The sequence below is a fragment of the Mucilaginibacter defluvii genome (genome assembly GCF_039543225.1).
Classification (GTDB): Bacteria; Bacteroidota; Bacteroidia; order Sphingobacteriales; family Sphingobacteriaceae; genus Mucilaginibacter; species Mucilaginibacter defluvii.
The window spans coordinates 802,253-859,923 of the sequence record NZ_BAABJI010000004.1; the positions used below are offsets into that span (position 1 = coordinate 802,253).

At 45.3% G+C, this 57,671-nt stretch carries 52 protein-coding genes, 1 tRNA gene and 1 riboswitch (1 of these 54 cut by a window edge); of the genes, 19 read left to right on the forward strand and 34 right to left on the reverse strand.

Going from position 1 to position 57,671, the window contains the following annotated elements:
- Nucleotides 1-418 precede the first annotated feature (418 nt).
- The 8 genes from ABD960_RS20690 to ABD960_RS20725 form a co-directional block, all read right to left on the reverse strand.
- The gene (locus tag ABD960_RS20690; protein WP_345334368.1) at nucleotides 419-1,414 is read right to left on the reverse strand and encodes an acetyl-CoA carboxylase carboxyltransferase subunit alpha; all 996 of its coding nucleotides are present in this window, start codon (nucleotides 1,412-1,414) and stop codon (nucleotides 419-421) included.
- A gap of 50 nt (nucleotides 1,415-1,464) precedes the next feature.
- The gene (locus ABD960_RS20695; protein WP_345334370.1) at nucleotides 1,465-1,965 is read right to left on the reverse strand and encodes a hypothetical protein; all 501 of its coding nucleotides are present in this window, start codon (nucleotides 1,963-1,965) and stop codon (nucleotides 1,465-1,467) included.
- A gap of 45 nt (nucleotides 1,966-2,010) precedes the next feature.
- Nucleotides 2,011-2,709, reverse strand: a complete 699-nt coding sequence (locus ABD960_RS20700; RefSeq protein ID WP_345334372.1) for a fatty acid desaturase — start codon at nucleotides 2,707-2,709, stop codon at nucleotides 2,011-2,013.
- Nucleotides 2,710-2,757: 48 nt separating this feature from the next.
- Nucleotides 2,758-3,534 carry a M90 family metallopeptidase gene (locus tag ABD960_RS20705; protein WP_345334374.1) on the reverse strand — a complete coding sequence of 259 codons (777 nt, stop codon included), beginning with the start codon at nucleotides 3,532-3,534 and terminating at the stop codon, nucleotides 2,758-2,760.
- Between the two features lie 99 nt (nucleotides 3,535-3,633).
- Nucleotides 3,634-5,280, reverse strand: coding sequence for a 2-oxo acid dehydrogenase subunit E2 (locus ABD960_RS20710; protein WP_345334376.1), 1,647 nt, complete (start codon nucleotides 5,278-5,280; stop codon nucleotides 3,634-3,636).
- 22 nt (nucleotides 5,281-5,302) lie between these two features.
- Nucleotides 5,303-6,298 (reverse strand): pyruvate dehydrogenase (acetyl-transferring) E1 component subunit alpha, encoded by a 996-nt coding sequence (pdhA, locus tag ABD960_RS20715; RefSeq protein WP_345334378.1) that lies wholly within the window; start codon nucleotides 6,296-6,298, stop codon nucleotides 5,303-5,305.
- Between the two features lie 220 nt (nucleotides 6,299-6,518).
- Nucleotides 6,519-8,198 (reverse strand): energy-dependent translational throttle protein EttA, encoded by a 1,680-nt coding sequence (gene ettA, locus ABD960_RS20720; RefSeq protein ID WP_345334380.1) that lies wholly within the window; start codon nucleotides 8,196-8,198, stop codon nucleotides 6,519-6,521.
- A 68-nt stretch (nucleotides 8,199-8,266) separates the two neighbouring features.
- The gene (locus tag ABD960_RS20725) at nucleotides 8,267-8,788 is read right to left on the reverse strand and encodes a hypothetical protein (protein WP_345334382.1); all 522 of its coding nucleotides are present in this window, start codon (nucleotides 8,786-8,788) and stop codon (nucleotides 8,267-8,269) included.
- A gap of 397 nt (nucleotides 8,789-9,185) precedes the next feature.
- On the opposite strand from ABD960_RS20725, the gene ABD960_RS20730 reads away from it, so the two are divergent.
- Nucleotides 9,186-11,717 carry an ATP-dependent Clp protease ATP-binding subunit gene (locus ABD960_RS20730; protein WP_345334384.1) on the forward strand — a complete coding sequence of 844 codons (2,532 nt, stop codon included), beginning with the start codon at nucleotides 9,186-9,188 and terminating at the stop codon, nucleotides 11,715-11,717.
- Nucleotides 11,718-11,788: 71 nt separating this feature from the next.
- On the opposite strand, the gene ABD960_RS20735 is transcribed toward ABD960_RS20730, so the two are convergent.
- The 12 genes from ABD960_RS20735 to ABD960_RS20790 form a co-directional block, all read right to left on the reverse strand.
- Nucleotides 11,789-12,175: a DoxX family protein gene (locus ABD960_RS20735; RefSeq protein WP_345334386.1), complete on the reverse strand. Its 387-nt coding sequence runs from the start codon at nucleotides 12,173-12,175 to the stop codon at nucleotides 11,789-11,791.
- Entirely contained in the window at nucleotides 12,172-13,062 is an 891-nt protein-coding gene (locus tag ABD960_RS20740; protein ID WP_345334388.1) for an SRPBCC family protein, read from the reverse strand. The genes ABD960_RS20735 and ABD960_RS20740 overlap by 4 nt, the downstream gene beginning before the upstream one ends.
- 3 nt (nucleotides 13,063-13,065) lie before the next feature.
- The gene (locus ABD960_RS20745; RefSeq protein ID WP_345334390.1) at nucleotides 13,066-13,563 is read right to left on the reverse strand and encodes an SRPBCC family protein; all 498 of its coding nucleotides are present in this window, start codon (nucleotides 13,561-13,563) and stop codon (nucleotides 13,066-13,068) included.
- Entirely contained in the window at nucleotides 13,560-13,892 is a 333-nt protein-coding gene (locus tag ABD960_RS20750; RefSeq protein WP_345334392.1) for an ArsR/SmtB family transcription factor, read from the reverse strand. The genes ABD960_RS20745 and ABD960_RS20750 overlap by 4 nt, the downstream gene beginning before the upstream one ends.
- A gap of 139 nt (nucleotides 13,893-14,031) precedes the next feature.
- Nucleotides 14,032-14,955, reverse strand: a complete 924-nt coding sequence (locus tag ABD960_RS20755) for an RraA family protein (RefSeq protein WP_345334394.1) — start codon at nucleotides 14,953-14,955, stop codon at nucleotides 14,032-14,034.
- 23 nt (nucleotides 14,956-14,978) lie between these two features.
- Nucleotides 14,979-16,217, reverse strand: coding sequence for an amidohydrolase/deacetylase family metallohydrolase (locus ABD960_RS20760; RefSeq protein ID WP_345334396.1), 1,239 nt, complete (start codon nucleotides 16,215-16,217; stop codon nucleotides 14,979-14,981).
- A gap of 42 nt (nucleotides 16,218-16,259) precedes the next feature.
- Nucleotides 16,260-17,468, reverse strand: a complete 1,209-nt coding sequence (locus ABD960_RS20765) for an aminotransferase class V-fold PLP-dependent enzyme (protein ID WP_345334398.1) — start codon at nucleotides 17,466-17,468, stop codon at nucleotides 16,260-16,262.
- A 29-nt stretch (nucleotides 17,469-17,497) separates the two neighbouring features.
- Nucleotides 17,498-17,956: a RidA family protein gene (locus ABD960_RS20770; protein ID WP_345334400.1), complete on the reverse strand. Its 459-nt coding sequence runs from the start codon at nucleotides 17,954-17,956 to the stop codon at nucleotides 17,498-17,500.
- Between the two features lie 124 nt (nucleotides 17,957-18,080).
- A complete protein-coding gene (locus ABD960_RS20775; protein ID WP_345334402.1) occupies nucleotides 18,081-19,610 on the reverse strand; it encodes a SusD/RagB family nutrient-binding outer membrane lipoprotein in 1,530 nt (509 codons plus the stop codon).
- Between the two features lie 40 nt (nucleotides 19,611-19,650).
- Complete coding sequence (locus ABD960_RS20780; RefSeq protein ID WP_345334404.1) at nucleotides 19,651-23,025, reverse strand: SusC/RagA family TonB-linked outer membrane protein; 3,375 nt, start codon at nucleotides 23,023-23,025, stop codon at nucleotides 19,651-19,653.
- A gap of 208 nt (nucleotides 23,026-23,233) precedes the next feature.
- Complete coding sequence (locus tag ABD960_RS20785; protein WP_345334406.1) at nucleotides 23,234-24,220, reverse strand: FecR family protein; 987 nt, start codon at nucleotides 24,218-24,220, stop codon at nucleotides 23,234-23,236.
- 81 nt (nucleotides 24,221-24,301) lie between these two features.
- Nucleotides 24,302-24,871, reverse strand: a complete 570-nt coding sequence (locus ABD960_RS20790) for an RNA polymerase sigma factor (RefSeq protein WP_345334408.1) — start codon at nucleotides 24,869-24,871, stop codon at nucleotides 24,302-24,304.
- 249 nt (nucleotides 24,872-25,120) lie between these two features.
- A riboswitch (cobalamin riboswitch) is annotated at nucleotides 25,121-25,306 on the forward strand.
- Between the two features lie 174 nt (nucleotides 25,307-25,480).
- On the opposite strand from ABD960_RS20790, the gene metE reads away from it, so the two are divergent.
- The 6 genes from metE (at nucleotide 25,481) to ABD960_RS20820 (ending at nucleotide 34,890) form a co-directional block, all read left to right on the forward strand.
- On the forward strand, nucleotides 25,481-27,793 hold the full coding sequence (metE, locus tag ABD960_RS20795; RefSeq protein WP_345334410.1) for a 5-methyltetrahydropteroyltriglutamate--homocysteine S-methyltransferase: 2,313 nt from the start codon (nucleotides 25,481-25,483) through the stop codon (nucleotides 27,791-27,793).
- A 332-nt stretch (nucleotides 27,794-28,125) separates the two neighbouring features.
- The gene (locus tag ABD960_RS20800) at nucleotides 28,126-29,472 is read left to right on the forward strand and encodes an acetylxylan esterase (RefSeq protein WP_345334412.1); all 1,347 of its coding nucleotides are present in this window, start codon (nucleotides 28,126-28,128) and stop codon (nucleotides 29,470-29,472) included.
- Nucleotides 29,473-29,486: 14 nt separating this feature from the next.
- A complete protein-coding gene (locus tag ABD960_RS20805; RefSeq protein ID WP_345334414.1) occupies nucleotides 29,487-30,338 on the forward strand; it encodes a hypothetical protein in 852 nt (283 codons plus the stop codon).
- Between the two features lie 17 nt (nucleotides 30,339-30,355).
- Nucleotides 30,356-31,177, forward strand: a complete 822-nt coding sequence (locus tag ABD960_RS20810; RefSeq protein WP_345334416.1) for a hypothetical protein — start codon at nucleotides 30,356-30,358, stop codon at nucleotides 31,175-31,177.
- Between the two features lie 2 nt (nucleotides 31,178-31,179).
- Entirely contained in the window at nucleotides 31,180-32,520 is a 1,341-nt protein-coding gene (locus ABD960_RS20815; RefSeq protein WP_345334418.1) for an acetylxylan esterase, read from the forward strand.
- 36 nt (nucleotides 32,521-32,556) lie between these two features.
- A complete protein-coding gene (locus ABD960_RS20820; protein ID WP_345334420.1) occupies nucleotides 32,557-34,890 on the forward strand; it encodes a tetratricopeptide repeat protein in 2,334 nt (777 codons plus the stop codon).
- A gap of 30 nt (nucleotides 34,891-34,920) precedes the next feature.
- Here the strand turns inward: ABD960_RS20820 and ABD960_RS20825 are convergent, their stop codons facing one another.
- Both ABD960_RS20825 and ABD960_RS20830 read right to left on the reverse strand, forming a co-directional pair.
- Complete coding sequence (locus ABD960_RS20825; protein ID WP_345334422.1) at nucleotides 34,921-35,139, reverse strand: hypothetical protein; 219 nt, start codon at nucleotides 35,137-35,139, stop codon at nucleotides 34,921-34,923.
- 83 nt (nucleotides 35,140-35,222) lie between these two features.
- Entirely contained in the window at nucleotides 35,223-36,266 is a 1,044-nt protein-coding gene (locus ABD960_RS20830; protein WP_345334424.1) for a carboxypeptidase-like regulatory domain-containing protein, read from the reverse strand.
- 119 nt (nucleotides 36,267-36,385) lie between these two features.
- Here ABD960_RS20830 and ABD960_RS20835 point away from each other — a divergent pair, with 119 nt between their 5' ends.
- Nucleotides 36,386-36,802: a hypothetical protein gene (locus tag ABD960_RS20835; protein WP_345334426.1), complete on the forward strand. Its 417-nt coding sequence runs from the start codon at nucleotides 36,386-36,388 to the stop codon at nucleotides 36,800-36,802.
- A 46-nt stretch (nucleotides 36,803-36,848) separates the two neighbouring features.
- Here the strand turns inward: ABD960_RS20835 and ABD960_RS20840 are convergent, their stop codons facing one another.
- On the reverse strand, nucleotides 36,849-37,901 hold the full coding sequence (locus tag ABD960_RS20840; protein WP_345334428.1) for a TerC/Alx family metal homeostasis membrane protein: 1,053 nt from the start codon (nucleotides 37,899-37,901) through the stop codon (nucleotides 36,849-36,851).
- Nucleotides 37,901-38,872: a polyprenyl synthetase family protein gene (locus ABD960_RS20845; RefSeq protein ID WP_345334430.1), complete on the reverse strand. Its 972-nt coding sequence runs from the start codon at nucleotides 38,870-38,872 to the stop codon at nucleotides 37,901-37,903. The genes ABD960_RS20840 and ABD960_RS20845 overlap by 1 nt, the downstream gene beginning before the upstream one ends.
- A 283-nt stretch (nucleotides 38,873-39,155) precedes the next feature.
- Here ABD960_RS20845 and ABD960_RS20850 point away from each other — a divergent pair.
- Nucleotides 39,156-39,243, forward strand: a tRNA-Ser gene (locus ABD960_RS20850).
- Nucleotides 39,244-39,930: 687 nt separating this feature from the next.
- On the opposite strand, the gene ABD960_RS20855 is transcribed toward ABD960_RS20850, so the two are convergent.
- The 4 genes from ABD960_RS20855 to yiaA form a co-directional block, all read right to left on the reverse strand.
- Nucleotides 39,931-40,845, reverse strand: coding sequence for an alpha/beta fold hydrolase (locus tag ABD960_RS20855; protein WP_345334432.1), 915 nt, complete (start codon nucleotides 40,843-40,845; stop codon nucleotides 39,931-39,933).
- Between the two features lies 1 nt (nucleotide 40,846).
- Nucleotides 40,847-41,755 carry an NmrA family NAD(P)-binding protein gene (locus tag ABD960_RS20860; RefSeq protein ID WP_345334434.1) on the reverse strand — a complete coding sequence of 303 codons (909 nt, stop codon included), beginning with the start codon at nucleotides 41,753-41,755 and terminating at the stop codon, nucleotides 40,847-40,849.
- 76 nt (nucleotides 41,756-41,831) lie between these two features.
- The gene (locus ABD960_RS20865; protein ID WP_345334436.1) at nucleotides 41,832-42,392 is read right to left on the reverse strand and encodes a Crp/Fnr family transcriptional regulator; all 561 of its coding nucleotides are present in this window, start codon (nucleotides 42,390-42,392) and stop codon (nucleotides 41,832-41,834) included.
- 228 nt (nucleotides 42,393-42,620) lie between these two features.
- A complete protein-coding gene (gene yiaA, locus ABD960_RS20870; RefSeq protein ID WP_345334438.1) occupies nucleotides 42,621-43,088 on the reverse strand; it encodes an inner membrane protein YiaA in 468 nt (155 codons plus the stop codon).
- A 133-nt stretch (nucleotides 43,089-43,221) separates the two neighbouring features.
- Here yiaA and ABD960_RS20875 point away from each other — a divergent pair, with 133 nt between their 5' ends.
- The 9 genes from ABD960_RS20875 to ABD960_RS20915 all read left to right on the forward strand — a co-directional run bounded on the left by ABD960_RS20875 (nucleotide 43,222) and on the right by ABD960_RS20915 (nucleotide 50,828).
- Nucleotides 43,222-44,727: a tetratricopeptide repeat protein gene (locus ABD960_RS20875; protein ID WP_345334440.1), complete on the forward strand. Its 1,506-nt coding sequence runs from the start codon at nucleotides 43,222-43,224 to the stop codon at nucleotides 44,725-44,727.
- A gap of 14 nt (nucleotides 44,728-44,741) precedes the next feature.
- Nucleotides 44,742-44,918, forward strand: coding sequence for a carbohydrate porin (locus ABD960_RS20880; protein WP_345334442.1), 177 nt, complete (start codon nucleotides 44,742-44,744; stop codon nucleotides 44,916-44,918).
- A gap of 94 nt (nucleotides 44,919-45,012) precedes the next feature.
- Nucleotides 45,013-45,387 (forward strand): hypothetical protein, encoded by a 375-nt coding sequence (locus ABD960_RS20885; RefSeq protein WP_345334444.1) that lies wholly within the window; start codon nucleotides 45,013-45,015, stop codon nucleotides 45,385-45,387.
- 155 nt (nucleotides 45,388-45,542) lie between these two features.
- Nucleotides 45,543-46,373, forward strand: coding sequence for an MbnP family protein (locus ABD960_RS20890; RefSeq protein WP_345334446.1), 831 nt, complete (start codon nucleotides 45,543-45,545; stop codon nucleotides 46,371-46,373).
- Between the two features lie 11 nt (nucleotides 46,374-46,384).
- The gene (locus ABD960_RS20895) at nucleotides 46,385-47,437 is read left to right on the forward strand and encodes a cytochrome-c peroxidase (RefSeq protein ID WP_345334448.1); all 1,053 of its coding nucleotides are present in this window, start codon (nucleotides 46,385-46,387) and stop codon (nucleotides 47,435-47,437) included.
- 12 nt (nucleotides 47,438-47,449) lie between these two features.
- On the forward strand, nucleotides 47,450-48,370 hold the full coding sequence (locus tag ABD960_RS20900) for a transporter family protein (protein WP_345334450.1): 921 nt from the start codon (nucleotides 47,450-47,452) through the stop codon (nucleotides 48,368-48,370).
- A 20-nt stretch (nucleotides 48,371-48,390) separates the two neighbouring features.
- On the forward strand, nucleotides 48,391-48,885 hold the full coding sequence (locus ABD960_RS20905; protein ID WP_345334452.1) for a hypothetical protein: 495 nt from the start codon (nucleotides 48,391-48,393) through the stop codon (nucleotides 48,883-48,885).
- Nucleotides 48,886-49,015: 130 nt separating this feature from the next.
- Nucleotides 49,016-49,987 carry an aldo/keto reductase gene (locus tag ABD960_RS20910; RefSeq protein WP_345334454.1) on the forward strand — a complete coding sequence of 324 codons (972 nt, stop codon included), beginning with the start codon at nucleotides 49,016-49,018 and terminating at the stop codon, nucleotides 49,985-49,987.
- Nucleotides 49,988-50,021: 34 nt separating this feature from the next.
- Complete coding sequence (locus tag ABD960_RS20915; protein ID WP_345334456.1) at nucleotides 50,022-50,828, forward strand: helix-turn-helix domain-containing protein; 807 nt, start codon at nucleotides 50,022-50,024, stop codon at nucleotides 50,826-50,828.
- A gap of 83 nt (nucleotides 50,829-50,911) precedes the next feature.
- Here ABD960_RS20915 and ABD960_RS20920 read toward each other — a convergent pair whose 3' ends face one another.
- The 6 genes from ABD960_RS20920 to ABD960_RS20945 are packed head-to-tail and all read right to left on the reverse strand — an operon-like array spanning nucleotide 50,912 to nucleotide 56,823.
- Entirely contained in the window at nucleotides 50,912-51,982 is a 1,071-nt protein-coding gene (locus ABD960_RS20920) for a glycosyltransferase family 9 protein (protein ID WP_345334458.1), read from the reverse strand.
- Nucleotides 51,979-52,542 (reverse strand): D-glycero-alpha-D-manno-heptose-1,7-bisphosphate 7-phosphatase, encoded by a 564-nt coding sequence (locus ABD960_RS20925; protein ID WP_345334460.1) that lies wholly within the window; start codon nucleotides 52,540-52,542, stop codon nucleotides 51,979-51,981. Before ABD960_RS20925 ends, ABD960_RS20920 begins: the two co-directional genes overlap by 4 nt.
- Nucleotides 52,543-52,546: 4 nt before the next feature.
- Nucleotides 52,547-53,839 carry a glycosyltransferase gene (locus tag ABD960_RS20930; RefSeq protein WP_345334462.1) on the reverse strand — a complete coding sequence of 431 codons (1,293 nt, stop codon included), beginning with the start codon at nucleotides 53,837-53,839 and terminating at the stop codon, nucleotides 52,547-52,549.
- Nucleotides 53,805-54,806 (reverse strand): glycosyltransferase family 4 protein, encoded by a 1,002-nt coding sequence (locus ABD960_RS20935; RefSeq protein WP_345334464.1) that lies wholly within the window; start codon nucleotides 54,804-54,806, stop codon nucleotides 53,805-53,807. Before ABD960_RS20935 ends, ABD960_RS20930 begins: the two co-directional genes overlap by 35 nt.
- A 29-nt stretch (nucleotides 54,807-54,835) precedes the next feature.
- Nucleotides 54,836-55,630, reverse strand: a complete 795-nt coding sequence (locus ABD960_RS20940) for an SDR family NAD(P)-dependent oxidoreductase (RefSeq protein ID WP_345334466.1) — start codon at nucleotides 55,628-55,630, stop codon at nucleotides 54,836-54,838.
- Nucleotides 55,631-55,659: 29 nt separating this feature from the next.
- Nucleotides 55,660-56,823, reverse strand: a complete 1,164-nt coding sequence (locus ABD960_RS20945) for a zinc-dependent alcohol dehydrogenase (protein WP_345334468.1) — start codon at nucleotides 56,821-56,823, stop codon at nucleotides 55,660-55,662.
- Between the two features lie 420 nt (nucleotides 56,824-57,243).
- Between ABD960_RS20945 and ABD960_RS20950 the strand changes: the two genes are divergently transcribed.
- Nucleotides 57,244-57,671, forward strand: the 5' portion of a protein-coding gene (locus ABD960_RS20950; protein ID WP_345334470.1) for an MFS transporter. 1,069 nt of this gene lie beyond the right edge of the window; 428 of the gene's 1,497 nt are visible here — the first part of the coding sequence; its start codon is at nucleotides 57,244-57,246; its stop codon lies off the right edge, out of view.

Consider the following 57,671-nt stretch of genomic DNA (forward strand, 5'->3'; position numbering starts at 1 on the left):
CTTGTTTATGTACTTGTATTAAGATAAGTAAGTTATTTCAAAGAGTTTTAATAAATATTACAATTGCAATCATCAAGCTTTAATGATATCGATTGATTGATAGGTTGAGTTATTGAGGGAAATAAACTCAAATATTTGACGCAAATCTTAGTGCCTATTTTGCTACTATCATATTCAATCCCGCTATCACCCTCATATATCTTTTGATTTTTTCTGAATTTATACAACATCGTCTCTCTTTTATATTTTATGGATCGGGTTGTATTGGCGAGCGTCGCGGTTGAGCAAACTCCAAAATTATGTATCAGGATGTCATAAATCTGAAATCTTAATAACAAAATCAAGAAGATAATCACCGGTGACAATTGAAGAAACCTCTTCATCGATGATCAAAGCTTAACATCAAAGAGCTGTGTTATTATTCAGTTTGTTTAGTTGCAGACTCTGTAACTTCGGGCTCGTCCTCAATTACAACACCCATTGAACCGAATTTATCAATACGTTCTGCAACCAATTGATTAACGTCTTTTTGTTTAAGCTCTTTCAACTCCTTAAGCAATTGCTTTTTCAGGATGGTAGCCATAGCTACCGGATCCTGATGAGCGCCGCCAAGAGGCTCTTTCACCACGCCATCAATCAGCTTGTTCTTTAACATCTCGGTAGAGGTAAGTTTCAATACTTCTGCCGCGCGTTCCTTATTTTCCCAAGTTTTCCAAAGGATGGTCGAGCAGTTTTCAGGCGAGATCACCGAATACCACGAGTTATCCAGCATCAGCACACGGTCACCAATACCAATACCCAATGCACCGCCCGATGCGCCCTCGCCAATAATTACACATATAACCGGTACTTTAAGTACCGACATTTCCAGCAGGTTGCGGGCAATAGCTTCACCCTGTCCGCGTTCCTCGGCTTCCAAACCAGGGTATGCGCCCGGGGTATCAATCAGGGTAATAACGGGCTTATTGAATTTCTCGGCCAGCTTCATCAGTCGCAAAGCCTTGCGGTAACCCTCCGGATTAGCCATACCAAAATTGCGGAACTGGCGCTCTTTGGTATTACGCCCTTTCTGGTGGCCAATGATCATTACGGTTTGGCCGCCAATGGTAGCAAAACCGCCCACAATGGCCTTATCGTCGCCTACGGTACGGTCGCCGTGCAGCTCAATAAAGTCATCACACATCAGCTCGATATACTGTAAAGTATACGGCCGTTCCGGGTGACGGGATATCTGCACCTTTTGCCAGCCGGTAAGATTACCATATATATCTTTTTGCGCTTGTTCAAGCTTGGTTTGCAGCTCAGCAATAGTGGCAGACATATCCAGCTTGTTTTTATCTTCTATTTGTACAACCTTGTCAATCTGCTGCTGCAGTTCGGCTAACGGTTTCTCAAAATCAAATGAAATTTTCATACAACTCTATCAATCAGGTGCCAAATTTAAATAAAACCAACGGCAAATCGCTACTTGTTATCCTGTAAACGCTCAAACTTACTTATTTGCTTTGCGGTAAGCAGCTTTTGTGTTTTAAGGCATGCCTGTAAAATGGCATTTCTGAGTTCGCCCTGGTATATACCGTAGCGGTTGGTATAGAAAATAAGGTTGCCGTCGTTAATCTTCTTCAAACGGAAAAGGCTATCAATTGCCCGCTCATTACGGATGATGAATACGCCCATCTCTTTCTTTTTGCGGATCAGTTCGGTATTGATGGCGGTTATTTTACTTAGCTGCGCGTCGTCAAGCTTTAACTTATCTTTCGCGGCAAGTACTTTATCTGGTGCCGGGTAGTGGTTCAGTTCCGCGGCCCAACTCATGTTATACAAGTCGTCGCCCCTTTGCAGGGCATCATATTGTTTAAGGCTGAGTGTTTTTACTGCGGATGGCTTAATGGTGCTATCTGTTTGCGCAAACGCAACAGCCCCCAATATGAATATAAACAAAGATGTTAGTACTGCTTTAAGCATTAGCGATTGTTTAGTTCAAAACGGCCTGACTTTGCCGGTGGTATGTTATTTGTTGATTCTTTGCGATTGGGGCGGCAAAGGCGCTTTCCACAACTGCCACCATGGCGTTGCCGGCGACTCGTGATGCTCATAATGATAACCAAAAAAATAACAGCTTATAAATGCCCAAACATGGTTGCGGCGCTGGCTGCGGGCATAATGATGATTATCGTGCTCACCTTTATGCGGTAGGTAGGTGCCGAAATAAAATAATTGCAAGGTACTCAGTAACGACGGAACCACCCAGAATAGGATCAGGTTTGGCTCGGGTATCCAAAGCTTCAAAATATTAAACAGGGCCGCCATAATAACGATTTGCCATATAGACAGGTAATTGCGGATAAAGCGCGCATACCAGGCTAAAAAACTGCCGTGGTGATAATCCGGATCCTCATCAGTATGTACATGCCGGTGGTGCATGTGGTGTTTTTTATACAGATGCGGGTACCAGAACGAGGCGTACAGAAATGTGCTGAGGAAGCCAATGGCGTTATTAACGCTTTTATTGGATGATACCGTGCCGTGCATGGCGTCGTGCGCAGTGATGAACAGGCCGGTATACAGGTGCATTTGCAAAAGGATGAACAGGTAAAGCAGCGGATTAGTAAAATCCACCGTCCATTGCATCAGCAGGAAGATAGACACCGCCCAGGAGCCAATAACAATAAGCGCGATAATGATACCTGTGTTCGATCTGTTTTGCATGTTATGCTAATTACAAAGCAAATATGTGTCCAAGATAACTAATTGGAGCTAGTTAGCGGCCGGGTCCTGCCCGAACGCCTTACTCAACAGGTCATACAGTTCCGGGTGACGGGCCTGTAGCTTGTCAGGCTTCTCGAAAAAGTATTCGGACACTACCGCAAAAAACTCCGCCTCGTTAGTGGCAGCATACGGGTTGATGTCCGATTTGCCTTCCTCTATCTTCCGGATCTCCTGGTGCATCATGCGTACCCAGGGCTTGATGTATTCGTTTGGCAGTAGTTGTTCCGGAATGCCGTCTGTAGCGCCATCCACCTTATCCAGCAGGTGCACAAACTCATGGATGCCGGTATTTTCAGCCCCCGAATTTTTAGAGAAGCCTTTTTGCAGCGCCTTGCGCGAGAGGATCATTTGCCCGTTCATGTAACCGCTGCCCACCATACCCATAATATTGCGGCCGCTGTCGCCCTCAAACTGGTATTGCTCATCAAATGTGTCTGGGTACAACAGCACGTTGGTTACGTTTCGATAGCTCCAGCCCTTAAAAGCAAATATGGGTATTACCGCGCTTGAGGCTACCATCAATCGGTCAACATCATTAACTTCCAGTTCAACGCCCTCAATATGCACCGCATCCAAAAACTGCTCTATCTTATCCTCAAAATAAAGCTTATCAGTTTCGTTCAAGGTATTGTAAAAGTCGATGTGCTGTGCCAGCAATTTCTTTTGCGCATCGTTAAGGATAACCTGTGTAAGTGCCCGTTTATGCTTACGCTGAAATAGCGTGTAAGAGATAATGATGGCAGCGATGATGGCGATGTAGAGCATGGTGTTTGATTAAAATAAAACCTAACAAAAAAGCGATGAGCCTAAACCCATCGCTTTTCAAATTCCGAAATCGAAAATCCGACTTCCGAAATCAAATAATTATATCAGTAACCTTACAGGTTCTTCTAATAGTGCTTTCAGGGTTTGCAGGAAGGCCGCTGCCGATGCACCGTCAACTGTGCGGTGGTCAGAGCTTAAGGTAACCTTCATTACGTTGCCCGGTACAACCGCGCCGTTTTTAACAACCGGCACTGCCTGTATACCGCTAACCGCTAATATACATGAGTTCGGCGTGTTAATAATGGCAGTAAACTCATCAACGCCAAACATACCCAGGTTTGAGATGGTAAATGTTGAGCCTTCCATTTCATTAGGCTGAAGTTTTTTATCCTTAGCTTTTTTAGCGAACTCTTTTACTTCAACTGAAAGGTGGCTTAATGATTTGCCATCAGCAAATTTAACAACCGGTACCAGCAGGCCTTCATCAACCGCTACAGCTACGCCAATGTGTACGTGCTCGTTAAAGCGGATCTTATCGCCCAGCCAGGCTGAGTTAATAACCGGGTGCTGTTTCAATGCAACAGCACAGGCTTTAAGCACCAGGTCGTTAAATGATATTTTAACCGGCGCAATATCGTTCATTTTAGCACGGGCAGCAATCGCGGCATCCATATCGATAGACATGGTTACAAAGAAATGCGGCGCGGTGAACAAGCTCTCAGACAAACGGCGACCGATAGCCTTACGCATTTGCGTAACCGGTTTCTCGGTAAATTTCTCTTCGCCGGTGTAAGTTGGCAATGAAATGGCTTTTTCAGCTTTAGCCGGAGCTGCGGCTTCTTTAGTTGCAGCTTCCTGAACTTCTTTAGTTGATGGGGTAAAGCCTTCAACGTCTTTTTTCACGATGCGGCCACCATCAGCGCTGCCTTTTACCTCGTTCAGGTTGATACCTTTATCCTTAGCAATTTTACGTGCTAACGGAGAGGCTTTAACGCGGCTGTCGTCGTCATTAGTAGCAGAAGCAGTTGCGGTAGCAGTTTCTTCTTTAGCTTCAGGTTTTGCTTCTTCTTTGCTTTCAGTAGCAGGGGCAGCGTCAGCGCCTCCATCCAACAATGGCTGAATGTCAGTGCCTTCTTTACCTACAATAGCAATGATGTCGTTAACCTTGGCGGCTTCGCCTTCTTTAACACCAATGTAAAGCAGGGTGCCTTCTTCGTAACCAACAACCTCCATAGTGGCTTTGTCGGTTTCAACATCGGCCAGCGAGTCGTCAGCTTTTACTTTGTCGCCCACTTTAAAGTTCCATTTATTGATTACGCCCTCGGTCATGGTATCGCTCAATAAAGGCATACGTATTACCGCGGCTGGTATACTTGAAAGATCAACCTTTGGTTTGCTTTCGCCCGCAGGTTTGCTCTCTTCTTTCTTTTCTTCGGCTGGTTTTTCCTCTTTCTTTTCGGCCGGGGCGCTGCCGCCTTCAGCTTCAAGAGCAGCTTTGTAGTCTTCGCCCTCTTTACCTAACACGGCAATAACGGAGTCAACCGGTACGGCGGCACCTTCTTCAACACCAATGTAAAGCAGAGTGCCATCCTGAAATGATTCAAAATCCATCGTGGCTTTATCAGTTTCAACTTCAGCCAATACATCGCCTGATTTTACCTGATCGCCAACTTTTTTATGCCATTTAGCCAATACCCCTTCAGTCATGGTATCGCTCATTTTTGGCATTTTAACTACTTCAGCCATATTATATTTGTGTGTATAATGGTTAGTCTAAAATGTAAGGATAATCTTGTTGCACATAAACATCAGTGTAAAGCTCTGATGCTTCGGGCCATGGCGACTCTTCGGCAAATTTCACCGCGTCATCAACAGTAGCTTTTATCTTGGCGTCAATTTCCTCAAACCATTTCTCATCGGCATAACCTTCTTTTACGATGGTTTGTTTCACTACCTCAATAGGATCTTTCGCTTTGTAGCTTTCAAGCTCCTCTTTAGTACGATACTTCTGCGGATCTGACATGGAGTGACCTTTGTAGCGGTAAGTACGCATCTCTAAAAAGGTTGGGCCTTCACCGGCGCGGGCACGTTGTACGGCCTCGTCCATAGCGTTGTGTACAGCTACCGGGTCCATACCATCAACAGGTGATGAAGGGATGCCATAAGGTATACCTAATTTATAAATATCCGGTTCAATAGTAGTACGCGCTACTGATGTACCCATGGCGTAACCATTGTTTTCGCAGATGAAGATAACCGGCAGCTTCCAAAGGGCAGCCATGTTAAAGGTTTCATTTAAAGCACCCTGACGTACCGCACCATCGCCCATATAGCAAATGTTTACGTTATCAGTGCCTTTATATTTTTCGGCAAAAGCAACACCTGCACCCAGTGGAATCTGGCCGCCCACAATGCCGTGACCGCCGTAAAAATGGTTCTCTTTGTCAAACATGTGCATCGATCCACCTTTACCTTTTGAGCAGCCGGTAGCTTTGCCATACATTTCGGCCATTACCGCACGTGGCGATGTGCCTTTTGCCAGGGCGTGAGCGTGATCACGGTAAGCAGTGATCAAACTGTCCTCATGGCGTATTACCGACATAGCACCGGCAAGCACCGCTTCCTGACCTATGTACAAGTGGCAAAAGCCCCTGATTTTTTGCTGACCATAAAGTTGTCCGGTTTTTTCCTCGAACTTGCGCATCAACTGCATCGACTCGTACCACATCAGGTAGGTGTCTTTATTTATTTCGATTGAACTCATGTTTATTAAAGAACCTTTTTTTAAGATGCGCAAATCTAATTATTGATTTTATAAAATGGAAATCCATTGCAATTGTTACCTCAATTATACCCTTTTTTTACAAAGAGATACCTGTGGCAGACAATTGGCGAACTACAATTGTTAAAAAGGCATTAAAGATTTGGGGATAACGAGTTGTTTGCAAATAAAAAACGCCGGCTTGTACCGGCATTTTAAAGCGTTATCCTAATTTTTTGTATTTTATTCGTTTAGGAGCCACATCGCCAAGGCGTTTTTTGCGGTTTTCCTCATACTCAGTATAGTTACCCTCGAAGAAATAAACCTGCGAGTCGCCCTCAAAGGCCAGTATGTGGGTACATATACGGTCAAGAAACCAGCGGTCGTGACTGATCACTACGGCACAGCCGCCAAAGTTCTCCAATGCTTCCTCTAACGAACGCAGTGTATTTACGTCAATATCATTGGTAGGCTCATCCAGCAGCAACACGTTACTGCCCTTTTTAAGGGTTATGGCCAAATGCACACGGTTACGCTCACCGCCCGATAGTACGCCTATCTTTTTTTGCTGATCGGCGCCGTTGAAGTTAAAGCGTGATACATAAGCGCGTGAGTTGATGGTGCGGTTGCCCACCACAATGTTGTCCGTACCGCCGGTAACATTTTCCCATACGGATTTATTGGCATCCAGGTCATCGTGCATTTGGTCAACATAACCTAAAGCTACGGTTTCGCCTACGCGGAAAGTACCCGCATCTGGTACGTCCTGCCCGGTGATCAGGTGGAACAAAGTGGTTTTACCCGCGCCGTTAGGACCTATAATGCCCACAATACCTGCCGGTGGCAGCGAGAAGCTCAGGTTTTCGAACAATACCTTATCCCCATAAGCTTTAGTAACATTGCTAGCCTCAATAACCACATTACCCAAACGCGGGCCGGGCGGAATGAACAGCTCCAGCTTTTCTTCCCTGTCCTTCGTCTCTTCAGATGCTAGTTTCTCATAGTTTGATAAACGGGCTTTGCCCTTCGCCTGGCGGGCCTTTGGTGCCATGCGCACCCATTCCAGCTCACGCTCCAGGGTTTTCTGGCGTTTGCTTTCGGTTTTCTCTTCCTGTGCCAGGCGTTTGGCCTTTTGGTCAAGCCATGATGAGTAGTTGCCTTTCCACGGGATGCCCTCGCCACGATCAAGCTCCAGTATCCAGCCGGCTACATTGTCAAGGAAGTAACGATCATGCGTTACAGCTATTACGGTGCCTTTATATTGCTGCAGGTGCTGCTCCAGCCAGTCGATTGATTCAGCATCCAGGTGGTTGGTAGGCTCGTCCAGCAGCAATACATCCGGCTCCTGTAATAACAAGCGGCACAAAGCCACACGGCGGCGCTCCCCGCCCGATAGTACGGCTATTTTAGTATCAGGCTCCGGGCAGCGCAAGGCATCCATGGCACGCTCCAGCTTGGTATCCAGTTCCCAGGCGTTAACGGCATCTATCTTGTCCTGCAATTCACCCTGGCGCGCCATCAGCTTATCCATTTTATCGGCATCGCTGTAGTACTCTTCAAGTCCGAATTTTTCGTTAATGTCTTCATATTCCTTTAAGATAGCGGTAATTTCTGACACGCCCTCTTCAACCACTTCGCGTACGGTTTTTTCAGGATCGAGCTCCGGCTCCTGGCTTAACATGCCAACGGTATAACCTGGCGAAAACACAACTTCGCCCTGGTAGCTTTTATCAACCCCGGCGATGATTTTTAGTAAGGATGATTTACCCGAGCCATTTAAACCGATAACACCGATCTTGGCGCCATAAAAAAAGGAGAGGTATATATTTTTAAGAACCTGTTTTTGCGGCGGGAATATTTTATTTACCCCGGCCATCGAGAATATTATTTTTTCGTCTGCCATTATTTGCTTGTTAGAGGGGCAAATATCTGCTAATGAATATTAATAAGCCAAAAAAAAGCAATAAAGGTTTAACGGCTTGTTTCGCCGCCCCTTATCATTATCTTTCCATCCTTAACGCCGGTAAAAATTGTTACTACCGATGTGTTAGGCAGCGCGGTTTTAAAATAAGGCATATTTACGGCAGGTGTTAACCTTACCGATCTCAGATAGCTTTCAGGCACACGTACGTTGGATGTGTCGGTTAGTAGCTTGCCATCCCAGACATATACTAAAGATTGATTTTTCCTAACTGCTATACCTTTAAGTCGTAAAATATCTTTTATGGATAATAGCTTGTCGGCAAGCATACTTTTCAAATAGTCCGGATTTTTAAGGCTGATGTAAATAGCTCCATTTGGATGCTCGTCATCTTTTTTTATAACGTGAATTTCTTTAATGCTATCCGGTTTAATATAGGCGAAGTACGCACGGTTAATAGTTGTACCCTCAACGTAATATGCAGGATTGTTAGGAGGCTGGTTGGTTTGCGCTAACGTTGCATTTGCCGAAATAATCAGGTACGCTGCCGCTAAAAGGATGATTGTTTTCATAATTGGTTTGGTTTGAATAATAAAGGTACTGATTAAAAAGGAGCGTTGAGTATCTGGCAGAAAAAAAATGTATGCCTTTCTGTCATCCGTGCTGACGAATTTGCCGTATGTAATGTAACAGGGCTTCAGCAAGTTTTACCAATTAAACTTTTTGGCTGCCCAGTGTGTCAAATTATTGTAATTCAACGTATTTGTAAAAATAAAAAGAAAAACACTGCTTTTGTTGTTATAAAATTGTTGGGATTGGTTAAAATTTATAGATTGCATTATCATCGCAATGTCTGTTTTGGGTAGCCCCCGATTATTGGCAGTGTTGTTGATAAAAATAGGAAAATCACGTCTTTAACGATTGATGCGAATTGAGAGGTAAGGACGTTCACACATAAGAAAGGTATATATGGAAGCTAAATTTTCGCCACGCGTTAAGGATGTGATACAATATAGCAGGGAAGAGGCCATCCGCCTTGGGCATGATTATATAGGTACCGAACATCTTTTGTTGGGTTTAATTCGCGATGGTGACGGTGTAGCAATAAAATTGCTAAAGGGTTTCAGCGTTGATACCGCTAAACTGCGCCGTGCTGTTGAGGATGCCGTAAAAGGAACAACCGGAACTAACGTAAACATTGGCAGCATACCGCTGACCAAACAAGCCGAAAAGGTATTGAAGATCACTTACCTCGAAGCAAAAATATTTAAAAGCGATGTGATAGGCACTGAGCACCTGCTGCTGTCAATCCTTCGCGATGAGGATAACATTGCCTCACAGATACTATCGCAATTCAATGTGAACTACGAGGTATTTAAAGCGGCGGTTGAATCGCACAAAAATGACATAACCGACGAGATGCCGGGCTCGTCAACAGGTGGCGATGACGACTTTAAGGAAGAAGAATCATTTAGCCAGCCAAAGAAGGTGTCAGACATCAAATCAAAAACACCGGTGCTTGACAACTTTGGCCGTGATTTGACCAAAGCTGCCGAAGAAGGCCGTCTTGACCCGATTGTTGGCCGGGAAAAGGAGATCGAGCGTGTATCGCAAATCCTGTCTCGCCGTAAAAAGAACAACCCTATTTTGATTGGCGAACCGGGTGTTGGTAAATCAGCCATAGCCGAGGGTTTGGCACTGCGTATTGTTCAGCGCAAGGTATCGCGGGTATTGTTCAACAAACGCGTGGTTACGCTTGACCTGGCATCACTGGTGGCAGGTACCAAATACCGCGGCCAGTTTGAGGAGCGTATGAAAGCCGTGATGAACGAACTGGAAAAATCTCCGGACGTGATCCTGTTCATTGATGAGATCCACACCATTGTAGGTGCCGGCGGCGCTTCAGGCTCACTGGATGCATCGAACATGTTTAAACCGGCTTTAGCCAGGGGCGAGATACAATGCATTGGCGCTACAACGTTAGACGAGTATCGCCAGTACATTGAAAAGGATGGGGCTTTGGATCGCCGTTTCCAAAAAGTAATGGTTGAACCTGCTACCCCAGACGAAACTGTAGAGATACTAAACCGCATTAAGGAGAAATATGAGGAGCATCACGGTGTGACCTATACGCCGGAAGCTATTGAAGCTTGCGTTAACCTGACCACCCGCTACATAACCGACAGGTTTTTACCTGACAAGGCGATTGACGCGCTTGATGAAGCTGGTTCACGTGTGCACTTAACCAATATTCACGTACCGCAAAACATACTGGATATTGAGCAGAAGATAGAGCAGATCAAGATCGAAAAAAATAAAGTAGTTCGTAGCCAGAAGTATGAGGAAGCTGCCAAGCTTCGTGATACCGAAAAGCACCTGCTGGAAGAACTTGATCAGGCAAAATCAGTTTGGGAAGCCGAAACAAAATCAAAACGCTACACCGTAAGCGAAGATAATGTTGCCGAGGTGGTAGCCATGATGACCGGTATACCGGTACAAAAGGTTGGCCAGGCTGACAGCGCTAAGCTGCTTGCCATGAGCAATACTATCTCAGGTAAAATTATTGGTCAGGAAGACGCGATCAAGAAACTGACACGTGCGATACAACGTACTCGCGCGGGTTTAAAGGATCCAAAAAAGCCGATTGGTTCATTCATCTTCCTCGGTCCAACAGGTGTAGGCAAAACGGAATTAGCCAAAGAGCTTGCCCGCTTTATGTTTGATACTGAAGACGCGCTGATACAGATTGATATGAGCGAGTACATGGAGAAATTCGCGGTATCACGTTTAGTTGGAGCGCCTCCGGGCTATGTGGGTTACGAAGAAGGCGGACAGTTAACCGAGAAGGTACGCCGTAAACCATACGCGGTGGTATTGCTTGACGAGATTGAAAAAGCTCACCCTGACGTATTCAACATTCTGTTACAGGTGTTGGACGAAGGGCAGTTGACTGACTCGTTAGGCCGTAAGGTTGACTTCAGGAATACCATCATCATCATGACCTCGAACATTGGCGCACGCCAGTTAAAGGATTTTGGCCAAGGTGTAGGTTTCACTACAGCTGCCAAAACATCACAAGCTGAAGCGCATTCAAGAGGTGTGATTGAAAACGCATTGAAACGTGCTTTTGCGCCGGAGTTCCTGAACCGGATTGATGATGTGATCGTGTTTAACGCCTTGGGTAAAGAGGAGATATTCAAGATCATCGATATCGAGCTTGCTCACCTGTTTGGCCGTGTAAATAGCTTGGGTTACAAAATTGAGCTTACTGATAGCGCTAAAGAGTTTATAGCTGAGAAAGGTTACGATTCACAATTTGGTGCCCGCCCGCTTAAACGCGCTATTCAGAAATACCTGGAAGACCCGATTGCAGAGGAAATTTTGAAAGGCGAACTTAATGATGGTGATGTGATGCAGGTGGATTACGATAAGGAAGCCGATCAGATCAAGATCATTGACAAGAAAAGTGAAGGTAAAACTACCGAAGAGGAATCGAAATAAGTTTCATTCACATAAACATAAAGCCCGCTGACAAAATCAGCGGGCTTTTTTATTTTACTATCAGTGGTTTGTTATCTGAGGGATTGCGCGGCTTGAAGCTTCAACTTTTTATGCCAATAGATGTATGACATGGCGATGAATACGAAGCCTAACAGGATAGGCGCCCACATTATTACCGGATCGCCTACGGCAATGAAGGAATATACCGCGCCAATCAGATCAAAAGTAAAACCGGCGTAGGCCCATTCTTTAAGCCTTACAAAGCCCGGTACTAATAATGCTATACAGCCTAAAACCTTAAGTACACTCAGTAGGGGCAGCACGTGCGCCCCAAAGCCAATGTGCTTCATCATAGCGTTTGCTTCGGGTGTAGGCTTAAAGCCTCCAATGGCCGAAAACAACATGGATGCCACCAATAGTATGGTGAATATCCAGTAAATCAGGTTCTCTTTTTTCATGATACGAGTTGATTTATGTAATTGGTTAACTTGTTCAGCGTTTGGTTGCCACCATCAGCAGCGCCAAATTCACCTACCACATATTCAAGTTCCTCAGCGCTATGAAACAGCAGTCGCATAGTGAGCCGCGTTTGGTTAATGCCAGCCTCCTCTAAAGTTACCGATCCCTCAAACTGGCCGTTGTCCCCCTCATGCTCACCATGAAGGTAGCGGATTTTTTCGGGCTTTACTACCTCGGTATATTTTATAAAGTTAGGGTAATCGCGTCCGTCGGGTCCGTGCATTGTATATTTCCAGCTACCGCCTTCACCGGCATCCATGTAGTCGATAGTATTGGTAAAGCCATTTGGCCCCCACCAGTTGATGATGTGTTCCGGCTTTGTCCATACATCAAAAACTAGTTCACGCGGGGCATTCAGCAACCGGCTAAAAATCAGCTCGCGGTTGGCAGGCATGGTGCTTAATACTTTTTCCAGACGGTCAAAATTCTGCTCGTTGGCTGGTATAACAAAATCCTTTACTTTATAGTATTCCTCATCGCTTTCAAAAGTCATTGTAAACACAACCCTCGTTTTGCCTGATGAATAACCGAACGCCAGCGACCCTGTAAATACGTGTACCGGGTCGAGGTGTTTGTACACAATAAGCTCCGGCGCTATTACCTGCTCAAACTTGCTCACGTTGTAAAAATCCTGTCCATCCGGGCTGTGCATAGTCAGTGTCCAGTCGCCGCCGGGTTTAAGGTCAAATGTGTGGATGGTATTGGTAAAGCCATTCGGCCCCCACCATTGCGCTATGTATTCCGGATTAGCAAAGGCATTATATACCTGCTCGCGCTGATAATTGAACTCGCGCGTACTGGTGATGGTGTTCTTCTCGTTTTGCATGATCTATTGTTTTGAGAGATAATTTTCCAGTTGAACAAATGTGCCCGCATAACCTTGCTGCATGGATTGATGCAGATCGGTAAACACTTTTGTTTCATCATCAGTAGCGTTAATGGGCGCGGCGGTTAAGGTAAGTAAGGTTTTGCCTTCCGATTCCTCAAGGGTGAGCACATTCAGCACTTCTAATGGCCAGTTAGGGAAAAAAGGGCCGCGGGTAAGATTGCCGTCCTCGTCAGAAAATGAGCTTACAAACACCAGTTTGTCTGGTTCGTTTATCTCACTGAATTTGAACAATCCCCACATCTCGCCATGCTGCGAATTTAAATGGTAATGGAACAAGCCGCCCGGCGTAAGGTTAAATTCCTTAACGGTTACGGTTGAACCTTGTGGCCCCCACCATTGGGCGAGTGCTTCCCGGTCTGTCCAGGCATTGAACACCATCCGGATAGGCGCGTTAAGTGTACGCCTTAAAACAAGTGACTGATTTGTAGTTTGTGTCATGGTTTATCGGTTTTAGTTTGTATTTGGTTAAGATATTGTTCGAGCGAATCAAGCCTGCTATTCCAGAATTTACGGTATTGCTCTATCCATTCGGCCACTTCGCTTAACTTATCAAACCGGCCCTCGCAGTAACGTTCGCGTCCCTTTTGCCTTATGGTAAGCAAGCCGCACTCGTGCAGTATTTTAACATGTAATGATACCGCCTGCCTGCTTACGTCAAACTTTTCGGCAAGGGCGTTTACATTTTGGGGTTGATTAGCTACCATGCCTAAAATGGCACGGCGGGTAGGGTCGGCAATGGCCTGGAAAACATCACGTCTGGCATCCATAAATAATATGCAAGTATTTGCTTGCTAATATATACGCAATTAAATGCTTGCGCAAATTTATTTTACTTTTTAATAGACGCTTTTAAACAACAAAGCCCCGTTGGCATAACAACAGGGCTTTAATAAATAGTATGTTAAACTACCAGGTACGTTTTTCCATAAACTGGTCTAACTGCGCACGGGTCATTTTCATTTCTTCGGGATGCTTTTCGAGCCATTTGATAAAGGCGTCTTTTATTTGTGCTGTCCATTGACTATCAATTTCGCCTGTGGTGTAAGTGCCTGCTTTGAGCATTTCTTGCCCAAACTTATCGCGCAAGCCAATAAATTCAGCGGTGATAATTACCTTTTCGGCCAGATGAGCGGGGATAAACAATACGCCCTCCCGTTCTGAGATCACCAAGTCGCCGGGCAACACAATAGCCTGCCCTATGCGGATAGGTGTATTCAACCCCATCAACACCGACTCGGCCAGGTAGGATGGATCAAAATCGCGAACAAAAGCATTAAATCCATCTATTTTGGCCAGCCCTTGTAAGTCGCGGGCACCACCGTCAAAAATAACCCCGTTACCTGATTTTTTGAAGATAGAGTTGCCCAGGTTATCGCCAATCAGCGTACCGTCTTTCACTTTGCCAAAACCATCGGCCACATACACATCGCCGGTGGTAAGCACATCAATAGGCCAGGCGTTGGTGTTGCCTTTTCGGCCCTGCTTATTACCGCGTTCTTTAATGTTCTTTTCAATATCGGGCCTTGCAGGCATAAACATGGCCGTTACCGCGCGGCCGACCACCGGTTTGTCGTTAACCGTTTTCCAGCCACGCTCAAACTGGTTGTTGTAACCCTCGTTGCGTAAAACCGTCCAGGCTTCTTCAATGCCTATGTTTTTGGCACGTTCTATCAGCGCGTCAGGTATTTTGGGGCGGCCATCCTTAAAACGTTCGCCTTTCCATTCCGAGGTGTAAAATATCAGTTCGTCGCGGGTGATGGTCTGGGCATTGGCATCAGCAAACCAACCTAACAATACGCTTAAACCAATGGCAATCTTCTTAAATCTCATACAAATAAACTTCAGCTAACAAATTAACGGATTGCGATAGGATTGGCAATGCCATTCAGATCGTACACTATTTTGCCTGCGCGTATGGTCAGTTCGCACTCCAGTTTTTTATCCGTTTCAACCTTGCGGCCGGTGTAATCAAACAAACCGAATTTGCCTTTGCGGATGTTTAATACCGCCACATCAGCCTCGGCGCCAACGCTTAGGTTGCCTAATTCCTCGTGTTTTATTTCCATAGCGGGGTTTGAGGTTGAAGCCTTGATCACGCTTTTCAGATCCATACCCAAAGCCAGGAATTTCGACATGGTTGTCAACATATCCTTCATGGCATTGTTCATGCTGCCGGTATGAATATCGGTACTGATAGAGCTCGGAAAAAAGCCCTCCTTTGCCGCCGGTATGGCCTGCGAAAATGCAAAGCTGATGCCGCCATAACCCACATCAAAATAAATACCGCGCTTGCGGGCCTCCAATACAAAGGGCTTTACCTTTTGCGTTTGCTGATCAACAATATATTCCCGGCCGTTTATCTGCGCAAAGCAATGTGTAAAAATATCGCCGGGGCGCAGGTGCTGCATAAACAATTCTTCAATGGGTAATGGCGGTTGGCTTCCGCCAAAGTCTATCATTACAGGTATATTACCGGCCTCTTTGCCTGCGGCCACGGCACGGTCAACCGGCGACCAGTCGTGCCCCTCATAATGCGCTACTTTAAAGCCTACAATGTAGTTTTTAAACCGTTTAGCCATTAATGCCGACATGCGGGTGTCCATATCATTCAAATTCTGCTCGTATCCACCGCGCATTCCCTCGCCAACAATGTTCAAAAAAGCCAGTACCCGGGTTTGCGATTGATCAATGGTTTGCTCCTTAAACGTAGTAAAAGTACGCCAGCCCGAACTGCCTGCATCAACCACGGTAGTTACACCATTACGAAAGGTAAAGCCATCCGGCGGCAGGGCCAGGTTGCCGTTCTCATACTGATGGTCGGGCGCGGTGCCAAAAAAATTATGCGAGTGAATATCGATCAGTCCGGGTGTAACGTAAAGGCCTTTCGCATCAACCGTTTGTTTGGCAGTACCGCTGATGTTTTTAGCTACCTTAACAATTTTGCCGTCAGCAATGGCTACATCCATTACCTCGTCAATGTTATTCTTAGGGTCGATAACGTGGCCGTCCTTTATCAGTATGCTATAGGTTTGTGCCGATACCGCATTGCCCAAACATAGCGCCGTCAGTATTAAAACAAGTATCTTTTTCATGGTATAATGTATCAAATAAGCAATTCCGTAAGATGCTTGATGTTAGGCTGATGCTTGTTGTAAAATAGCTTTAACCCGGTTAGCTACGATATCTATCTGGTCAGGACGTAACAGTACTACGCCAACAATCAGCGAGTCATCCCGCTCATTGGCCACTATGCTTGGGGTACCGCTTTTTAATGCCGCGACTACCTGTTTAGGGGTGGTTTTTATTTTAGCCCGATCCCAGTTCACAAACAAGCTAGGGAAGGCGTTTGCCGGTCCCGGATCAACCACCATGCGGGTTTTCACAGTCGGTACGGTTTCCAGTTTAGTGCCGATGGTCTTGGTACGCTGTTCCCAGTCGGCCCATTCCTTTTTATGGTCACGCTCCAGGTAAGCCTTCAAAGCGGCATACATACCAAACATTTCTTCTTTATTCACCTTCATCGGTCTGCCTATCGGTGCCTCATGCGGACTATGGTTCAAACGCGCCGCGGCTATCAGATCCTTACGGCCAAACAACAACCCGGCACTTTGCGGTCCGCGGATCATTTTACCACCAGAGAAGGTTACCAGGTCAAACCCCATCTTTTGAAACTTGAACAGGTTTTCAACAGGCGGTACATCTGCCGCTGCATCCAGAAAGGTTGGGATATTTTTGGCCTTGGCTACCTTTAAAAACTCCTCGTGGGTAATGCTGCTTTTGCCGGCCGCGTTAAAAAACAAAGCCATTACCGTGTTGCTGTTTATAGCGGCAGCCATAGCGGCAGCACCTTCAACTTCAATAATTTTGGCGCCGGTGGTAAGCACCGCCTGATCAAACAAATACCTGTGCGATTTTTGCATGATTACCTCGGGGCGTGGGCCTGGTAGGTTGGGCAGCATTTTTATCTTTTGCTCATCGGTACCTGTAATGCAGGCGGCTGTGCCCAGTACCATGGCACATGCCGCGCCTGATGTTACCATCGCCGCTTCGCAGTGCAGCATTTCGGCAATTTTAGCACCGACTTTATCCTGTAATTCATAAAGATTGGCAAAATCATACGAGGTGGAGTTGATGGCCTCCAATACCTCCGGCAGCATCAGCGAGCCTGAAAGAAAGGTCATGGTAACCGACGCGTTTATCACCGGGGTAACGCCAAGCTCTTTAAAAAAATCGCGTTTAGGTGCCGTAGTTGCTTCAGGGGTAACAGCGCTTGCTGCTTTAGCTGTCAGCGCCCCCGCAAAGGGGAGCATTGACAGGCTTTTTATAACGTTTCTACGTTTCATTATCAAAGTTTAATGGTGGTTTTAACCGATCATACATAGGCAATGCAGTCCATCTCAACCAGCGAGTCGCCGGGTACGCCGCCTTTGGCAACAGCTACTGTGGTACGCACCGGAGGTTTTTTACCGAAACGGCCTTTGTATACCTCGTTCATGCCCTTATAATCGGCAATATCGTTCAGATAAACATTCACCTTCAGCACTTTCTCCATTGATGAGCCCGCTTTTTTCAGCTCCTGCTCCAGTTCTTTCAGCACGATCTCGGTGTGGGCTTTAATTTCAAACGGTGCGGTGTGCGCGCCTTTACCGGCTATAAAGATCATGTTACCCAGTTTGGTTGAGCCTGAAAACAGCGGGACATCATCCTGCATGGTAACATTGTTTACTTCCTTCTCTTCCGCCGCCTGTACCGGGGCTGCCTTAGCTAAGCCAAAAACAGATAAACCGGCTACTGATGCCAACATTTTTTTTACGATCGATCTTCTTTCCATTGTATTAATTGTTTGTTTTTCCTTTATGTTGAATATGACTAAGTTAAAGAATGAATAGCCCGCCGGCAAATCATTAAACCGGCGGGACTATTCGCCACTTAACTAACCAAATTCTTTTTATTTGTTATGGACGATCCCACCACATGCGGGTCAGAAACTCATCCGGGCCCTGGCGGGCAATAGCTGCTCTGTAGTTGGTTCCGTTTAAATTTTGCTCCGTTGCCGGGTATAAAAACCGCCTGAATATTTTACCTCCGGTAGCATTGCCCACATAATTATTAGGGGTAAGCTTAGGATAGCCGGTGCGCCTGTAGGTATTCCAGGTTTCGGTAGCATTAGGGTAAACGCCCACCCAAAACTGGGTGTATATCTGCTCTAACTGCGCATCAACAGTACCGGCAGTATTCAGCTTATGGTAACGGATGTAAGTTTGTATCTGATTGTCAGATATATTACCCGCGCCGGTACCAAACTGCGCCCACTGCCTCATGGCGGCGCTTATGCCATTCTCGTAAGCCACACTTGCCGATGCACCTGTGTACCACCCGCGCAAAGCGGCCTCGGCCAACAAAAAGTTAGTTTCGGCATTGGTGAGTAGTAAGTACGGGCTATTAAATTGTAATATGGTTGCCGGGTTAGGCTCCGAGTAGGTTACAAAGTCAGCCGGTTTGGTGCCCAACATGGCCGACATGCCTTTTTGTATGGCTGATATAGTATCGGGAGTTGTACCATTCCATACAACCGAAAGCACACCCAGGCGCGGATCGTTATTAGTTTTCAGGAAGTTAATGAAAACATCTTGGAATTTTCCACCTTCCGGGTTACTGTTACCGTTAGCCGCAATATAATCGGAGTTATACAAATTCAACGCGAGCGGGTTTTTGTTGATATCCTGCCCGGTTAATACGTAACCGGTAACCTTGGCAACATCGGCATCATCCAGTATCACGCCACCGGCAATAGCCTTTTTGGCCCAGGTTTCGGCAGCGGCAATGTCAACCTTGGTCATGCGCATGGCCAAACGCAGCATTAACGAGTAGGAAAACTTTTTCCACTGAGCCATATTGCCTTTGTAAATAAGGTCGGCAGCGCCGAAGCCTGCACCTGTAGTATTAATTGCAGTGGCAGCCTCATCAAGCTCCTTCAACATGTCGGCGTAGATGTTTTTTTGTTCATCGTAAACCGGCATATATAAATCATCCGTATAGCCCTTACCAGCCTGGCTGTAGGGCACATCGCCATACAAATCCGTAATGCGGCTAAAGCAATAGGCCCGCCATATACGTGCGCATTGCAATTGGTTTGACAGGGCGGCATCGCTCCCTAAAGCGGTTATTACCTGGGTTATCTCATTTATTTCCTTCGGGTAAGCGTTGTTGAATACCGTCCACGATTGCTGGCTTTGGCTCAGTACATACTTGGCTCCAAAGCCTGCCACGTCATTATAGCTGGTAGTGTACTGCATGGTGCCTTGTAAAAGGTTAAGCACATCGCCCGCACCGTCAAGTACTGATTTGGTGAACACAAATGCCGGAGTAGGGTTAGGTGATGTGTTAGGGTTGGTGTTCATCTCCTCAAAACCCTTATCGCACGCCTGCAAACCCAATATGCCAACTGTAAGTAGCGCTATATATTTTTTTAAGTTTCTTTTCATCTCAAATTGTCCTTTTAATTATTAATGGATCAATGCCTAATTAAAACTTAACCATCAGGTTTAAACCGAAACTGCGGGTACGCGGCAAACCGAACGACTCAAAACCCTGTGCCCGGTCATTGGTAAAGCTTGATTCCGGGTCAAAATTATCGGTCTGGCTATACAGCGTTAACAGGTTGCGGGCTACAAAGGCAATGCTTGCTCCCTGTAGTTTGGCAAACTTCAGCTTATCGACAGGAATGTTGTAGCTTAGTATAACCTGGCGCAGTTTAACAAAGCTGGCATCGTGCAAAAAGAGTTCGGAATATGATTTATAGTTATCATAATAAGTACGCAGATCGGCTACAGGCACTGTACGCGAGTATGAATTACCGGCTTGGTCAACACCGCTTACAGTTAAGCCACCGTCACGGCCAGGTAAAGTACTTTTCATCAGGCCCAAGCGAGTACCGTAAATTTCCATCAGCGATAGTATCTTGTTGCCAAACTTGCCATCAACCAATACATTCAGGCTAAACCTCTTGTATTTAAAATCATTGGTTAAGCCCATGGTTAACGGCGCAACGCCATTACCTAAGGTTTGCAGTGGGGTAGCAACAGGCAAGCCGGTAGTTGCATTAAATACCACATTGCCCGCGGCATCGCGCTGCATACGGGTACCCACAATGCTGCCAAAAGGCTGGCCAACAATATTGTTGATGTAGCCCCAGCCGTTTACCGATGATGCCATCTGGATCTGATTTAAACCGGCCGCGAGTTTTAAAACCTCATTTTTATTATAGGCTACGTTATAGCTGGCGCTCCAGGTAAAATTGTTGGTTTTTACCGGCGTGCCGTTCACCAAACCCTCAATACCTTTATTGCTTAACTCACCTACGTTAAGTATAACAGCATTATAACTTGATGTGCCCGATATGGCAACTTCTACGATATCATCAGTTGTTTTACGATTATATACTGTCAGATCGAAACCTATTCGGTTATTTAAAAACCGTGCTTCCACACCGGCCTCGGTAGTAGTTGAGGTGTATGGCCGCAGGTTTCTGTTGGTCATCACGGTGCTTGATACGTTTTGCAGCGGCTGCCCAGAACTCGGCACCATTAAAAACGCTTGATTTATAGCATATGGCCCGGGCGCGCCGCCGCCTACCTGCGCCCATGATGCACGCACCTTGGCATAAGTGATTGACTGCGGCATTTTAAATGCTTCGGACAGTACAAAACTGCCGCCTACTGAAGGGTAGAAGATACTGTTGTTTTGCGGACTAAGCGTTGAAAACCAATCCTGCCGGCCGGTAAAGGTCAGGTAAGCAAAGTTTTTGTAACTCAAATCGGCCGATCCCATTAAGGAGTTGATGGCGGTTTTGTAATTAGTTGGTGTGGTAGATATTGTCGATAAATTAAGTGGGCTATAGAAGTATGGAATAATATAGTTTGCGCCTACAATATTTACTTGATTGTAAACCGAGCGCTGCTGGTTTGCACCGACAAAGGCGGAAATGCCGAAGTCCTTCACCTGGGTATTATAATTTAGCGTTACCAATGCGTTGGTTTCTGATGCATCTGCTTTCAACTCATTATACTGGCCATTGAGTACATATAAAGTGCCTGTCGGGATGATGTACTTATAGTTGTAATTATAAAAGTCGCGGCTTACCACACCCTTTATAGACAAGCTTTTAAGGAACTGATAAGTTACTCCGGCCTGGCCGATAAAGCGGTTCTTAGTATCCTTTTGCTGATACTTGTTCACTACAAAGTAGCTGTTTGAGGCGATGGATGCATCATTCCACGGAATTTCGTTGCCGTTGGCATCATAACCCGGGTCAAGCCAGCGGATGTCGGCGGTATTGGCAATCATGTAAGGCGTCCAGTTAGGGTTACCCAATGCGTCACCTGCGCTCGCACGGTTTTTGGCATTCTCAATATTATACTGTGCCGAAGCTTCAAAGCTCAATTTTGTACCCAGCTTACCGCTTACGTTAAGGTTTCCTGTTTTACGGTTAAAATCGCTGTTCGGCAAAATGCTTTTACTATCCAGGTCAGACATGGAGAAGCGATAGGTTACCGCCTCGGTACCGCCGGTAAAAGCAACCGTATTGGTTAAGTTGGTACCTGTACGGTAAAAGTTTTTGATGTTATCCTTTTGTGCCGTGTAAGCATGCTCAAGTCCGTCAAAACCTACATACGTTGAGCCGTCAATACGCGCACCGAACGAGCGGCGGCCGGTTTGTATGGCGGCGGCCTGTGTCATCGGTTTTACACCGCCATCGCCTTGGCCATACTCATACTGCCAGTCAGGGAATACGGACGGGCTCTCCGCCGTGAAGGTTGAGTTATACTCCACACCGATACCTTTACCAGCACGGCCTTTTTTGGTGGTGATCAAAATAACGCCGTTGGCAGCCCTCGCGCCATAAAGCGCGGCGGCGGTACCACCTTTTAATACGCTCATGGATTCAATATCATCCGGGTTAATGCCCGCAATACCATCACCACGGTCAACGTTGCCCCCGCCCGCATTGGTAGAGGCGCTACCGCCCGGTACCGTGTTGTCAATAGGCATACCGTTTACCACATATAATGGCTGATTGCTGCCTGACAGGGAGCCATTACCGCGTATCAATACCCTGCTCGATCCGCCCGGCCCGGTTGATAGGCCTGTGGCGTTAACACCGGCCACTTTACCGGTTAAAGCGTTGGCTACGTTATTCTCGCGTGCCTGGGTAAATTCGTCACCCTTAACCTCGGTTACGGCGTAGGCCAGTGCTTTCTTTTGCTTAGAGATACCAAGAGCGGTTACCACCACCTCGTTCAGTTCTTTTTTATTTTCAGCCAGCTGCACGTCAATCGTACTGCGGCCGTTAACGTTTATCTCCTGGGTAATAAAACCCATGTACGAGAATACCAGGATGCTGTTATCGTCCGGCGCGGTAATGGTATAGCGGCCGTCTGCATTGGTTACGGTGCCATTGTTGCTGCCTTTTATCATTACGCTTACGCCTATCAGCGGCTGCCTGGCATCGTCAACCACGGTGCCGCTAATTTTTACCGGTGCAGGTATGGTGTTGCTCTCTGCCGGAGCGGGTTCATCGGCAACAGGACTCTTTTTATCAATTAAAACCACATTGCCTGATATGGAATAATCCATCCCGATAGGGCTTAGCATTCTTTTTAAAACAGCGCCCAGTTGCTCGTTGCGGGCATCAACGCTTACCTGTTGGGTGGTTACAATAGTATTGCTGAAGGCAAAGCTGATTTTGGTTTCTTTGTTTATCCGGCGCAGCACATCCTTAACCGGCATATTGGTTACGTGCAGCGATATACGGGTGTTCAAATCCTGCGCGGAAAGTTTTTTGGCTGACGCGTATGTAAAGCAAACAGAAATGATGGTACAAATTAGTGTTAGCCGCATAAATGCTTTGCATATCAAATGAGAGGACAATGATTTATTTGTCATATATTTGATCAAAATTTATAGTGATGAAATGCCCTTTACAGGGTTTGGCTATGAATTTGGGGCAACATGCCCAGGGGTTGGATGTGCTGGTACCACATTCAACCTTTTTTTATGTCGTGATTTTATCTATAATTTCTCTCCTTCTTTTTTGGGGTTAAGTATGTTACTGTTTATTGGTGCTTATTGTATAGGTATTGTTGTTAACGGTGGTATAATTGGTATGCGTTATTTTGGTAACGGCTTTTAAGATGCCTTGCAGGCTTTGACCCTGAAAAATGGCGGTTATGCGCTGGTCGGCCAGCTTTTTATCATTTATAATGATGCTGACGCCGTACTTGTTACTCAAAACGGCGGCAACCTGCTTCAGATCGGTGTTTTCAAAAATCAATTTATCATCAATCCAGGCAATGGCGTCTTCGGGATTTTTGAGTTTGGTCAGTTCAAACCGTGTTTTGCCGTAACTCATGGTTGCTGATTCGCCCCGGGTAAGCACCGCAAGGGCATTGGCCTGCTGATGCTTTACGGCTACCTTGCCGGTTAGTACGGTTACATTTAACGGGGATGCCGCCTGCGGATAAGCGCTAACCGTAAAGGTTGTGCCCAAAACATGGGTAAGCAACTTGCCGGAGTGAATTACAAATGGTTTTTCTGCATCATGAAATACTTCAAAATAAGCTTCACCCGTCAGGTACACTTCGCGTTTATCGGCATTGAAATTATCGGGATAGCGTAAGCTGCTGTTGGCATTCAATGTAACGCGGGTGCCATCAGCCAATAATACTACTTTTGTTTTGGCTGCTGAAGTTTGTGCGGTTTGGTAAACCGGCGCCTCGGGCTTTTGGTAACGGTTAAATAAAAACAGCGCCGCGCCGCATATCAATAAAATGGCAGTTGCGTATTTAACGCGTACGCGCCCCCTGCGCATGCTCCACAGGCGCATTACAACGTTTTGCCGGATGCCACCCAGATTTGCCGCTTTGGGCGTGGCCACCTGTGATGCTTTATCCCAATGGTTTTTAAAGGCAAGGTCAAAATCATCAAAATTGTCTGCCTGCCTTAGCATTTCAAACAATTCATCAAACTCCCCGCGTGTACACGTATTGCCCATGTACTTTTTAAGAAGTTCTGATTTACGCTGACTTTGATCCATTTAATAACTGATTGATATACTAAAGACACAGTAAATCAGCTATCAGACTAATAAAAAGTAAAATAAAATTTGTTTGTAGTGCTATTGGTTATAAATGCAGCAAAACAGCAGCACCATGGCCGAGTGGACACCATTTTTGGTAAGGTATGTATTTATAAAGCTAAGGGCGGCCATCAGGTGGTTTTTTACCGTATGTTTTGAGAGGTTGAGCTGCGCGGCAATTTCGTCATACGTCATGCCGTCCTCTTTACATAGTTTATAAACCAACTGGCGTTGTGGCGATAGCCGGCCTACAGCGCGCGATATCAATTGCCTGCATTCAGAAACCGCAAGGCGAGCCTCTGTATTGTTATCATCAACAACGGCTACGCGCATCAGCTCGTTAACCAGCCGGGTATCGCTGGCAGCTTTACGCAAATAATTAAGGGAATAGTTACGTGTAATGGTATAAATGTAACCGCCCAGGTTTTTTACATCATTCAAGGCCTCGGCATTTGTCCAAAGCTTGATGAATATCTCCTGGGTAATTTCTTCGGCTGCGTAACCAGACTTTGCTATAGCGTAAACCTGATTATAAACCTGCAGCTTATAATGCTCAAATACTTCCTCAAAGGTTAAATTCCGGTGGCGATTTAATTTAAACCCTCTCATCACAATTAATTGGTTTTACATGATTTCGGACTTCCTAATATAATTAAAAAGCTTCCATAACAAAATTTAATTTGTTTAAATGTTATTTATCCATTAAATAAATATAAAATCGGCGGTAAAATCCGTCTTTTTATGTGGTTGCTATGTGTGCCGCAAATGATTTATTTGCGGTTGTGTCGTTTAAAAACCTGGGCAAACCCTGATAATTATATTTTATCTATTTTAGCCCCTGCAAGTTCTTTACTTATTCTTCATCAAACCGGTGCGGGTTTTACAAACGCTAAATTAATAGGGAACCGTGTGCAAATCACGGGCTGTCGCGCAACTGTAAGTAACGCAAAAGGTTTCTGCCAACAAATGCTCACTGTTTTAATAAATGGGAAGAGCGGCAGAAATGTTACAAGCCAGGAGACCTGCCTGCCACCGAATTGACAATGCTTTCGCGGTATGAAGCAATTGATCAGGTATGATGTACATGTTAGGCTAACCTTCTGTTTTGACGGGATTGCTATGTACCGTCGTGCCTGTCTTTCTACTCCACCCCAAACGCATTGCGAAGCTTAGGCTAAAGCGCTTTTAACAGATTTATTTAATTAATTTTTTAAAAGAATGCTAACGCAAAACTTAGGTTACCCGCGCATTGGTAGCCGCCGTGAACTCAAAAAAGCCTGCGAAAATTACTGGGCAGGCAAAATCGACCTGAAAGAACTGAACCAGGTTGGAAAAGCAATTAAGGAAGAAAACTGGCAAACACAACTGGATGCGGGTATTAACCTGATACCTTGTAACGATTTCAGTTTTTACGACCAGGTGCTGGATATGAGCCTGCTGTTGGGGGTAATACCCGAGCGCTTTGCCCCAGTGCTTACCGAAGTTAAAACTAATACCGAAACTGACTTGTATTTTGCCATGGCCCGCGGCTATCAGCAAAACGGATTGGATATTACGGCACTGGAAATGACCAAGTGGTTTGATACCAATTACCATTACCTGGTACCCGAGTTTACCCAGGTGCAGGAATTCCGTATATTCTCTGAAAAACCATTTGCCGAGTACCAGCAAGCCCGCCAATACCTGGGCAACAATGCCAAACCCGTATTGATTGGCCCGGTAACTTACCTGTTATTGGGCAAAGAAAAAGGCAGCCGCTTTGAACGTATCGACCTGATAAAGAAACTGGTACCTGTCTATGTCGACATCATCAATCGCTTAAAGCAACAAGGCGCAGAATGGATACAGATAGATGAACCTGTACTGGCGCTTGATCTGTCGCAAAAAGAGAAGGAAGCCTTTGAATATGCCTATAAATTGATAAGCAATCGTGTTAACGGTGTAAATATTTTAGTAGCTACTTATTTTGATGCCCTGCATGATAATACCTCGCTTGCCGTAAATCTGCCGGTTGCCGCCCTGCATATTGACCTGGTACGCGCGCCGCAACAATTGAATGACGTGTTGGCACAACTGCCTGAAAGCCTGAGCCTGTCGTTAGGTGTAATTGATGGCCGTAACATCTGGAAGAATGATTATAAAGCGTCGTTGGAATTGATAGAAAAAGCGAAAGCTGCTATCGGTGCCGGGCGTGTTATGATAGCGCCATCATGTTCACTGCTGCATAGTCCGGTTGATCTCGGCCTGGAAACAGAACTTGATTACGGTCTTAAAAACTGGATGAGTTTTGCCAGGCAGAAGCTGAACGAGATAAAAGAGCTTAAAGCCATAGCTACTGGTACTGATGATCAGCAATATCTGCAAGCCAATCAACAATCTATCGAGGCACGCAAATTATCAACACGGGTGCACAAAGTAGCCGTTAAACAACGTATCGCTGAACTGACCGAAGCCGACGATAAACGTGTAAGCGGCTTTGCCAACAGGCAGCAAATACAGCAGCAGCGTTTTAAACTCCCGGCCTTCCCTACAACTACCATTGGCTCGTTCCCGCAAACTGAAGATATACGCCAGCTGCGGGCTAAATTTAAAAAGCGCGAGCTAAGCGCCGCTGATTATGAAAAGGCTATTGAGCAAGCCACCATAGATGCCATACGCTGGCAGGAAGAAATTGGTATTGACGTACTGGTACATGGCGAGTTTGAACGTAACGATATGGTTGAATACTTCGGCGAGCAACTGGACGGCTTTGCTTTTACCAAAAACGGCTGGGTGCAAAGTTATGGCAGCCGCTGCGTAAAGCCGCCTGTAATTTATGGCGATGTTTTGCGCCCGCGCGATATGACGGTTAGGTGGAGCCGCTTTGCTGCAGCCCAAACTGATAAGCTGATGAAAGGGATGCTTACCGGGCCGGTGACTATACTGCAATGGTCGTTTGTGCGGGATGACCAGCCGCGCGAGGTTACCGCCAACCAGATAGCCCTGGCCATACGTGATGAGGTGGTTGCCCTTGAGCAAAACGGCATCGGCATTATACAGATAGATGAGCCCGCCATTCGCGAAGGCTTACCGCTGCGCAAGGCTAACCGGGCAGCTTACCTTAACTGGGCTGTAAAGGCCTTTCGCATCTCAGCAAGTGGCGTTACTGATGAAACACAGATACATACGCACATGTGCTACAGCGAGTTTAATGATATTATTGAACATATAGCTGCTATGGATGCCGATGTGATCACCATTGAAACATCGCGCTCGCAAATGGAATTGCTGGAGGCATTCGCCAACTTTAAATACCCTAATGAGATTGGGCCGGGTGTTTATGATATCCACTCGCCGCGCGTACCTACCACAGCCGAGATGGTGGCCCTGCTTGAAAAAGCAGCTGAACTGCTACCCGCCCGTAACCTTTGGGTAAACCCGGATTGCGGCCTTAAAACGCGCAAATGGCCCGAAACTAAAGTGGCGTTGCAAAACATGGTAGCGGCCGCGCAGCAGGCAAGGCAAAGCATAAAAGCTGAAGCAACAATTTAAATATCAAACGGGCAGGTACTTCCTGCCCGTTTTGTTTATAGCCTTCCGTATATGGCATAGTCCCCTAAGTCAGTTATTTACGGCTAAGTTGGTATCGATTTTGCCTCTTAACATTTATTGCAAATAGCGGTTAATTAATACTTAATATTTAAAGCAGGAAAAGTGGCTGTGGTTAAGTTGTTTTAATAACAGCGAGATAAACCACACCGCTCAAATACTGCTCTACAATATGGGGTATTGGGTAATTTTTTCCCTATTGTGGGTAAAAATATGCTTAGCTGGTATTGCTGCCCTAAGGTTTAAGTTATCAACTATTGATTTTTCAGGCCCTGATGAATAAAATTTTAACTTTTATTTTCGCTATATGCATGAGTGTAGCTCTGCCTGTAGCCGCTTACAGCCAAACCCCTGAACACGAAGAAGGCGGTGAGGCGGAAGGTGAAGTTTTTCTGGATATCAAACCTAAAATCAGGAATGCTATCTTTAACGATCCGGCCGAGGTAGCTTACGATATTAAAGTTAAAAGTACTTATAAAGAAGTTCAGGAAGGTAAAGTAAGCTATGAGCTTAAAACCGACTACGGTAAACATGTATCTACTGATTCGGTAAAAGTAAAAATAGGCCCGGGTGGCAGTAAAAAGCTTAGTTTTAAAATACCTGCTAAAACGCCTGGGTTCTATGAACTAAGTTTTCGTTTCAATCTTTCCTTATATGATGATACCGTACGCCGTGTTTTTGGTGTAAGGCCGGATCAGATCGTAGCGGAGAATAACCGCCCGGCTGATTTTGTATCGTTCTGGCAAAAAACGCGCGACTCGTTAAGCAAGGTGCCGCCAAAGTACCGGGTGCTGGAGCGCAAGGATCTGTCGACCCCCAAGATCACCGTTTATTTAGTAGAGATGCGTTCATGGAACAACGCCTTGATCCGAGGCTGGTTGACCATCCCTAAAAACCGTCCTAAAAAATTACCGGTACGCTACCGCGTGCCCGGCTACCTGGTTACCATGGAGCCCAGCATGATGGAAGATGATTTCGCGGTATTCTCCATAAACGTGCGTGGCAATGGCAACAGCAAGGATGCCATTAACACCAAGGGTATACAATATAACCTCTACAACATCGGCGACCGGAACAACTACGTGTACCGCGCGGTATATATGGATTGCTTGCGCGGGGTTGATTTTATTGCCTCGCACCAGGATATGGGGCTGGATACCTCACGTATATCTATTGACGGCGGCAGCCAGGGTGGTGCTTTAGCTATTGTGGTGGCCGCGCTGGATAAGCGTATAAAACTGGTAACCACTGAGGTACCGCTGTACAGTGATATTCATAACGCCGTGCGCATATCAAAAGCCATGCACCCTAATGTGCAAACCCCGGTTTGGTACATGAACAATTATGTAAGTCAAAAAACCGGCTTTACCGAACAGCGCCTCTTTAAAACCTGGGATTATTTTGATCCGCTGAACTTTGCAGGCATGGTGCGCTGCCCCGTGCTGATGGGTATTGGTTTACTGGATGAACTGTGTCCGCCAAGCTGCAGCATAGCCATGTACAACCGGCTGGCCACACAGAAGAAGGAATTATGGGTAACGCCGGATAAAGGCCACGAGGTTGATGGTAATTACTATCGCTTTCAATACCAGTGGCTGCGCGAATATTTTTTACTGCCTTAATAACCTGAGCCGGAATGAAAATCAAGATAAAGATACTTTTAAGTGTATTGCTTATAACCCTAATGCAGGCTATCCCGGCAAGGGCTGGCTGGCCGGTAGGCAAAAGGCATTATGTAATATCAACCACTATATCGTTCTACAAGGCTGATAAGGGCTGGAACAACGCAGGTAAGCTCGAAAATATTGATGGCAGTTTCCAGGCGCAGTCGCTGGGAGTTTTCGCGGCTTACGGATTAAGCCGTGGGTTAGATTTGATAGCTACCCTGCCCGCATCATACCAAACTACTACTAACCAATTCGGCACTTTCCATCAAAGTGGCGCCGGCGATCTGCAACTGGGTTTGAGTGGTGTGCTTAAACACTTTAATTACGCCAATTACATTACGCTTTATGTGGGCGGCGTTGCTCCGCTTTATAAAAATACCAATACCAAAGTATTTGGCCTGGGTAATACAGGCATGGTGGCTAGGTTGTCAAACTCCGGTCCGTTAGGTAAAAAAACGTATTATAATGTTGACCTGGGTGGAGGTCAGTATTTTGGCAACAACGCCCCCCGCCAGCTAACCTGGGATGGCCTGCTTGGCTTTAAGCTCGACGATGCTAATCAGCTAAATTTCGGTTATGGTGGTATCTATTCGCAAAGCGATGACAAGGGACTTACGCTTAATGCCTTCGCGGCTCGTAATTATGCCTATCAGCGTGCTACGGCAGGTTTCGGGCATACCTTTTCAAAGCGCTTTACCATGAATTTGAGCGGCTTTTACATTTTTACCGGCCGTAATACCGGCCAGGGTTATGGTGCCTCATTATCGGCATCCATGAAACTGCCTTACTATGGCAAACATCACGCTGATTATTTAAGATAAAAGATATAGAGTTTAAGATGAATACATTTTACAAAACAGCCATTGCATTAATGATAGCCGCTTTGCCGGTTACAGTACTGGCGGGCGGATGGCCGGTTAAAAAAGGCAACTATCTGGTATCCGTAACGGCAAGCTACTTCAGGGCATCGCAATTGTGGGACAAAGGTGGCAAGCTGGGCGGTTATGACCAAGGCGGATATTTCGAGTCGCGCTCGTTATCGCTTTATGGCGAATATGGTATAACCCGCAGGCTAACCGGTGTGGTATCATTACCTTACATCATCAACGAGTTTAAACAGCAGGACCTGCCGGCAGCAACTTCACAGGGCTTGGGCGATATGGAGTTTGGCGTTAGGTATTATCTCACCAACATCAATTTTAAATATTATTTCGCTGTACAGGGTATGGCTATAGCGCCACTCTACAGCAACAACAGCCTGGGCTTTTCATCAGGTGGTGCTGAGGTAAGGGCCATTGGTTCCGGCAGCGGAAAGATCGGCTCAAAAAATTATTACATGAACCTTGAAGTAGGCGGCCGCCAGTATTTTCAAAATGCGGGCCCATTCCAGGTGCGTTATACCGGCGCTTTTGGTTTGAATTTTGACAAACATAACCAGGTAGCGTTAGGCGTATCGGGCAATTACTCAACCAGTATCAATAAAACACTGGATGAGAACCTGGTGCTGAACAAAGATTTTTCGTACACGCAGGGCTCATTCAGCTATGCGTACATCGTTAACCCTAAATTATCGTTTTTCGCGGGTGTTAACCAGTTTCTGGTGGGGCGGTCAACAGGTAAGGGCACTACGTTTTCGTTATCTGTAATTACTAAGTTTTAATAATGTATAAAGTCAGGATACTATTTACGGCGGTATTGATGCTTGTGGCAACACAAGCTTTTTGCGCCGTGAGCAGTTTTTTGCAGCAGGATGAGGAGCACGGCAGTGGTGCCGAGCAGGAAGGCGAATTTACGTTTGAAGCATCGCCTAAAAAGAAAGAAGGCATTTTTCAATCCGGCGAAAAAGTAGAGTATGAGCTGAAGATACATAATTCATACAATGTGGTACAGGAAGGTACGCTGAGCTATCTGGTAACTGATTTAAAGAATAAGGAGCTTGGCTCCAAATCAATGCCGGTAAAGCTGGGCAAACACGCCAACGGTAAATACTCATTCACGTTGCCGCAGCAAAAGGATCCGGGTTTCTACAAAGTATCATTCATGATCAACGTTACCGAGTATGACGATACGCTGCGCCGCGTTTATGGCTTTAACACGAAGGAGATAAAATCGACAGCCCCTCGTCCTGTTGATTTTGATGATTTTTGGTCGGATGCCCGTGCGGAACTTAATGCCGTTAAACCCAACTTTAAAATAACCGAGCAGCCCGATATGGCACAGGGCGGCACGAGTGTTTATTTGGTTGAAGCACAATCATTAGGTAACCTTAAAGTGCGTGGCTGGCTTACTATGCCTAAAAACCTGAAAGCCGGTAAAAAGCTACCGGTGTGGCTGGTACTGCCGGGGTATGGCGGAACGGGCGTTAAGCCGATATTCGGCAATTCAGAACTGGCTATTCTCTCGTTCAACGTACGCGGGCAGGGTAACAGCCGTGATATTGTTCACCCCACTAAGGATGGTTACCTGACTACCGACATCGAAAATAAAAAGAAATACATTTACCGCGGCGCGATAATGGATTGCATCCGCGCGGTTGATTTTATATGCTCACGCCCGGAACTTGATTCAACCAACATCATTTGCTCAGGCGGTAGTATGGGTGGTTATTTAAGTATTGTTACCTGTAGTTTGGATAAGCGCATTAAGCTATGCTCGGCCAACAACCCCGTGTTTTGCGATTTCAGGGCGCTGCAGGGCAATCCCGACTGGCCAATGAGCGCCATAGTGAAATATAGTAAAGACAAATACCTCCCGCTTAACAAGCTGCTGAATAACCTAGATTATTATGATTTGAAAAATTTTTCGGGCAATTTGAATTGTAAGGCGCTTATAGGGGTGAGTTTGCTGGATAACCTGGCGCCCCCATATAATGAGTATACCATGCTCAACAATATTAAATCGAACCCCAAAGTGTTTGTTTACCCTGAATTGGCGCATGAGGTACCCCCATCGTTATTTACTTATTTAAGTAACTGGATGATGGATGAATTCGGAATTTTTTAAGACTATTGTATCACCTAAACAGGTTTTGCATCATATATGAGATATTGTTTATTGTTGCTGTTATTTGTGTATGCTCCCTTCGCTTTCGCTCAAACGAGTAATGCTTATGTGCAGCGCGGTAATGCCAAGGCCAATGCCGGTAACCAGCAGGGCGCGGTTGAGGAGTTCACCAAAGCCATAGAGGTAAATCCGAAAAACATCAATGCTTACTTTTACCGGGCCAATGCCAATGGCAACATGCAAAACTTTAAGGCCGCTATAGATGATTTTACCTCGGTGATAGAACTGAAGGACAATTACCCGAACGCTTATTTCTATCGGGCCAATGCGAAGAGCAACCTCAAACAATTCAAAGAAGCGATCGTCGATTTTGACAAGGCTGCGCTGCAAAACAGCCGTAATGCTGATATTTTTCATTACCGCGCAAATGCCAAACTGAATATTGGCGATAATGCCGGCGCCATTACCGATTTTACCCGCGCCATCGGCATTAACCCTAAAAAGTACGAGCTGTTTGAGTACCGAGGCGTGGCCCGTGCCAACATCCGCGATTATAACGGCGCCGTGGCTGACTATACGCAATCCATCAAGCTTAACCCGCGTAATGCCGATGTATATTATTATCGCGCCAACGCAAAAAGTAACCTGGCTGATTTCAGGGGGGCGATAGCTGACTTTGACAAGGCCCTGCAACTTAACCCACGCAATGCCGAAGCGTTTTATTATCGCGGCAATGCAAAAAGCAATATAAATGATAATAAAGGCGCAATTGATGATTATAACATGGCCATTAAGTTAAACCCAAAGCTTACGGACCTGTACCATTATCTGGGCAATGCCCGCAGCAATAGTGCCGATAATAAAGGCGCCGTTGCCGATTATACCAAAGCTATTGAGCTTAACCCGGTAAATGCCGAGCTATATTTGTACAGGGGCATAGCGTACAAAAATTTAAGCCAGGCTGATTCGGCCATGGAGGATATTAACCGGGCCATCCGCCTTAACCCTAAATATGCCGAGGCTTATCTCAACCGCGCATATCTGCATGTGGATAGTCAGCGGTACGAGGCCGCGGTGATGGATGCCGATAGTGGCTTGCTGTACAGCCCAAAGAATGATAATCTATTTGCACTGCGTGGTAAGGCTAAGTATTACCTAAAGGACACCACTGCCGCGCTGGAAGATATTAACAAGGCGCTTGAGCTGAATCCGCAAAGTGAAACCGCCTACAATACCCGCGCCGACCTTAAGGTTGACATGGGCCGGTATGCCGAAGCGATAAAGGATTACGACAAAATATTGGCCATCAACCCCGGCCGTACGGATATTTACACCAAGCGGGGCGATGCCAAAGCCGGAGCCGGTAATAACAAGGCGGCCATGCTCGATTATGAGAAAGCGTTGGAGCTTAACCCTAAAAATGAACAGGCTATACTCAATTTAGGTATAGCAAAAGATAAGCTAAGCGATTACAACGGAGCGCTTAAATTGTATAACGCCGGTATCACGATCAATCCGAAAAACAAGTTTTTTTACCTGCAAAGAGGTATTACCCGCAGTCATCTGGATGGATCACGGGTGGCGTTGCTTGATTTTGATAAGGCGATAGCTATTGATAGTAATTTTGCCGAGGCATACGGTAACCGTGGTTTAGAAAAACTGCGCGACCGTGATAGCGAGGGTGGCTGGATTGATTTGAACCATGCCATACAGCTTAACCCCGCGCCTGAGAATTACCTGCTGCTGGGCGGCGCTAAAATGGAGCAGAAAGAGTACCAGGGCGCTTTGGATTATTACAGTTTGGCCATTGAAAAAGCCCCTCGTAACATTAAGGCTTACATGATGCGCGGTATAATAAAAAGCCTGCTGGCTGATACCGCTGGTTGTTTTGATGATTTTAATACAGCTTTTAAAATTGAGCCGCAAAATGAGAATATCTATATTGAACGATCAAAAGCCCGCTTAAACCTGCGCGACTCAATAGCCGCTGTAAAGGATTGTAATACAGCCATTGATCTGAACGAGCAAAACGCGTCGGCATATTTGCAAAGGGGCATTGCTAAATTCGCGCTTAAAGATTCGCGCGGGGCTATACAGGATTATACCGAGGCACTCCGCTTGCAGGATAATTTGAAACAGGCCTACATTCGCAGGGGCGAGGCTAAAGCCCGATTGCGCAACTATGTGGATGCCATTGCCGATTATAATACGGCATTAACCTTTAACGATCGCGACAAGCAAGCTTACTACCTGCGTGGCCTGGCACGCATAGCGCAAAAGGAAAAAGACAGCGGCTGCCTTGACCTGAGCAAATCAGGCGAGCTGGGGCTTAAAGAAGCGTATGATGCCATACGTAAGTATTGCAACTAAGCTGTCAATAGTTCAAAAGCAAAAATCTGATTAAAATTCCTGACGAGCGCGCGCTATCATACGCTTGCGGTCGGTAACGTTTTTGTAGGGGAAAAGGTTATCAGCAATTAACGAATACAGCAACACATTTACTGCCGGTATATAAAATACTGCCTGCACATCCGGGTGATCGCGATAGAAAACCACACACAGCAATATGCTTAAAAAAGCTACCGCCAGAAAGAAAAGGTATTTTGCAAATCGCTTCATTAATTACGAGGGTGTAAAGATAAGTATAGGCGCTGATAATGAGAAAATAAATTGCTGAAATTATACTTTTTAGAGCATTTATTTTAATCAATCGGCGGCTCATAATTTACGGGTAAAAGTTCGGCAACCCGTTGGGTGGCCCATATGCCCTCGTTTATCACACTGTGCGGATCGATGGATGCCTCGTGTTTCGGCGCCTCTTTTAGGTTCATGGCAAAAGCGTTGGCCTCGGTGTTGCGGCGTTTTTTATACATTACATACAGGCAATCTTTAAACTGCAAGGCAAACAGCGTACGCTGGTCGGTATGCTTAATATAATCGGTTACCTGTAAAGGTTGTTTTACGAGATATTGGATACGGCTGAAAATCCCTTTTCTGTTAGAGGTATCACGTACCAGCCTGAGTACTTCAAAGTTTTCATCGGCCAAACGGTTGCCAATGGCCGACCTTAAAAAGTGCACCTGCGAACCCAGGTATGCCTTTAACCGGTTTTTTTTCCATTTCTTTTTTTGCGATGGTGTGCCCTTCATATCTTCAAACAAAGTGGAGCCGCCATAAAAAAGCATTCTATGGCTCTGATCGAAATTAAACTCCTGTAGCAGATATTTAATGCGATAGCCTAACTCACTGTTTTCGATGATCAAAAAGTCATCAGTAGTGGCCTTTAATACGTGTTTGTTTTTGCTGTATTCCAAATTAAGTATTTCCGGGTTGAGTATTTTGCATTTAGATGCCAGTTTGGATGAACCTAAAAATTCCCGCTTAAAAACATCATACCGGGCAAACCAGTCAGCATCCGGCCGCACATTAACTTCTGACAGCACGATGGATTTAGGCAGCAGCTTTACGGTTTTTAGCTCAGCATAGTTATTTTCAATAAATACACTGCTCATGTAAGTTTCATAACCCACAGACGAGATAATCAGTTCGTACTTACCGCCTTTAACATTTTGCAAGGTAAAGGTACCATCGGCACTGCTTGCCGTACCAATAGTAGTGTTATTAAGCAAAACGCTGGCATTATTAATAGGCTTATTATCAATTGCATTAAGAACCCGTCCGCTGATTTTGTGTTGGGCTATGCTGCTTAGTGGCAGAAGCAGAAAAAAGAGCAGCCAAAAACGCATTTAACTAATTATTTAGTTATAAAGATAGCTAACAATTTACCATCTGCAAATAAATTTTGCGGTAAAGCGTTAAACCTTTTGTGTGCCGATTGTTCTTACCCATATAAACACTTTACAATATGAAAAGAATTTTGACCCTCGCACTGCTGTTCAGCATAGTACTATTGGCATCATCATGCAAAAAAGAAGTTACAGAAGTTATACAGCCTAATCAAACGGTTTTTAGAGAGGTAAGAGCCAGTGACTGGGTATTAAAAACTGACCAGCAAACAGGCGCTAAAACTTGGTCCGCAACTTTAGGTGTGAATCAGCTTGACGAATATATTCACGACAACGGAGGTGTGCTGGTTTACGCCAGTTTTGACAACGGTGTTTACGAACAAATACCGCAGGTTTATAACGGCATAGCATATAGCATGTCTTATGTTCCCCGAGCTATTCAGTTAGATGCTCAATTATCAGATTACACAAATGATGACATTTCACAACCTGGCGATGTGTCTATCAAGATTGTTTTGATCGATTCAGTGCCGTAACTAAAAGATAGTTTAAATAAAAATGCTCCGCGAAAGCGGGGCATTTTTATTTATGGGCCACCTGTTTTTTAGGGAACATCAGCGATGCTACAATACTCACCATCAATATCCCAACTATAACAAACAGCGAGTGCACGGTATCAAATCCCCATTCTTCGAAATAATGCCCGGCAAGCATTTTAATGCCGATAAATACCAGCAGCGCGGCCAGGCCAACTTTAAGATAGTGAAACTTATCAATAATGTTCACCAGCAAAAAGAACATGGAGCGCAAACCCAGTATGGCAAATATGTTGGAGAAGAAAACGATGTATGGGTCTTTGGTAACTGAAAATATCGCCGGGATGGAGTCGACCGCGAATATAACATCTGTAAATTCAATGATCAGTAATACCAGAAATAGGGGGGTGAGCAGCCGTTTGCCGTCGCGCTTTACAAAAAATCGGCCGCCCTCAAACTGTGGGTGTATGCCAAAAAACCTTGACGCGAATTTTACTACCTTATGGTTCTTCGGGTCTATCTTTTCTTCCTGATTGCGGTTGATAAACATCGTAATGCCCGTGTAGATCAGAAACGCGCCGAAAATATACAATATCCAATGGAAGTTCTCTATCAGCGTAGCCCCTAAAAATATAAAGGCGAAACGCATTGCCACCGCGCCTAAAATGCCCCACAGCAGCACTTTATGATAATAACGCTCCTCTACGCCAAATGCCGAAAATATGAGCACCATTACAAAAATATTATCTACAGAAAGGGCGTACTCTACCACATAGCCTGTTATAAATTCAAGCCCCAGATTTTTGCAGTATAGGGCAAGGCTGCCCTCAAAATCAGCGGGATTTAATTTTAGTTTGTGCGCGTTTTCAAGGTTCTTTTTTTGTAATTCGGCAAAATTTTCAATGCCATGCAGCAGGTGCCCGTATTGGGTGATCAGCCAGTAAAAGCCCAGCGCCAAAATTATCCAGACACCGCTCATAATGGCGGCTTCGCGTGCGCTTACCGGTTTGTTCTTTTTTGCGAACAGGCCAAGGTCAATAGCAAGCATCAGCCCTATGAAAATTATAAAGCCAACAATAAAAATAAGCTCGTTTGCCATTATTTGTTTCTTTCGGTGGTGTAGCGCACTAATTGTTCCAAACCGGTGCGGGCGTCGCCTTCGGGGAAGGTACGGAGTATATCAAACGCCTTTTCCTGGTATATTTTCATTTGCGTTTCGGCATACTCCAGTCCGCCGGCCTGTTTTACAAACGCAATTATCTGCATTATTTTCTCCGGCTCGTCGTTATGGTTCTTCACCAGGCTCATCATCCGCTTTTTTTGCGATGGCTCCGCGTTTTTGAGCGCGTATATCAGCGGCAGGGTTACTTTTTTCTCCTTAATATCAATGCCGAGGGGTTTGCCCACATCATCGGTGCCAAAATCAAACATATCATCCTTAATCTGGAAAGCTATACCGATGTTCTCGCCAAAGTCGTGCATTTTTTTAACCACCTCGTCGCTTGCCCCTGCCGAGGCCGCGCCACAGGCACAGCATGCAGCTATCAGCGAGGCCGTTTTTTGGCGGATCACCTCATAATAAACCGGTTCATCCACATCCATACGCCGCACCTTTTCAACCTGCAAAAGTTCGCCCTCGCTCATTTGCTTTACTGCTTCAGATACGATTTTGAGCAACTTAAAATCATCGTTATCAATTGAGAGGAGTAGTCCTTTTGAAAGCAGGTAATCGCCCACCAAAACGGCGATCTTGTTTTTCCATAAAGCGTTGATGGAGAAAAAACCCCGGCGCTGGTAGGAGTTATCAACCACATCATCATGCACTAATGTAGCGGTGTGCAAAAGCTCAACCAATGCCGCGCCACGATGGGTACTCTCGTTGATGCCGCCGCAAATGCTGGCCGAGAAAAAAACGAACATAGGACGTATCTGCTTGCCTTTGCGCTTTACGATGTAATGGGTTATACGGTCAAGCAGGGGCACCGAGCTTTGCATAGATGCTTTAAACTTGGCCTCAAACGCGTCAATATCGGCAGCGATAGGTCTTTTTATTTCGTTAATGCCGGGCATTCAAACTTTTGTACAGATGTATAATTAAAACGATAGCATAGCCTACCAGCAGGCAAACATAAGCTAAAAATAAGCGATATGCATCAGGCGGAAAAAAAATTTAGATAGTGATTAAACTTTTTTGCGGAACAACGATCAAACAAAGCGAACGAGGATATAGTGGGTTTGAATTAGTTTACTTTTATGTTTATAGAGCGGAGCGAAATCGGTTAATGGTCGGTTTCGCTTTTTTATTTAAACATGCTTATAATAATATTACCTTTGTTGCCTGCAATTAGAAAACGGAGAGGTGTCTGAGTGGTCGAAAGAGCACGCCTGGAAAGTGTGTATACGTCAAAAGCGTATCGAGGGTTCGAATCCCTCCCTCTCCGCAACTTAAAAGTATAAAATGCCTATTTGGTCACCTCATTGGCGTTTTTGACTGACCAGATGTGTATTGGTAGCAAATTTGGTAGCAATTATGAAAACACTGAGCACAAAAGCCTATCATATTATTTAGTTAGTAGCCCAGTGTGTGTACACCTTTCACCGCAGATTGTAGCGAAGTTTTCAATTCCTGCATATATCAATACACCGACTTTCGCATTGAGCTTTCGTTGTAAGTACAACTTCAAACCTGAAAGGCTGCCCCCTCTCCAAAACTACTGTGCGGAGACATCTTTTAGCTAAACTCCTGAAAGAGCGTCTACCCTTCAAACACATTATAGAATGTAGCCAGGCCTTTTTGTAAACGATAGGGCCAAACTTTCTTTGTCATGTATATCCCTTCCAGCCATCTAATCGAGCGATGATCTTTGGCCGTATTCTACAATATTTCTATCAAAAATGACGGAAATACTGAGTGTAATACTGATAGTCAATATCATATAGATTACTTAAAAGTTAATGAATCAGGCATTGCTTTAAGGGTTGACCATCTTGATGATTATAACCCACCAAAACAATAAACACTTAAAAGCCGGAATTTTAAAGGAAGCGGCCTTTGAGTGTTTCTCGTTTTAAATCAGCGGAGAAGGGTATCTATCTTGATGGCTTCGGTTTTATCGTTTTTTAAACCGCTAAGTGCCTGCTTTCAAAAAATCAGTAATCGCGTCAATAACGGCGTCCGGGTTTTCTTCAAACATATAATGCCCGGTGTTTTCCAGGTGCGATAGTTTATATTGATTTGCAATAACGGGTAAAGCATATTGGTAATAGCCGAAAGATACATTGCTGGCCAAACCCAATAGCGGCATATCCAACTTTGAATAAGTTTTAGCGTCTTCAATATCCTGGTTAAAAGCCTGGTACCAGGCATTGGATGCGCGTATCCGCTCGGGTTGATTATAAACTACCGCATAAACATTCCGGTCAAAATCGGTCATCATGCTATCATCAACCATTACGTAGTTAAAAAGCCAGTCGAGCAGGTAGCGGAACCGGCCTTCCAGCAACTTCTCGGGCAATTCTTTTACCTGGTTAAAACTCATCCACCAGGTATAAGGCTGTTGGTTGTCTATCTTCTCGCCAAAAGTTCCCGAAGGCGGCATTAGCTTCATCTGCATCATGCCTTCGTCGGGATGCAGGCCATCTGCCAGTATCAGGCATTCAACAACGTCCGGATAGTTATGTGCCAGGCTGGCGGCTACCATCCCGCCAATGTCATGCCCCAAAATATTCGCTTTGGTAATGCCGAGTTTCAGCATCAGCTCATAAACATCGGCAGCCATTGTTTTCTTATCGTAACCGGATGCCGGTGTTGCTGAACTGCCCATGCCACGAATATCAATCACAATTACACGGAATTTGGCTGCTAACTCGGGCGCTACAGAATGGTAAGAATACCAGGTTTGCGGCCAGCCGGGCAGACAAATTAACACCGGCCCGGTGCCACCATCTACATAATGCAGCCGCGTGCCGTTTACCTCAATTTGATGGTTGGAGAAGCCCGGCCAGTTCTTGATCAATTGTTCATCTTGATATATCGTTTCCATTTTACGCGGGCGATTGATTTTTGATTTGTTTAAGTGTTTCTTCGGCTGGTTGCCAGTCTATATCAGGATAGCGGTCATTATCAAGCGCGTTGTGATGTGCCGCGAACATGCTGTATAAGTATTGCATCTGCTGCCATTGCGGGTATAACTGGTTTTCGCCTTCCGGATTTTGGCTTCGTACGGTTTGTATATAAGATGCAAATTGTTCGAGTGAGCCCTGTTCACTTAATTCAAACTCTTTACCAAATACGCGCCCGGCCAGTTCTGCCAGCTCATTTGGGCTTACCCTGAAGCCGGCAATACGCAGAAAACGCGGCGAGTTATCATCCAATGCAGCGGCTGCGGTATAAGCAGCTGTATTATCTATAGTTGTAAAATCGATCTGCCAGTCGGCTTTACCCGTATAATAAGTAATGGTGTTATTTTTAGTGCCAAGCAAGGGCATATTGTATTGCAATACGTGGGCGAACGCGCCATTAAAAATAGAAGTGACTTTTATTTCGCTCGCATCAACTATATCTTGGAACTCCCTGCGAAGATCGAAATTACGGTTATCGCCTGTTTCAAGCCGGGTAAAGTCCGTACAAAAGTCTGACGGAATGAACCTCGGTACGCCTGCACGTATGGCGGCCGTTAATAATTGGCTTTGCGCCGTCACAATTACATCGCGCAGGCCTGCCAGTGCCGATACTATGCACGAAACACCTTTGCATGCATCGGATAGGGCAGCCTCGTCAGCAAAATCAGCAGTAACAATTTCAACGCCTGAGTTACGAAGCTCATTAACCTTGGCTTCGTCACTCTCTTTTCTTACTACAGCCTTTACGGCGGTTCCTTTGTTGAGCAGATGTTTACATATTTTGCCACCTAGATCGCCGGTGGCTCCTGCTATTAAAATAATGTTATTCATAGTTTTTAGAGTATTTGTGATACAAAACTACGAGGTAACAATACGCGCGGAACTACCATTTGGTAGTTAATGGAGGTTAGCGTAAATTTTTGCGGATGCGGCTTAAGGCGTTTGGGGTAATACCAAGGTATGAAGCCATTTGCTTTACGGATATGAGTTGCATAAAGCCCGGCTTTTTCAAAAATTCCAGGTAACGTTCCTCCACCGTCATGGTTTGGAAGCGGATGATCTCATCAATCATGCGGATGGCCATTCCTTCCCATGTTTTACGGCCAAACTCCTGCCAGGCGGATAATTGTTTGTAAAGCATTTCCATATCTGTTTTGCTGATGCAATACAGCTCCGCGTTTTCAACGGCCTCAATGTTAAATCGCGTGGGCAGCTCCGGGTTCAGGCTGGAAATTTCGGTGAAAAACTCTCCGGGCTGAACGATCCACGCGGTAAGTTCGCGGTCCTGGTCGTAATAAAAGCGCAATGCCCCGCTTTTTAGGAAATAATAATGCCTGGCCACCTGTCCGCGTTTTAACAGCAATTGTCCTTTGCTTATCCATTTCGGTGCAAAATAACCGAGTATAGTTTGCATATCCTCTTCGGTCATCATCACGGTTGAGCGTAAATAATCTTTTAACTCCTGCATGGCGTTTATGCCAGCAATATAGTAATAAACAAGTGCTATCAGGATTAATCACAAGGCGGTAAAAGCAATTGGAGTAAAAATGCTTAAACCCGCAAGTGCTTGAGCAAGCGCTTGCAGGTGGTTAATAAGGGTTTAGGTGGAGTGCTTTATTGTGTAAGGTTTGTACCTCCCTGTAAATAAACCCCGCAGGCTTGCCAGGCAACGCGCTGCGGGGCCGTAACCGCTACGTTACATTTCTTTATCCTCAAACATCTTGGCGTCGCGGGTATTTTTTTGTACGGCAATGGCCGAGAACATGCTCAGGCAAAATGCCATAGCATAAAAGCCTTTTTCGCTTAACAGCATATCTACGTTCCACAAGCCGATGGTCAATAATACCATGGCCGCTATGGTGGCAAACCAACTCAGGCCATAATAAAGTTCAGATACGGCAAGCCCTTCAGCCCGGTCGCGTACGCTTTTTTGTACCGATATTACGGCGAACAGGCCAAACAGCAGTATGGTAAAGTAATAGCCTTTTTCGTTAAGCTGCATGTTGGCATTCCATAAGCCTATTATAAAGGCCAGTATGCCGGTTAACAGGGCAAACCACGATGCGCCTATAAAAGCGCCGGTTGGTTTAAACGGGTTTCTGGTTTTCTCGCCATGTTTTGCAAGTGGTGAAAACTCTTCTGTTTTGTGTTGTAGCGATTCCATTTTTATTTTGTTTTAATGATTAATATGGAAGCAAATGTGCGCCGTAAAAGTTATCCTGTAAAATTATATTTAACTAAAAACTGACGATATATATGTTTGTAAAATCTATATTTACTTTGTTAATACTTGTTATATGAATTCACTTTCGGCTCTGCTTACTCTACTTGACAATGCCGATAGGAAGTTATTTAAAGCTTTTTTGCAACAAAAAAACAAACGTAACGATGTTAAAAATCTGCGCTTGCTGAATTTGATAGAAACTGACGATATAAGTAACGCAAATAAGCTTTATAAATCAGCGAAAAATAAGGATGCCTACCATGCTTTGCGTAAAAGGCTGCAGGATAGCCTGCTGTTATTTCTATCCCGCAAAACATTTGAGCGTAACCAGTCAGGCGCTTATGAGGCGCTGCGGCTGCTTGTTGTAGGGCGCTTTTTGTTAGAGAATGATATGCCGGCGATAGCCTTTAAAAGTTTGGAAAAAGCGGAACGCCTGGCTACTAGCCTGGAACAATTTAATATGCTCAATGAATTGTTGCTGCTTAAGTTGCAGTACGCGCATGTGCCGGGTGCCGAGGATCTGGATGTTTTAACCAAGCGGTTTATGCAAAACCAGTCGGCCATGCAGTGCGAGGCCAAATTGAACATGGCTTACGCCTTTTTAAGGCAGGAGTTGCAACAGATACATCTGAAATGGAAGGTGGTTAACTTGTCGTCCCTGATGGTTTCGGTCATCCGGAAATATAAAATCTCACGGCAGGATTTGATGACCTTCAAATCCATCTATCAAATCCTTTTTATCGCTAATGAATACGCCGCTATACAACAGAATTACCGGCTGATAGCGCGTTATATTGCGCAAACTGATCAGTTTATTCAAAAGCTAAAAGTTGAAAAGCATTCATATCTGTTTTATCATATCGGTATACTGTATTTTATGGCCAATTTCTATCTGCGAATAGGCGACTTTTCAAAAAGCATAGCTTACCTCGATAAAATGACGGTAGTGATGAAAACGGACGAGCGTCACCACGCGCAATATTATTTACGCCATCAGTTGCTTGTCGCGCTCAATTGTTTTTTTGCAGGCGATGCCCCTGAAGCGATACGGGTTTTACAGCAGTCATTATCCGTTAAAAAGCAAGCATCTAAGCCTGAGGATGTAGAAGATTTGCGTATTTGCCTGGCTATGGTGCTGGCCATGTGCAATAATCGCGACAGCGTAAAGCAGTTGACACTGCTAGCCCATACCGATGCCTGGTACGAAAAGCACATGGGTATGCTATGGACGATCCGCAAAACGCTGATGGAAATTTTAATACAGGCACAATTCTCAAACATTGACCAGGCTATGTCAAGGATAAGCAGTTTCAGGCGGAGGTATAAAAAGTACTTGCTTAAAACGGGGGAAGGTAAGGTGCTGCTGTTTTTAAAACTGGTTGAGCAGCATTTATTAAAGCCTGATGTAATATTTGATATGAGGTACCGAACAAAAGTGCAAAGCCTGCTTAGCGGGCCTGAAAGTAACGACATTTTCACGCGCAGCTTTATTGCCTGGCTGGTAGCATGTTGGGAGAAGAAAACACCTCACGAAATAGTGTTGCAATTGTTAAAGAATATGGGTGCCGCATCGATTTAACATTTGTGCCGGCTTTGCATAAACTACGACATTATGGTACCGAACTGATTGCCGGGCTTTACTATAAACTGAACGCTTATCAGCATGAATTTTATATAAGCCCCGATTACCAGTTTGTGATGAATCCGGCTTATAATAAGGACCGGGGGCCGGTAAACGTATTCGCCATAAAGGCACATGCCGAGTTTTAAATATAACAATGCGGGCAATGCTTAACGGCAATGCCCGCATTAGATTTTTAAAAGGATATTGCAGCCCCAATGCTTTATCCTTACATTTACGCCAATGTTTAACCGGTATATAGCCATAGTATTACTTTTTGCCCTGGTAGGTTCTAATTTCTCCAGGTTTTTTGTGTACGCCGGTTTTGAGGTCAATCAAAAGCTCATCGCGTCAACCCTGTGCGAAAACAAGGCTCGCCCCTGGATGAACTGTAACGGCCGCTGCTATTTAATGAAAAAACTGAAGCAGGCCGAAGAAAAGGAAAAAAAGCAGGAGCGCGAAGACAAGCGCAACCAATACCAGGAAGCTTTGCCTGCTACCATCGCTTTCTTTTCGTTACTGGACAGGGTAATGCCGCGCAAGTCTTTTCCGCAGTTGCCTGCACCGGGTGTTATTGACCGTGCCGTGCCTATTTTCCAGCCGCCAAAAATAGCCTGATCGTTTATATTTTATTTGCTGCCGCTGCATATATGCAATAGGCATCCTTATGTGCTGACCATGGCATTGCTATGCCTGTCGTCAATTATATTCTTAATTAATCGATCATAAATCCCGGTACAACAACGGTTGTATCAAGGGCTATTTAAATACTCATGAAAAAAATATTATTCCTGTTGGCCGGTGTGGCCCTGTTTACCTCTTGCAGTAAAAACAATACTGATGTTGAACCTGACTTTAACGAATCAAACCTGGCTACGCTCTCCGTAGAGTTTGATAATATAGTAGGCGACCGCACCCTCACGCTAAACACCACCGCGAGCCCATACACTAACGCCGCCGGCGAAAAGTTCACCCTTTCAAAAGTTCAGTACTTCATCAGCAATATTAAAGTAAGCAAGGCTGATGGCACCGCTTATACCGTAAATCAGGACAGCAGCTATTTTTTAATAAACGCTGCTAATAAGGAAACCCGCTTTGCCGAAGTGAAGGTACCCGAGGGCGATTACACCAAAATTAGCTTTATCGTAGGTGTTGACAGTTTGCGCAGTACTATGGATGTGAGCAAGCGTACCGGTGTGCTTGATCCGTCGGGCAGTATGGAAGATGGTATGTACTGGAGCTGGAATTCAGGCTATATCTTCTTTAAAATGGAAGGTAATTCAGAAGTTGTATCAAACAACGCCAATGGCGATCCGACCGGTAAAAAGCAGTTCAAGTATCATATAGGTGGTTTCGGTGGATATTCAGCGCCTTCCATTAACAATATTAAAACTGTTACGATTGACCTTACAACCGCCGGTATTGCCCGCGTACGTAAAGGCCGCGAAAGTAATATCCACATGTTTGTTGATCTGCTTAAAGTGTTTAACGGTACCAACAGCTTCAGTATAGCTGCGCATCCCAGCGTTATGTTTGGCGATTTCAGCGGTAAGATAGCCGGTAACTTTGCCGGAATGTTCCGTCATGATCACACCGAAAATTAATCAGTATCGCCATGAAAAAAAGAGCATTATGGATAGTGCTGTTGTGTTTCGGGGTGATGCTTTATGCCTGTAAAAAGGAAAGTGAAAAACAAGACAAGGTAAATGCATTCTCCGGTTTTAAAAAGCCGGAGAATTTTCCCGATCCGCAGTACAAACTGGCCAATAACCCGGTCACCGAAGCCGGCTTTTTGCTGGGCCGCAGTTTGTTTTATGAGCCAAGGTTGTCGCGTAACAATACCATTTCCTGCGGGTCATGTCATATTCAATCATCAGCATTTACCCAGCACGGGCACGATGTAAGCCACGGCATTGAGGATAGGTTAGGCACCCGCAATTCGCCACCCATCATGAACTTGGCCTGGAATAAAGCCTTTATGTGGGGCGGTGGTATTTATGACCTGGACCTGCAGCCCATAGCGCCCATTACCGCGCATGAGGAAATGGACGAAAGCGTGGAAAATGTTATGGTGAAGCTGAGGCAGGTAAGTAAGTACCCCGGTATGTTTAAAGCGGCGTTCGGTAGCGAGGAGATCACTACAGCAAAGTTTATGAAAGCCTTATCACAATTTATGCTGATGTGCGTAAGCGCGGATTCAAAGTATGATAAGGCGATGCGTAAAGAAGCAGGCGCAAGCTTTACGGCAGATGAACAGGCGGGTTACGAACTCTTTAAGGCCAAATGCGCAACCTGCCATACCGAGCCTTTATTTACCGATGGCTCATTCCGCAATAACGGCCTTGGCCCAAGCCCAATTGACGACCAGGGTTTATACACCGCTACACTGCAGGCCACAGACCGGTATAAGTTTAAAGTGCCGAGCCTGCGCAACGTGAGCTATACGGCGCCTTACATGCACGATGGGCGTTTGCTTTCGCTCAACGCTGTATTTGAGCATTACAATAGCGAGGTGCAGGCCACCCCAAACCTTGATCCGTTGTTGCAGCAAAGCAGCGGCATAAAGGGCATAAGCCTGTCGGCAGATGAGCGGAGCAAACTTACCTCTTTCCTGAAAACGCTTGATGATCCGGGTTTTATAACCCGGAAGGATCTGGCTGAGCAATAAAAAGAAATCATTATGAAAAAATACTTAATTATATTACTGTTAGCATTGTTAAGCTACCCTGTAATAGCCTGCGATATATGCGGCTGTGGCGTTGGAAGTTATTATTTAGGAATATTGCCTGAATATAATAAGCGCTTTATTGGCCTGCGTTACCAGCATAAAACCCTGGTAACACACCTCGGGCCTTTTGGCGAGCGTACGCCGCTAACGTCTGACGAAACTTACCAGACCATGGAGCTTTGGGGCGGTTGGAACATCGGTAAAAAATTCAGGGTACTGGCATTTGTGCCTTACAACTTTAACGAGCGCACGGCACAAACCGGCGATGGTTATAAGGACGGTTTAGGCGATGTTGCTGTAATGGGCTATTACAACCTGCTGAGTAAACGCGGTATGGTTGGCGAGCAGTTAATTGTGCACTCGTTATGGGTAGGAGCGGGTATAAAAGCTCCAACTGGCAAGTACGAACCCGCGGAGCGCAAGCTAAGCAGCGAATCGCCTAATAATTTTCAGTTAGGTACTGCAAGTGCCGATTTTACATTGAATGCAGCTTATGATGTTCGCCTGATGGATCTCGGCCTGAACATTAATGCCAATTACAAGATCAATACCGCGAACAAGTATGATTACCGTTACGGCAATAAGCTAACTACCAATGCATTGCTGTACTATAAGTTTCGTTTTTTTAAAAAACTTACGGTGGCGCCAAACGCGGGTGTGCTGTACGAAACATCGCAACAGGATGTAGAGGACAAGAAGTACACCGTTGATGTGTCCGGCGGGCACGTACTATCATTGGTAGGGGGGCTGGAAGCTAATTACGGCCGTTTTTCTGCCGGGGCCAATTACCAGGATGTGGCCTCGCAACAGTTGGCCAATAACCGGGTAAGTGCAGGCAACAGGTTAATGGTACACTTATCGGTAGCTTTTTAACAATTAATCAGGATTTAAAAATGAAGAGTTTAAAATATACAATCATCCTATTTGTATCAGGCTTAACGCTGCTGCAGGCATGCCGGCAGGAAACCAGCTACAAGCAAGTGCGGGATGAGGTAATTGCCGCGCATGATAAGCTAATGGCCGATGATGAAAAGGTGATGAACAACAAGATGAAGCTTGATACCCTGGCATCACCGGCATATCTGCTAAAAGTTAAAACCGAAAAACCTGAAACAGATACCGCCTTACTTCGTCGCGAAGCAGATAGTTTACGTCGGGTTTTAGATTCGGCCGGTAACCGTATGAGCGAGTGGATGCAGAAATTTGAGCCCGGGCAAAGCGGTAAATCAAACGCTGAAGCAGTGGCTTATTTTGAAGGCGAAAAAAAGAAGGTGATAAAGCTGGATAGCCTCTACCAGGCGCTATTGAAGCAATCAGGCGCTTATCTGAAGCAATACAATTTCAAAGAGGATGAGCCCACGGGAGAGCATCATCACATGAAAATGTAATTTGAAGAGCGACGGTTTATAATCGCCGCTCTTTAAATTTAAGGTGAGCCATACAGGCAAGTAAATTGAGCCATGCAGGAAAATGATGCTCACATAAAAAGTTCAACTTTGTTATGTTAAAAACATGACAATGAAAAACATCGAAAAAATAACACTTGGAAACAATGGCCCTCAGGTATCAAAACTTGGTTTGGGCTGTATGCGCATGTCATCCGTATGGGGCGGCCCTACAAATGACGAAAGCGAAAGCATTGCCACCATACATGCGGCGCTTGATGATGGAATAAATTTTTTAAACACCGGCGATTTTTATGGTGCCGGGCATAACGAGTTGCTGGTTGGTAAAGCCGTGAAGGACCGCCGTGACGACGCCTTCATCAGCGTTAAATTTGGTGCCATTTTTCATAACGGACAATGGCTGGGTTTGGATCTGCGTCCTATCGCCATCAAAAACTTCATCAACTATTCGCTAACTAGGCTTGGTGTTGAAACGATTGATTTGTATCAGCCCAGCCGGATGGACAACAGCGTACCGGTTGAAGATATTATTGGTACCGTGGCTGATCTGATTAAGGAAGGTAAAGTACGTTACCTGGGCGTTTCTGAAATTACAGTTGAACAATTGCGCAAAGCAAACAGCGTGTACCCGGTAAGTGCGCTTGAAATAGGCTATTCACTGGCCGACCGCCAGATCGAGGCCGACCTGCTGCCCGCCGCTGCCGAGTTGGGCATAACCGTGGTAGCGTTTGCCAACACTGCCGAAGGCTTACTTACCGGCGACCTTAAAGCCCCGCTCGCTGATAACGATTACCGTAATCATTTTTCACGCTTTCAGGGCGATAACCTGCAAAAAAATCTGGCTAAGGTTGACGTGTTAAAGCAAATTGCCGAACAAAAATCACTTACGCCTACGCAACTGGCCATAGCGTGGGTTAATGCGCTGGGGAATAATATTATGCCATTGGTAAGCATGAGCCGCCGCTCGCGCCTGCCTGAAAATATAGAAGCCATGCAAGTGGAATTTACCGGCGAGGAAATGAACCTGTTGAATACCGAATTTGCACCCGGCGCAATACTGGGCGGTACCTACCTGCAGCGATAATTTGCGTAAGTTTGAGTAAATAATCAACACGGCTATGTTAAACCCAACGGTGCTTATTCCGGGAGTGATCTTTTTTTCGTACTACGCTGATATACGTAAAGATAAGGTGTGCTTTTTGGAGCACACTACCCTTGTGATGCAGATATCCGGGCAGTTTAATATGGTAACTACCGGCCAAAGTATATCAATGGGCAAGGGAGAGATGCTGCTGATCCGTAAAAATCAGTTGGCTGAGCTAACCAAAACCCCTATTAATGGCGAAAGCTATCAAACGGTAATCATCTGCCTGAACGAAAACCTGCTCAGGCAGATCGCTTTGGAAGAAGGGATTGAAACCACTGAAAGATATACGGGTAAACCTAATATCCTCATTCCGCCGAACGAGTTTTTACAGGCCTTTTTTCAGTCGATATTGCCCTACGTACACCATCCCGACGAAAAGATAACTAACGCTGTTGGTATGCTTAAGGTTAAAGAAGCGGTTTTATTACTGCTGCACACGATGCCTGAGCTCAGAACCTTACTGTTCGATTTTTCGGAACCTTATAAAATAGACCTGGAAAAATTCATGCTCAACAATTTTCACTACAACATACCGGTTGAGAAATTTGCGGCATTAACCGGCAGGAGCCTGGCGGGTTTTAAACGCGATTTTCAGAAGATATTTGGTACATCGCCAAGGCAATGGCTGCAGGAAATGCGGTTGACAACAGCATTGAGTCTCATCGAAAATAAACATAAAAAGCCGTCGGCCATTTACCTCGACCTGGGCTTTGAGAGCCTTTCGCACTTTTCGCACTCGTTTAAAAAGCGCTTTGGTAAAACGCCTAACAGTGTTTAAAACAAAAGCCTGCGGATTTGCCGCAGGCTTTTGTTTTATGAGTTGATTTGACTCTAATAACCCTTATCTTCAACCGTATAAAATCAATTACCCATCAAAGCTTCTACCGCGTTCAAAATCTCCTCCGGAAGAGGCATCGGATCACTTTTGTTGTAAACGGTATTATCAAGATGTACAATTACCTGGTTATTGCTCTTTAAATTATCAGGTATGCTGAAAGGTAGCACAATATGTGGCACCTGCCAGGGTGTATGTTGCGGGTTTGTTTGGGCATATAAAACTACTACAGGAGTTTGGGTAGCTGCCGCGATATGGATAGTGCCGGTATTAACCGACAGCAGTAAAGGCGAGTGCGCTATAAGACATATAAACTCCTGCAAGGAAAACTTGCCCCCAGCAGCAACTGCTCCGTGCCCGATTGCTGAAGCCAATTCATCAGTTAAGCGCCGCTCAGAGGCGGAGCCTGTTATTAATAGCTGATAACCTTTTTTAACCAGTTCTTTACCTGTAAGCGCCCATTGAAGGGGGGGATATTCACGTTTTTTTTCGCTGACTCCCGGGTGCAGTATCATCCAGGGTTTGTTAGTGTCGGTATCTAATTCCTGGTTAAGCATTTGGGTGATGCTTTCCCAGAGTGTTTGGTCAATTTTGAGCTGTAATTGACTATCGGTGGTGTGTGCACCTACTGATGCTACCAGATCCAGATCGCGTTGAACCTGGTGTTTGATAAATTGATAAGGCTCTTTCTCGGGCACCCAACAATTAATAAGCTGGTAAGGGTTTTCGCGGCAATAAGCCAACACCTTAGGTATACCTGCCAAATAAGCGAGCATTGCCGAAGGTAGCGGGTTTTGACTAAACACCGTAAATATCACCGCCGCATCAAACTGCCGGGCTTTAAGTAATTCTACAGTTTGCGCAAAATTATTAGGTCCTGCTTCAACGGATGACTTCACCCAGGGAACGTCAAATATTAATACCTCATCAATCTCAGGCATAAACGGTGTTATAACTGCCGCCATACTCGATGTAAGCACGGTGATTCGTGCGTTAAACGTATGCTTCAACGCTCTTATGGCCGGACCGCTCATCAGCAAATCGCCCATATTATCAGGGCGAATGCACAGAATATTTTTACAGCCGCTCCAATTCATGCTTCCTGCTCGGCCAATATAAAATCAGCAGCTTGGTTAATATTTATGCAGGTAAAGTCCGGGTTTCGCATCAGGCCTGTAAGCCATTCGGTCTCGTTGCCATTATCAATCAGTATCGCCTGGCAACCCGCCCGTTTTCCGGCTTCAACATCGTTAAGTATATCACCTATCATCCACGATTGCTTTATATCGATATTATGGTCAATCGCTGCGGCTAATAACATGCCCGGTGCAGGTTTGCGGCAGTCGCAATCCAAATTATAGCCGCTTGACGTTCCGTCGGGGTGATGCGGGCAATAATAAAAACCATTTAGGCTGATAAGGTGTGCCGCCAGTAGCTCCGTTAACCGGTTTTCAACGGCCTTAAGTTTGTCTTCCTCAAACAAACCTCTGGCAACACCTGATTGATTAGAGATAATGATCAGCAGATATCCGGCGTCTTGTAATTTTTTCAGCCCGGCAACGCCATCTGCCTGCAGCGTGATTAGCTGCGGATCCACATTGTAAGGTATGTCGGGTATCAGTGTACCGTCCTTATCTAAAAAAACAGCTTTATTCATTTGCTTAGGCGGCTCTGTGCTTGCTTTCTTCAGTTACCAAATCGGGTTGCTTTTTAAGGCGAGGTAGTAATTTGCTGTAGAGCTGTTGCATTTGGTTGGCTACTTCGGCCCAGGTAAATTGCTCATTAACTCTGCGGATGGCTTTCTGTCCGGCATCGTGCAATAAAGCTTCGTTGTTAATAAGTTGGTTAACCTTGTTGGCGAGTTCCGGCGGATTTTGCGGTGCAACAAGCCAGCCTGTTTCGCCATCGGCTACGCTATATTTAATACCGCCAACGTTGGCGCCGATTACCGGTGTACCGCAAGCCATTGCTTCGAGCGGGGTAATACCAAACGGCTCATACCAGGGCGTAGTAATAAATACATCAGCGGCTGAGTAATAGTATTTTAGCTGATCGCGGTTTTTGCGGCCCGTAAATATTACCGATGCTTCAACACCGTGATCGCGGCACAGGTTAAGCAGTCGCGCAAACTCAGGGCAATGTTCCTCATCGAGTACTTCTGCTTCGCCACCTACTACAACCAGCCTTACGGATTTTTGAGCTGAGCGGATGTAAGGTAGCGCCTGAATTACATTATCAATCCCTTTACGCGGAACCATACGGCCTAACTGCAGCAATAAAAATTCCTTTTGCGGTAAGTTCACTATACGTCGTGCACACTCTTTGTCAATAGGATAAAACTCCTTTGAGCTGAATCCACAAGGCACAATGCTGATCTTATCGGCAGGGGCATGATAGTAGTTTATCAGGTCGTCCATATCCTGCGGGCACTCCGCTATGATCTGGTCGGCCTCCATAACTGCCCGTTCTTCAATAATTAACCGCTCAACCGGAAACTTGTCTTTTTCCGCCTGGTGTATCCTGCGCACATGGCCTAATGCGTGGAAAGTAACCACAAAAGGTATGTTCAATTCCCCTTTTATGCCCATAGCCACTAATGCCGACATAAAAAAGTTTGCATGAACAAAGTTGTAATTTACCTGCTGGTTGATGATAAAGGCAATCATGTTGTCCTTAAACTCATCCATAAAAGGTAAAATATCCTCCTTTATAACAACTTTCGCCGGGCCGGCGGTTACATGAATTACTCTGACGCCTTGGGTTAATTCAACCACTTCGGGCGTAAGGGCATTTTCCCGGCGAGTAAAAACATCAACCAGGTAACCCATTGATGCCAGGTGCCGGGCGAGTTGAGCCACGTAAACATTTTGTCCGCCTGTATCAACACCGCCTAATGATGCAAGCGGTGATGCATGCTCACTAATAAACGCTATTCTTTTCTGCTGAAATTCCATAGGCTATGGTGTTGTTCACCGCGTTGCGGTGGGTGTGTTTTTTTGTAACCTCGGCAAATAATAATTCCCAGTCGTTAGCAAAACGGGTTATGTTGAAGCGCTTGCGGGCAACTTCCTGTCCGTTTTTACCAATCTCGCGGGCGTGTTCAGCATCAGCAAGTAATAAATTCATTTTATCTATCAGGTAACCAATGTCGGTATGTATATATCCTGAATGGCCATTTTCAATTACGGCCGAAAGCTCTGTAGTAGCTAATCCAACAACAGGTATACCCATCATCATGGCTTCACATATAGCAAGGCCAAGGCTGGTATATCGTATCGGGTTAAAAAAGAAGCGGTATTGGCTCTGGAAAGCGGGCAGTTGCGGATGCAGCACCTCGCCTAACCCAAACTCGCCTGTACCCATCCCCACCAGGTCAAGCGGTATATGTTGTTGTACCTCTTTAAAAATATCAAAGCCAAGCAGGCGGCCGCGGGCCGGCAGGTTATTGATCACTACAATACCTTTAGCTATTTCACCTGAATAATTTACACCGGATGTAGTAACCCCATGCTCTATAACACGGGTAGGCGTGTTATTACTGTCCCACATTAGTTTGTTGAAATGGGTAACATGAACCAACGTCACATCCGGATCGTCTACAACATGTTTGGTATCCGTGGGGTGCTTGCGCGGCGGATCGTGCTCAATGTATATTTTAGGCAGATTCCGTTGTTTCTCAGTCAATATTTCATACTGGTCAACCAAATAATTATTATTTGTTTGATAAACAATGCAATCAAATTCATGCTGTTTAACTTCTTCAGCAGGTATTTCAATTACATTATCCCCAAACGGAAAAGTTTCGCCCCGGCCGTAATAGCCTTCCGTTTTTTCGGGTTTTGTAGGTATATATATGGTATAGTTACCCTGCGAAAGGTAAAATAGGTAGCTACCGTGTATATGCCACGTGAATATTTTCATTGGTAAGTGTGGTGTGTTGTAAGAATTGGTTATTTGTCGGCAGGCTTTTGCTGCTCGTTCATCATGTGTGCCAATGTAGTGTCGGGCGTTACGTTGCTCATAGCCATCATCGCTTTATTTTTAAAGCCTGATACTACCTTGTCCTTACCGGCCATTAAAGCTTCATAACCATCTTTAGCTACGTCTGCAGGATCGGATAGGGAGCTTTTATCCTGAACAATCCGGCTATCCTGCATATCGGCTTTATTGAAAAAGTCGGTATCGGTAGCGCCGGGCTGTAATGCGGTAACGGTAATGTTGGTGTCCTTCAATTCTTCGCGTATGGCTTCACTGAATGATAGTACAAACGCTTTAGTACCATGATAAACTGCCTGCCATGGACCTGGTGTTTGGCTTGCAATAGATGCTAATTGCAGTATACGGCCCTTGTTACGAGCAACCATATCCTTCAAAAATAGCTTGGTCACAATAACAAGCGAAGCAATGTTAAGGTCGATGATACCCAGTTCGCGCTGTATATCATTATCCTTAAATAAGCCATAAGCACCTTGTCCGGCATTGTTAACCAAAATATCTACAGTGATGCCTTTTGCCTTTACTTCATCATAAAGATCAAAAGCTGCCTGGCGTTCAAATAAATCTTTCGTGATAGTAATAACCTCAATGTTATGCTGCCTCAATTCGGCGGCTACGTTACTTAGTTGCTGCTGATCGCGCGATACGATAACCAGGTTAAATTCATCGGCAGCAAAAAGTTTGGCCAATTCATAACCAATACCTTCAGAGGCACCGGTTATCAATGCATATTTTCCTTTGTTTGACATAGTTTTTTCTGTTTAATTGGTTTTACTGATTACAGGCCGGGTTTTAGCACTACTTTGGTACAGTCGTCCTGTTTTTTCTGGAATATTTCGTAGCCTTTTGCTGCTTCGGTCAATGGTAGGGTGTGGCTGATGATGTCGTCAAGCACCACTTTGCCATCGCGCACCAGTTCAATCAGATGATCGATATAATTTAAAACCGGAGCCTGGCCCTGCTTTACAGTTATGCCCTTATCAAACATGCGGAAGAGCGGGAAGTTATCATAAGGCGACCCGTAAACACCAACAATACTTACTGTGCCGGCACGGCGTACAGCCTCAAAGCACATATCGAGTACCTTCATGCTGCCTACTTCGAAGTTTACGGCAGATTTTACCCTGTCCATAAAACTGCGGTCGGGTTCAAAGCCAACGGCGTCAACACAAACGTCAGCACCGCGTCCGCCTGTTTTTTGGCGAATGGCTTCCACTACGTCGACATTATTTGGGTTCAGCGTTTCAACATTGTTTACCGCTTTAGCTTTTTCCAGGCGATAATCAACCACGTCAATGGCAATTACCCGGCTTGCTCCGTTCAGCCAGGCGGCTTTTTGCGCCATTAAGCCTACGGGGCCTGAACCAAAAATGGCAACCACTTCGCCACCTTTAAGCTGCGCCCAATCAATAGCCGACCATCCGGTTGGGAATATATCTGTTAAGAAAAGCGCCTGTTCATCGGTTAAATTATCCGGTACGACCCGCGGACTTATATCAGCATAAGGCACGCGTACATATTCCGCTTGTCCGCCGGAGTAACCGCCGTACAGGTCGGTGTATCCATACAGAGCACCACCCTTTTTATCGGTGAGGTTACCCTCAGGTCCGTAATGCTCGTAGTTGGAATTTTCGCAATGCGGAGATGCGCCATGTGTGCAAAAGAAACAACTACCGCAAGCGATAGGGAACGGAACAACAACGCGGTCGCCCCTTTTTAATTTAGTTACGCCTGAGCCAACTTCTTCAACAATGCCCATAAACTCATGGCCCATTATCAAATCGGTTGTTTGCGGTACGCCACCGCTTAGTATGTGCAGGTCCGAGCCGCAAATAGCTGTTGAGGTAACTTTAAGGATAACATCTCCGGGATGTAATATGCGCGGATCATCAACGGTATCAACGCTGATGTCGCCGGGTTTGTGGAACACTGCTGCTTTCATAGGTGTTGAGTTATAGGTAACTTCTTTTACTGAACAGCGCTTCTGTGTAATATGTTTTAAAATATTTAATTAGTATGAAAATTTATATTATTAAAATTTAAGTGGCTTCAAGAGCCCATATTTTCATCTATAAGTGGCGTGCGCTTTTTATTATTACTAAAAATTTGGTTTAAATAATGTAGAAGCGATTTCCTCATTCCGTTCCTCAAATTGGGGAAATATATTCACTCATCTTCCCTTGGCAGTTTTAATCAGGCTAATTAACCATTGATTAAGTTTGATTTTAAGTTGGAGTTGGAATATTTGCCTTAAAAATATACTACGGCAGGCTCTTTGCAGTTGTGCTAACGCAAGCTTATTAGTTTGTTCCCTATTTAAACTATTGATTAAACAAGCGGGCATCCCTATGGATGCATGACAATGAATTTACGTCCGTCAAACAACATTTCGTCCGGGCAGCTTAAACAAGGTTTAAACCTTGTAATTGCCGACGGCCTTTCGGCCGAAGCCATGGTGGTTTTTACCAGTGGCACTTTTTTAACAGCCATGGCTTTGCACATGGGTGCTACTAACTTTCAGTTAGGCGTATTGGCTGCCTTGCCTACGTTTACCACTATGTTCCAACTGGCGGCCATTTGGATGGTGCAGCGTTTTAACAACCGAAAAGTGGTTACCGCGCTGTTTAACTTTTTGGCGCGGTTGCCCATATTGGCCATTGGTGTTATCCCGTTTATTTTTAGTGGTGGTACCACGGTGCAGGTACTTATATTGCTGCTCTTCTTTCAGCACATATTTGGCGATATAGGCGGCGCGGCGTGGAACTCCTGGATGAAGGATTTGATTCCGGG

What these genes read in the sequence shown, in the direction of transcription:
- ABD960_RS20910 (WP_345334454.1), top strand. Translation starts at nt 49,016, where the DNA reads ATGAAAAACATCGAAAAAATAACACTTGGAAACAATGGCCCTCAGGTA.
- ABD960_RS20820 (WP_345334420.1), top strand. Translation starts at nt 32,557, where the DNA reads ATGAGATATTGTTTATTGTTGCTGTTATTTGTGTATGCTCCCTTCGCT.
- ABD960_RS20890 (WP_345334446.1), top strand. Translation starts at nt 45,543, where the DNA reads ATGAAAAAAATATTATTCCTGTTGGCCGGTGTGGCCCTGTTTACCTCT.
- ABD960_RS20730 (WP_345334384.1), top strand. Translation starts at nt 9,186, where the DNA reads ATGGAAGCTAAATTTTCGCCACGCGTTAAGGATGTGATACAATATAGC.
- ABD960_RS20750 (WP_345334392.1), bottom strand. Translation starts at nt 13,892, where the DNA reads ATGGATGCCAGACGTGATGTTTTCCAGGCCATTGCCGACCCTACCCGC.
- ABD960_RS20790 (WP_345334408.1), bottom strand. Translation starts at nt 24,871, where the DNA reads ATGAGAGGGTTTAAATTAAATCGCCACCGGAATTTAACCTTTGAGGAA.
- ABD960_RS20895 (WP_345334448.1), top strand. Translation starts at nt 46,385, where the DNA reads ATGAAAAAAAGAGCATTATGGATAGTGCTGTTGTGTTTCGGGGTGATG.
- ABD960_RS20875 (WP_345334440.1), top strand. Translation starts at nt 43,222, where the DNA reads ATGAATTCACTTTCGGCTCTGCTTACTCTACTTGACAATGCCGATAGG.
- ABD960_RS20745 (WP_345334390.1), bottom strand. Translation starts at nt 13,563, where the DNA reads ATGACACAAACTACAAATCAGTCACTTGTTTTAAGGCGTACACTTAAC.
- ABD960_RS20905 (WP_345334452.1), top strand. Translation starts at nt 48,391, where the DNA reads ATGAAGAGTTTAAAATATACAATCATCCTATTTGTATCAGGCTTAACG.
- yiaA (WP_345334438.1), bottom strand. Translation starts at nt 43,088, where the DNA reads ATGGAATCGCTACAACACAAAACAGAAGAGTTTTCACCACTTGCAAAA.
- ABD960_RS20855 (WP_345334432.1), bottom strand. Translation starts at nt 40,845, where the DNA reads ATGGAAACGATATATCAAGATGAACAATTGATCAAGAACTGGCCGGGC.
- metE (WP_345334410.1), top strand. Translation starts at nt 25,481, where the DNA reads ATGCTAACGCAAAACTTAGGTTACCCGCGCATTGGTAGCCGCCGTGAA.
- ABD960_RS20825 (WP_345334422.1), bottom strand. Translation starts at nt 35,139, where the DNA reads ATGAAGCGATTTGCAAAATACCTTTTCTTTCTGGCGGTAGCTTTTTTA.
- ABD960_RS20915 (WP_345334456.1), top strand. Translation starts at nt 50,022, where the DNA reads ATGTTAAACCCAACGGTGCTTATTCCGGGAGTGATCTTTTTTTCGTAC.
- ABD960_RS20900 (WP_345334450.1), top strand. Translation starts at nt 47,450, where the DNA reads ATGAAAAAATACTTAATTATATTACTGTTAGCATTGTTAAGCTACCCT.
- ABD960_RS20885 (WP_345334444.1), top strand. Translation starts at nt 45,013, where the DNA reads ATGTTTAACCGGTATATAGCCATAGTATTACTTTTTGCCCTGGTAGGT.
- ABD960_RS20780 (WP_345334404.1), bottom strand. Translation starts at nt 23,025, where the DNA reads ATGCGGCTAACACTAATTTGTACCATCATTTCTGTTTGCTTTACATAC.
- ABD960_RS20930 (WP_345334462.1), bottom strand. Translation starts at nt 53,839, where the DNA reads ATGGAATTTCAGCAGAAAAGAATAGCGTTTATTAGTGAGCATGCATCA.
- ABD960_RS20770 (WP_345334400.1), bottom strand. Translation starts at nt 17,956, where the DNA reads ATGGAAAGAAGATCGATCGTAAAAAAAATGTTGGCATCAGTAGCCGGT.
- ABD960_RS20920 (WP_345334458.1), bottom strand. Translation starts at nt 51,982, where the DNA reads ATGAATTGGAGCGGCTGTAAAAATATTCTGTGCATTCGCCCTGATAAT.
- ABD960_RS20710 (WP_345334376.1), bottom strand. Translation starts at nt 5,280, where the DNA reads ATGGCTGAAGTAGTTAAAATGCCAAAAATGAGCGATACCATGACTGAA.
- ABD960_RS20690 (WP_345334368.1), bottom strand. Translation starts at nt 1,414, where the DNA reads ATGAAAATTTCATTTGATTTTGAGAAACCGTTAGCCGAACTGCAGCAG.
- ABD960_RS20805 (WP_345334414.1), top strand. Translation starts at nt 29,487, where the DNA reads ATGAAAATCAAGATAAAGATACTTTTAAGTGTATTGCTTATAACCCTA.
- ABD960_RS20845 (WP_345334430.1), bottom strand. Translation starts at nt 38,872, where the DNA reads ATGCCCGGCATTAACGAAATAAAAAGACCTATCGCTGCCGATATTGAC.
- ABD960_RS20940 (WP_345334466.1), bottom strand. Translation starts at nt 55,630, where the DNA reads ATGTCAAACAAAGGAAAATATGCATTGATAACCGGTGCCTCTGAAGGT.
- ABD960_RS20840 (WP_345334428.1), bottom strand. Translation starts at nt 37,901, where the DNA reads ATGGCAAACGAGCTTATTTTTATTGTTGGCTTTATAATTTTCATAGGG.
- ABD960_RS20740 (WP_345334388.1), bottom strand. Translation starts at nt 13,062, where the DNA reads ATGCAAAACGAGAAGAACACCATCACCAGTACGCGCGAGTTCAATTAT.
- ABD960_RS20830 (WP_345334424.1), bottom strand. Translation starts at nt 36,266, where the DNA reads ATGCGTTTTTGGCTGCTCTTTTTTCTGCTTCTGCCACTAAGCAGCATA.
- ABD960_RS20800 (WP_345334412.1), top strand. Translation starts at nt 28,126, where the DNA reads ATGAATAAAATTTTAACTTTTATTTTCGCTATATGCATGAGTGTAGCT.
- ABD960_RS20725 (WP_345334382.1), bottom strand. Translation starts at nt 8,788, where the DNA reads ATGAAAACAATCATCCTTTTAGCGGCAGCGTACCTGATTATTTCGGCA.
- ABD960_RS20935 (WP_345334464.1), bottom strand. Translation starts at nt 54,806, where the DNA reads ATGAAAATATTCACGTGGCATATACACGGTAGCTACCTATTTTACCTT.
- ABD960_RS20735 (WP_345334386.1), bottom strand. Translation starts at nt 12,175, where the DNA reads ATGAAAAAAGAGAACCTGATTTACTGGATATTCACCATACTATTGGTG.
- ABD960_RS20695 (WP_345334370.1), bottom strand. Translation starts at nt 1,965, where the DNA reads ATGCTTAAAGCAGTACTAACATCTTTGTTTATATTCATATTGGGGGCT.
- ABD960_RS20925 (WP_345334460.1), bottom strand. Translation starts at nt 52,542, where the DNA reads ATGAATAAAGCTGTTTTTTTAGATAAGGACGGTACACTGATACCCGAC.
- ettA (WP_345334380.1), bottom strand. Translation starts at nt 8,198, where the DNA reads ATGGCAGACGAAAAAATAATATTCTCGATGGCCGGGGTAAATAAAATA.
- pdhA (WP_345334378.1), bottom strand. Translation starts at nt 6,298, where the DNA reads ATGAGTTCAATCGAAATAAATAAAGACACCTACCTGATGTGGTACGAG.
- ABD960_RS20775 (WP_345334402.1), bottom strand. Translation starts at nt 19,610, where the DNA reads ATGAAAAGAAACTTAAAAAAATATATAGCGCTACTTACAGTTGGCATA.
- ABD960_RS20700 (WP_345334372.1), bottom strand. Translation starts at nt 2,709, where the DNA reads ATGCAAAACAGATCGAACACAGGTATCATTATCGCGCTTATTGTTATT.
- ABD960_RS20835 (WP_345334426.1), top strand. Translation starts at nt 36,386, where the DNA reads ATGAAAAGAATTTTGACCCTCGCACTGCTGTTCAGCATAGTACTATTG.
- ABD960_RS20755 (WP_345334394.1), bottom strand. Translation starts at nt 14,955, where the DNA reads ATGAGATTTAAGAAGATTGCCATTGGTTTAAGCGTATTGTTAGGTTGG.
- ABD960_RS20765 (WP_345334398.1), bottom strand. Translation starts at nt 17,468, where the DNA reads ATGAAACGTAGAAACGTTATAAAAAGCCTGTCAATGCTCCCCTTTGCG.
- ABD960_RS20810 (WP_345334416.1), top strand. Translation starts at nt 30,356, where the DNA reads ATGAATACATTTTACAAAACAGCCATTGCATTAATGATAGCCGCTTTG.
- ABD960_RS20815 (WP_345334418.1), top strand. Translation starts at nt 31,180, where the DNA reads ATGTATAAAGTCAGGATACTATTTACGGCGGTATTGATGCTTGTGGCA.
- ABD960_RS20865 (WP_345334436.1), bottom strand. Translation starts at nt 42,392, where the DNA reads ATGCAGGAGTTAAAAGATTATTTACGCTCAACCGTGATGATGACCGAA.
- ABD960_RS20705 (WP_345334374.1), bottom strand. Translation starts at nt 3,534, where the DNA reads ATGCTCTACATCGCCATCATCGCTGCCATCATTATCTCTTACACGCTA.
- ABD960_RS20945 (WP_345334468.1), bottom strand. Translation starts at nt 56,823, where the DNA reads ATGAAAGCAGCAGTGTTCCACAAACCCGGCGACATCAGCGTTGATACC.
- ABD960_RS20785 (WP_345334406.1), bottom strand. Translation starts at nt 24,220, where the DNA reads ATGGATCAAAGTCAGCGTAAATCAGAACTTCTTAAAAAGTACATGGGC.
- ABD960_RS20760 (WP_345334396.1), bottom strand. Translation starts at nt 16,217, where the DNA reads ATGAAAAAGATACTTGTTTTAATACTGACGGCGCTATGTTTGGGCAAT.
- ABD960_RS20860 (WP_345334434.1), bottom strand. Translation starts at nt 41,755, where the DNA reads ATGAATAACATTATTTTAATAGCAGGAGCCACCGGCGATCTAGGTGGC.